Source organism: Streptomyces sp. NRRL F-5123 (assembly GCF_000721495.1).
In the GTDB taxonomy this organism is placed as follows: Bacteria; Actinomycetota; Actinomycetes; order Streptomycetales; family Streptomycetaceae; genus Actinacidiphila.
In genome coordinates this window covers 106,840-164,510 of record NZ_JOHY01000005.1, presented here as the reverse complement: position 1 = coordinate 164,510, position 57,671 = coordinate 106,840, and the positions used below count along the sequence as shown (strand labels likewise).

The following is a 57,671-nucleotide window of genomic DNA, read 5'->3' as shown; positions in this document are numbered from 1 at the left end:
CGAGACGCTCGCGTACCTCGCGGCGCTGGGTCACCGCAGGATCGCCCGGGTCGCCGGCCCCGCCGACTTCGTGCACACCCGCGAGCGCAGCGAGGCCTTCGAGGCCGCGGCCGCGGAACTGGGCCTCGCAGGCGTGCCGTGCGTCTACACCGACTACTCCGGCGAGGCGGGCGCCCGTGCCACCCGGCGGCTGCTGTCCGGCTCGGCGCGCCCCACCGCGATCGTGTACGACAACGACGTCATGGCCGTCGCGGCGCTGAGCGTCACGCAGGAGATGGGCGTGCACGTCCCCGGCGAACTCTCCCTCGTCGCCTGGGACGACAGCGAGCTGTGCCGGCTGGTGCACCCCGCGCTGACCGCGGTCAGCCGCCGGGTGATGGAGTACGGGGAGCGGGCCGCCGCGGCGCTGCTCTCGCTCATCGACGGCGGGCCCGTCCCGGACATCCAGCTCCCGGCGCCCGCCCTCGTCCCGCGCGGCAGCACCGCGCCCCGGAGCGCGTAACTCCCCCTCGGCGCCCGCACCCCGCCGGTGCGGGCGCTTCCGCATGTCCGCTCAACTCCGCTGTCCGTTCAACGGCCTTGCGTTACATGGCGTTTCATGGCGCCGACCCGTTCGCGATCCCTTGACGGCAAGGAGGCGCCCTAGTTAAATCACGTCGCGATATAAGGCGTGAAACAAGTGATGAAACAAGCGTGCGGACCCCCTCGCTGCACGCTTGACCCTGTCAGGCCCATGCCATCGTGCCGAGAAAGGCAACGACTCATGAGCGCAGCAACCCGGCCCCACACGGGCAGATCCACCGCATCCCGGCTGCGGCGTACCGCCGTCGGGATCCTCACCGCCGCCGCGGCGGCCGTCGTCCCGGTGCTCGCGGTCCCCACGTCCGCGCACGCTGCGGGCGAGAGCGTCCAGGTCTACCTCACCACCACCAGCGACTCCGGCGGCCGCACCGTCGCCAAGGGTCTGGAGCAGCAGTCCGCGGTGTCCTTCGCCGCCGGCACCGGCGGCTCCGGGCAGAACGTCACGGTGGACGAGGGCACCACCTACCAGCAGTTCACCGGCGGCGGCGCGTCCTTCACCGACACCGCCGCCTGGCTGATGAACAGCAGCGGCGCCCTGTCGTCCTCGACCCGCAACACGGTCATGCAGAAGCTCTTCGACCCGGTCAACGGGATCGGCCTGGGCTTCCTGCGCAACCCGATGGGCGCGTCCGACCTGGCCCGCAACAGCTACACCTACGACGACATGCCGGCCGGCCAGACCGACCCGACACTCGCGCACTTCTCGATCGCCCACGACCTCGCGGACGTCGTCCCGCTCACCAAGCAGGCCCGCCAGCTCAACCCGAACGTCAAGGTCATGGGCACCCCCTGGACCCCGCCGCCGTGGATGAAGGACAACGACGCCTACAGCCAGGGCTGGCTGCAGTCGCAGTACTACGCGGCCTACGCGCAGTACTTCGTCAAATACCTCCAGGCCTACCAGGCGCAGGGCGTGCCGGTGGACTACGTCACCGTGCAGAACGAGCCCACCTGCTGCTCCGGTTACCCGTCCGCGCAGTGGAACGGCTCGGGCCTGGCGTACTTCACCAAGACCAACCTGCTGCCGGCGCTGCACGCGGCAGGGCTGTCCACCAAGGTCCTGGCGCTGGACTGGAACTGGGACACCTACGACAGCTACGCCGCGCCCACCGTCACCGACGCGTCGATCCGCAACGACCCCAACTTCGGCGGCGTCGCGTGGCACGGCTACGGCGGCAACGTCTCCGAGCAGACGACGGTGCACAACCAGTACCCCGGCCTGCCCGCCTTCGACACCGAGCACTCCGGGGGCACCTGGATCGGCAACCAGCAGAAGGAGGACATGGAGAACCTGATCGACTACACCCGCAACTGGGGCCAGAGCTGGGTCAAGTGGAGCCTCGCGGTCGATCAGAACATGGGCCCGCACAACGGCGGCTGCGGGACCTGCACCGGTCTGGTCACCGTGCACAACGGCGACAGCCGCAGCGGGCAGGTGGACTACACGATCGAGTACTACACGATGGGCCACCTCACGAAGTTCGTGAAGCCCGGCGCGACCCGTATCGCCTCCACCGACAACTCCACCGTCCGCAACGTGGCCTGGCGCAACCCGGACGGCTCCAAGGCGCTCATCGCCTACAACGAGTCGTCCTCGGCGCAGACCCTGCGGGTCAACTGGGGCAACGAGAACTTCTCCTACTCGCTGCCCGGCGGAGCCTCCGCCACCTTCACCTGGTCGGGTACGCCGGGCAGCGGCGGCGGGACCGGCACCGGCCACACCGGCACCGTCACCGGCTACGGCGGCAAGTGCGTCGACGTCGCCGGCGCCAGCAGCACCAACGGCGCCGCGGTCCAGCTCTACGACTGCAACGGCACCGCCGCCCAGCAGTGGACCGCCTCCGGCTCCACCCTCCAGGCGCTCGGCAAGTGCATGGACGTCAGCTCGGCCGGCACCGCCAACGGCACCCAGGTCCAGCTCTACGACTGCAACGGCACCGGCTCCCAGGTGTGGACCCGCGGGGCGAACAGCTCGCTGGTCAACCCGCAGTCCGGCAGATGCCTGGACGCCACGGGGCCCAGTTCCGCCAACGGCACCCGGCTGCAGATATGGGACTGCACCGGCGCGGCCAACCAGCAGTGGAGCGCGCCCGCCGCGTGATCCGCTGAACCCCTGAACGGCCGGCCGCGGACCTCTCACCGCGGCCGGCCGCGCTGAAGGAAGAGAGTCGGACCGCCGGGTCCGCGCGACACGCGCGGGCCCGGCGGTCCGGCGTGTCCGGGGGTGTGCCGGAATACCCGCGCGGCCCACCGGGCATCCCTGGCGTCAACAGGTGTTTGTCAGACGTTGACCCGGCCGGCCGCGTTGGGGTGGGGCGCGGCCACCCGCGCCGCCTAGTCTGAGGGAGCGTCCGATCCGCTCCGGTTGTGCGCATCCGTACGGTCCCGCCCGCTCTGCTCCACCTGCTCTGCTCCACCTGCTCCGCCCCATCTGCTCCGCCCCCGCCTCACGCCGCGCCCCACGCTGCCGTGTCCCCACGCGACGAGGAGTCCACCGTGTCCATCGCCCCCGACGAGGGTGCCGTCCGGCAGCGCGTGACGCTGCGGTCGGCGGTGATGCTGCTGCCGGTCGTCGCGGTCGCGGCGCTGGTGAGCAGCAGGTGGGGGGTGATCGGATCCAGCGCGGGACGGCTGGGTGAGGCGGACACCGGGTGGCTGGCGGTGGCGTGCCTGGCGGCCTTCATGACGTGGGTGTGCTCGGCCACCGCGCAGCAGGGCGCGGTCGTCGAGACGCTCCCGCCCGGCGTGCTCCTGGCCACGCAGTTCGCCGCGTCCGCCGCCAACCACGTGCTGCCCGCGGGGGTCGGCGGCAATGCCGTCAACCTGCGCTTCCTGATGCGCCGCGGGATGACCCCGACCCGCGCGCTCGCCGCGCTCGCGGTACGCGCCTGCGCCGCGGTCGCCGGCCGGGTGACGCTGCTGCTCACCGCGCTGCTGCTGTTCCCCGACGCCCTTCAGCTGCACCGGGTCACCGGCGGCGGGCCGCGGATGCCCGACCACCCGCTGGTGCTCGGCTGCGCGGCGGTGGCGGTCGTGGCGGGCGGCGTGCTGCTGACCCGCTGCGCGCGGCGGCTGCGCGACCGGCTGCGCGAGGTGCTCGGCTCGGTGCTGCACGACGTGCGGGTCCTGCACCGCAACCGGGCCCGAGTCACGGCGCTGTGGGGCGGTTCGCTCGCCTTCCCGGCGATGCACGCGGTGGTCGTGGTCGCGGTGGTGCGCGCCGTGCACGCGCCCGTTCCGGTCAGCGGGGCGGTGGTGGCGTACCTGTTCGCGAGCACCGCGGCGGGGTGGCTGCCGACGCCGGCCGGGCTGGGCTCGCTGGACGCCGCGCTGGCGCTCGCCCTGGTCACCGCCGGCGCTTCGGGCGTGACGGCGACCTCCGCCGTGCTCGGCTACCGCCTGGTCACGACCTGGCTGCCGCTGGTCCCCGGCGTGCTGGTGCTGGCGGTGCTGGTGCGCCGGGGGGAACTCTGAGGGCCGTGGGCGAAGTTATTGGTACGGACCTTCGTCAGAAGTATTGACGGGCGCTTCGCCCCGCCAGTTAAATCACGTCCTGAACTAAGGCGTGAGCGAAGCCTTCCGGGGCGCTCGCGGCGGCTCGGGGTCCCGCAGTTTATCTGTCAGGGGCATGACCTGCTGCGTCCGTGTGCGGCCCGTCGCGCCCGTGTCCCCGCCGCCCCTACCGAGGAGTCCGGCATGTCGGCTACACCCCCCACCCGACGTATGAGACGGATCCGCCCTCTCCCGATGCTCGCCGCGGCCGCGCTGCTGGCCGCCGCCCTCTTCCAGGCCGCGGCCCCGGCACACGCCCGCGCCGCCGCCACCCCTGCCGCGGCCCCCGCGGCCGCCACCGCCACCTTCACCGACGATTTCAACGGCGCCGCGGGCAGCGCCGTCGACAGCTCCAAGTGGGGCTACGAGACCGGCGACAACGTCAACAACCACGAGCGCGAGTACTACACGAGCGGCACCCACAACGCCGCGCTCGACGGCAACGGCGACCTCGTCATCACCGCCCGCAAGGAGAACCCCGCCAACTACCAGTGCTGGTACGGCACCTGCCAGTACACCTCGGCCAGGCTGTCGACCCCGCAGAAGTTCACCCAGGCCTACGGCCACTTCGAGACCCGCATGAAGCTGCCCCGCGGCCAGGGCATGTGGCCCGCCTTCTGGCTGCTCGGCAACGACATCGGCTCGGTCGGCTGGCCCAACAGCGGCGAGATCGACGTCATGGAGAACGTCGGCTTCGAGCCCGGCAGCGTCCACGGCACCATCCACGGCCCCGGCTACTCCGGCTCGGCCGGCATCGGCGCCGGCTACACCCTCCCCGGCGGCCAGAGCTTCTCCGACGCCTTCCACACCTTCGCCATCGACTGGACGCCCAGCTCCATCACCTGGTCGGTCGACGGCAACGCCTACGAGACCCGCACCCCCGCCGACCTGGGCGGCAACCGCTGGGTATTCGACCACCCCTTCTACATCATCATGAACCTCGCGGTCGGCGGCTACTGGCCCGGCGACCCCGACGGCAGCACCACCTTCCCGCAGCAGCTGGTCGTCGACTACGTCCACGTCACCACCTCCGACACCTCGGGCGGCGGCACCGGCGGCGGCCACCCCGTCACCGGCATCGCCGGCAAGTGCGTCGACGTCGCGGGCGCGAGCACCGCCAACGGCACCGCGGTCCAGCTCTACGACTGCAACGGCACCAGCGCGCAGAACTGGACCGTCGGCTCCGACGGCACGCTCCGCGCGCTCGGCAAGTGCCTGGACGTCACCGCGGCCGGCACCGCCGACGGCACCAAGGTGCAGCTCTACGACTGCAACGGCACCGCCGCGCAGAAGTGGACCGTCACCGCGGCCCACGACATCGTCAACCCGGCGGCGAACAAGTGCCTGGACGCCACCGGCAACAGCTCGGCCAACGGCACCCGGCTGCAGATCTGGACCTGCACCGGCGCCTCCAACCAGAAGTGGACCGTGACCGGCTGACCACCGGTCCGTCCCGCCCCGCCCGGGCCGTACGAGGCCCCGCCGTGGCACTCCGCCCCCCGGCCGTGCAGGCATGGTTCCGGCGATGCACCATGCATGATGTCCGCAGCACGCGCGACGTACTGCGGCCGGGGAGCGGAGGCACTTCGGATGAACGGGCGGAGGCACACCGGATGACGGGCGCGACAGGCACCACGCCCCCCGGCACCGGCGGCGGGCGGGTGCTGGTGGTGGACGACGACGCCGTCATCCGCCGCTCCCTCGGCCGCGCCCTGCGGCTGCGCGGCTTCGCCGTCGCCGAGGCGGACGGCGGCGCCGCCGCGCTCGCCCGGCTGACCGGCGACGACCCGCCCGACGTGCTGGTGCTGGACATCTCGATGCCCGATGTCGACGGCATCGAGGTCTGCCGCACCCTGCGCGCGGCCGGCAGCGACCTGCCGGTCCTCGCCCTGTCCGCGCTCGACGAGGTCGCCGACCGTGTCGCCGGGCTCCAGGCGGGGGCCGACGACTACCTCGTCAAACCCTTCGCGCTGGACGAGCTGGTGCTCCGGCTGCACGCCCTGCTGCGCCGCCGCCCGCCCCGCGCCGGGGGACCGGTGCGCGCCTGCGGCCTGGTCGTCGACCCCGACGCCCGCACCGCCACCCGCGACGGCAGCCCGCTGGACCTGACCCGGCGTGAGTTCGAGCTGCTGGAGACCCTCGCGCGCAACGCGGGCCTCGTCCTCACCCGCGACCAGCTGCTGGACCGGGTGTGGGGCTACGACTTCGACGTGCGCAGCGACGCCGTCGACACCTTCGTGAGCTACCTGCGCCGGAAGCTGGAGGCCGGGGGCCGCCCCCGCATCCTGCACACCGTGCGCGGCGTCGGCTTCGTGCTGCGCCCGGCCGAAGGCGCCGGAACCGCGTCGGGACCTGGCACCGCGCCTGCGTCCGACTCCGGGCCGGGAACCGGGGCGGCACCGGGGCCCGAGCCGGACGCGGCGTCCGGGTCCGGGTCCGGGCCGGCGTCCGGGTCCGCTCCCGACGGGAGCGGCGGATGAGGCTGACCACCAGGATCGCGGTGGCCGTCGCCGTCGTCGTCCCGCTGCTCGTGCTCGCCTCCGGGTGGGTCATGGTCCGCCTCGTCACCCGGGACGTGCACGCCGCCACGGACGCCCATCTGCGCGAACGCGCCGCCGCCGTACGCCCCGAAGCCCTGTCGCTGCTGCGGGCGATGGCCAACGACCGCCCGGCGAGCGTCGAACAGGCCCGGCAGCGGCGGCTGTTCACCTCGGCCCTCGACGTCGGCATCAGGGTGACGGGCCCGGACGGCACCGTGACCGGCGGCCCGCAGCCCGCCGCCTCCGCCGCGCTCCCGGCACCCGCGGATGCCGACCGGCCCGTCACCCTGACCACGGGCGGCCGCGGCTGGCGCGCGCTGGCCGTACCGCTCAGCAGCCCGCGGCCCGCCGCGCGGGGCACGCTGTGGCTCTTCTCCGCCGACACCGCGGGGCGCCGGCAGATCGCGCAGGTGCGCCACCGGGTGCTCACCGTCGCGCTGCTGACCGCGCCGGTCGCCGGGCTCGCCGCGTGGCTCGCCGCCGTACGGCTCGCCCGCCCGCTGGCCGCGCTGCGCCGCCGCGCCGCCGGCGTCGACCCGCGTGCCGGCGCCGCCCGCCTCGACCACACCCCCACCGGTGTGCCCGAGGTCGACGACCTGGCCCGTACCCTCCGGACGCTGCTCGCCCGCTACGACGAGCAGGCCGCCCGCGCCGCGGAGGCGCTCGCCACCGCCCGCGCCTTCTCCGCCGCCGCCTCCCACGAACTGCGCACCCCGCTGATGGGCATGCGCATCAACCTCGACGTGCTGGCCGGCGACCCCGCCCCCGATGCAGCCGGGCGCGCCGAGGTGCTCGCCGACCTGCGCGACGGCCACGACCGGCTGCTGGGGCTGCTGGTGATGCTGCGCACCCTCGCCCAGGGTGACCTCGTCGAGGCCGACGCCTTCGTGCCCGCCGACCTCGCCGACATCCTCGACGCATCCGTCCGCGACCTGCGCCGCGACCACCCCGGCGCCGAGGTGTCCGTCGACGCCCCCGGGCCCTGCCCCGTGCAGGGCTGGCCGCCGGGCCTGCGCAGCGCGGTGGACAACCTGCTCCGCAACGCGGTCGTGCACGGCGCCGGAAGGGTCGAGGCCGCCTTGCACCGCGCCCCGGACGGCGCCGCGGTGCGCCTCACCGTCGCCGACCACGGCCCCGGCGTCCCGCCCGACGCCCGCGACGGGGTCTTCGCGCGCTTCCGCCGCCGCCCCGGCAGCCCGGGATCCGGCCTCGGCCTCGCCCTCGTGGGCCAGCAGGCCGCCCTGCACGGCGGTGCCGCGGCCGTCACGGACCGACCGGACGGCGCGCCCGGCGCGTACTTCGTCCTCGACCTCCCGACGACCGTTCCCGCAATGCCGCTCCAGCGCGACTGGCTGGGCGGGGAGCACGGCGGGACCGGGGGCGCCGGCGGCGCTCCGGGAGCACCACAAGATTTCCACAAAGAGCGCTCCTAGCCTCCCCGGCGGGACCGGCACCGCGCCCGCGGCGCCGCCATCGAGGAGGTCACCCATGCGCACCACCCGTACGGTCGTGCCCGCCGTCGCAGCGGTCGCGGCACTGCTCGCCGCGGCCGGCTCCGCCACGGCCGGCACCGACGCCACACCTTCGTCCACCGCCTCGGCCACCGCGAAAACCGCGGCGAAGGCCCCCAGGGGCGACGGCGCCCGCGCCCTGTGCCGCCGGCTGCCCACCGTGGACGCGCGCATCGACCGCGCGCTGGCCCGCCTCAACGGCCCCGCCACCGAACGCGGTTCGGTCGCCCGTATGCAGCAGCGCGTCACCAACGCCGACGCCAGGGGCGACACCGCCGTGGCCACCTACCTCAAGGGCCGGCTCACCTTCCGCACCTCCCTGGTCACCACCCTCGGCCAGCGTTCCACCGACCTCGACGCGGTCCGCACCTGGTGCGGCACCCAGCACTTCCCGGCGAAGAAGCAGCCGGACGCGGGGAAGGGCACCGGCAAGTGACCCGGCGGCAGGCCCTGGCCCTGCTCCCGGCCGGCGCGCTGGCCGCAGCCCTGCTGCTCACCGGCTGCGGCAGCCACGACGGCGCGTCCGGCAGCTCTGGGGCCACCTCCCCGGCCCCGGCCGCCTCGGACCTGGCCCATATGCGCAAGCTCGTGGACGAGGCGGATTCCGCCGCCGCGGCGGCGGAATCCGACGCCGCCTCCGACAAGTGACCGGCTGGCACGAGCCGGCCGTGGAGTGCTACTTGGCGTCCGCGTAGCACTCCACAGCATGCGTCTGCAGGGGGAAGGGCACCGGCGTGCTGCCGAAGACCAGCCGCCGGGCCTCCTCCGCGGCCGACGCCACCGCGGCCTCGACGGCGGGCGCCAGCGCCGACGGGGTGTGTACCACCACCTCGTCGTGCTGGAAGAAGACCAGCCGCGGCGCGGGACCGATCCGGGCCAGCTCGCGGCGCAGCGCCGCCAGCATCGCGAGCGCCCAGTCCGCGGCGCTCGCCTGGATCAGGAAATTCCGCGTGAAACGCCCCCAGGAGCGCGCCGCCCGGCGGTCCGGCGAGGCGCCGTCGGAGGGGTCGGCGGACTCGTCGAGGAAGCGGTCGGCGGACGGCGCGGGAGACGTCCGGCCGAGCTGCGACCGTACGACGCCGGCCGCCTCGCCCGTACGGGCCGCGGACTCCACCAGCGCGAGCGCCACCGGGAAGCGGCGCCGCATCACCGCCAGCAGCTGCCCCGCCTCACCGCTGGTCTGCCCGTACATCGCCGCCAGCAGGGCGATCTTGGCCCGCGGCCGGTCACCGCCGAAGGCGTCGCGTGCGACGGCCGCGTACAGGTCGCCGCCCGCCGCGGCCCGCGCCAGGCCCGGGTCGCCGGACATCGCGGCCAGCACCCGCGGCTCCAGCTGGCCCGCGTCGGCGACCACCAGCAGGTGCCCCGGGTCGGCCACCACCGCGGCCCGCAGCGGCCGCGGGATCTGCAGCGCCCCGCCGCCCCGGGTCGCCCACCGGCCCGACACCACACCACCGACCACGTACTCGGGGCGGAAGCGCCCGTCGCGCACCCACGCCTCTCGCCAGGCCCAGCCGTGCGCGGCATGGATCCGGGACAGCTCCTTGTAGCGCAGCAGCAGCTCGGCGGCGGGATGCGCCACCTTGCGCAGCTCGTGCGAGCGGGTCGAGGCGAGCGGCACACCCACACGGGCGAAGGCGGGAAGCAACTGGGCGGGGGAATCCGGGTTGACCGGGCGCCCGCCCAGAGCGTCCTGGATCTGCCGCGCCAGCCCGGCCAGCAGCGCGGGCCGCACACCGGCGGCCGGGCGCGGGCCCAGCAGCCCCGTCAGCAGCTCGTCGTGCGCCGCCGCGCTCCACGGCAGCCCGTCCCGCCCCATCTCGACCGCCGCCAGCGCGCCCGCCGACTCCGCCGCGCACAGCAGCCGCATCCGCTCCGGATGCCCGCCCGCGGCGACCCGCCGCTGCTGGGCGGCATGCACCTCCACCAGCGCGGCGAGCGCGTCCGTCCCCGGCGGCAGGTGCAGCCGGTCGGCCGTGAAGAGCACCGGCTGGCCCTCCGCGCCGTGTTCCGGCGCGTCCGGCGGCTCCGGCAGCCCTCGCAGCCGCGCCCACGCGGCGCCGAGCGACCGGGGCCTGCCGTGCCTGCCCTCCGTGCCGAGCAGCAGCGACTCGACCAGTCGTACGTCGTGGCACCGCGCGACCCGGACCCCGCCGCGGTCCAGCAGGCCCGGATAGACCTCCTCCGTCCCGGCCCACACCCAGCGCGGGGCGGCCGCCGCCTCGATCTCGCCGACCGCCGCGGCGAGATCCCCGACCGCCCGCACCTCCCCGACCCGCGCGCCCTCCTCGTCCACCCCGCACATCCGCCCGCCGCCGCCCACCGGGTCGGCCACGACAGCCACCCGCCCGGCTCCGGTGTCCACGGCTCCACTCACATCGCGAGCGTAGGTCCCACCACTGACAATCCGGCCGGTCCGGGGCCTGCGCGGCGCCCGCGGGCACACCGAAGAGCCCGGCGGCGCGCGGGCGCCTGCCGGGCTCTTCGGGGGCGGGCCGTCAGCCCTTCTGCTCGGCCTGGGCCTGCTGCACGGACTTGTGGACCTCGGCCATGTCGAGTGCGCGGGCCTGCGAGATGACGTCCTCCAGCGCGGGCTCGGGCAGCGCGCCCGGCTGCGCGAAGACGGCGACCTTCTCCCGGATGATCATCAGGGTCGGGATCGACTGGATCCCGAAGGCCTGTGCCAGCTCGGGCTGAGCCTCGGTGTCCACCTTCGCGAAGACGAGGTCGTCGTGCTTGTCCGACGACTTGTCGTACACCGGGGCGAACATCCGGCACGGGCCGCACCAGGCGGCCCAGAAGTCGATGAGGACGAAGTCGTGCGAAGACACGACCTCGTCGAAGTTCTCCTTGGTCAGCTCCACAGTGCTCATGACCCCCACAACGGGTGGCACCGCCGGGAAATTCCGCCCCCGCGGCCGGGTTCTTCACCCGTTCGGGTGATGCCGTCCGCCGCGACGGGGCGGGCTGCGGGGCCCGCTCGTTGGACCGTGCATGGCACCGACGCAGACGAAATGGACACGCCAGCCGGACCCGGCAACGGCACCTCCGCCCGCCGGAACGGTTCTGCACCCCGCGGCGGAGCCCCCCGTCTTCGCGGCCCTCGCCGCCCAGTGGCGCACCGCCGGCCGCATGGTCCCCGGCCAGACCGACCCCGAATGGTCCGCTCTGGTCGCCCACGTCCCCCACGTGACCCGCACATAGCCCTGAGGGCCTCCGGGGGTTTGCCCTGTGGGGCCACTGCGCCGCGGGGCGAGCGTTCTCGGGGCGGGTCGGCGCCTCCGCGGGAGTCCAGCCCGCTCTAGCCCGCCGGCCGGGGCAAGGGCTGGGGCGGCGGGGGACCCGCGTACGTGCCGGTGGGACGGAGGCGGAGCGGGGGCTCGGCGTACTCCTCCAGGGCGTGGGCGATCCACCCCGCGGTGCGGCTCACCGCGAAGACCGCCTCGCCGGCTTCCGCGGGCATCCCGGAGGCCACGGAGAGCACCGCGAGGGCCAGGTCGACGTTGGCGTGCAGCGGCTTGTGCCGGGCCACCGTGTCGGCCGTGTCGCGCGCAGCGGCGAGCGCGTCCGCCGCGTCCGGCACCTCCGCGAGCCGGGCGAGGAGCAGCCGCGCCCGCGGGTCCTCGCCGCGGTAGAGCCGGTGGCCGAGCCCGGGCAGGCGCTGCCCGGCGCGCAGGTACCCGGCGACCACCGGTCCCGCGCTGCCGCGGTCCAGCACCTCCCGGAGCATGCGGTGCGCCAGCCCGCTGGCCTGCCCGTGCAGCGGGCCGTCGAGCGCGCCGAGCCCCGCGGACACCGCGGCGTACGGGTGCGCGCGCGCCGAGGCCGCGACCCGTACCGCGAGCGTCGACGCGGCCAGGCCGTGGTCGATGAGCAGCGCCAGCGCGGTGTCCAGTGCGCGCAGCGCCGCCGGTTCCGGTTCCCGCGCGGTCAGCCGCGCCCAGAGCCGCCGGGCGGTGGTCCCGCCGGCGTCCGGCGCGTCGCCCGCCGTCCCGTCGCCCGCCGTCCCGTCGCCCGCCGTCCCGTCGGCCGGCGGCAGCGCGTCGACAAGAGTCGGGATGAGCCCGCGCGCGGATGCCAGGACCGCTTCCGGCGCGAGGTCGAAGCGCAGCGGGTCCGCGCAGCCCGCGGCGACGACCGCGACCCGCATGCGGTCCATCGGGGCGCTGCCGTCCGGCAGCGCGGCCGCCGCCGCGCGGGCGGCGGCCAGCGGCGCCGGGGGAGCGGTGAAGCGCGTGCCCGGATGCACCCGGCCGGTCCACAGCCACTCCGCGACCTCCTCGAAGGAGTAGGCCTCCGCGAGCGCCACCGCGTCGACCCCGCGGAAGGCGTACGCGCCCGTGGCGGTGTCGATGTGCGTGACGCCGCTGCGGATCCGCCCCCAGCCGCCGTCCGGCCCGCCGGACTCCGCGGCGCCCGTTTCCGCCGTGCCCGCCCCCTCGGCCCCGCCCGGTCCGCCCGGCCCCGACCGGCCGCGGGCGGCCAGCGCGGCCACCTCCGCGGGGTCGAAGGTGCTGCCCCGCCCACCGGGTACGCGCCTGCTGCCGAGCAGTCCGCGGCTCACGTACGCGTACAGCGTCTCGGGCTTGACCCCGAGCCGCCGCGCGGCCTCCCGCGTGCCGATCCGCTCGCTGCCGCTGCCGCCCTCGCTCGCGCCGCCGTCCGCCGTCCTCTCAGCCATGGACGCCACCGTACCCATCTTCCGTCAACCCTCGTCCACATTGATCCAATCAACGTTGACAGAATTTCAATCAATCATGGACAGTCGAATCAAGAGCCGAGGAGGAAAACCCATGCGCACAACCGAGCCGTCCGCCCCGTCCGCCCCGCTGGAGGCCCCGCGCGGGCTGAAGGGCGTGATCGTCACCGACACCGCGCTCGGCGACGTACGCGGCGCCGAGGGCTTCTACCACTACCGGGAGTACTCCGCGGTCGAGCTGGCCGCGAGCCGCGGCTTCGAGGACGTCTGGCACCTGATGGTCCACGGCGCGCTGCCCACGCCCGCCGAGCGCGCCCGCTTCGCCGCGCAGACCGCCGCACTGCGCCACCTGTCGCCCGAGGTCAGGGCGGCGCTGCCGGCCGTGGCGCGGGCCACCGGGGCCTCCGGCCCGCTCGCCGGACTGCGTACCGCGCTGTCCCTGACGGGAGCGGCCGCCGGCTTCCGGCCGGTGTACGACCTGGATCCGGCCGCCCGGCAGGCCGACGCGCTGGCCGCGTGCGCCGCGGTGCCCACGCTGCTGACCGCCCTGCACCGGCTGGGCCGCGGGCTGGAACCGGTCGAACCGCGCGACGACCTGCCCTGTGCCGCGAACTACCTCTACATGCTCACCGGCGAGGAGCCGGACCCCGGCCGGGCGCGGGCGGTCGAGCAGTACCTGATCTCCACCGTGGACCACGGCTTCAACGCCTCCACGTTCACCGGCCGGGTCATCGCCTCGACCGGCGCCGACCTTGCGGCCTGCCTGGTCGGTGCGGTGGGCGCGCTGTCCGGGCCGCTGCACGGCGGGGCTCCCAGTCGCGCGCTGGACACGCTGGACGCGATCGGCTCACCCGACCGTATCGACGGCTGGCTGCGTGAGCACATCGCCGCGGGGGAACGGATCATGGGCTTCGGCCACCCCGTCTACCGCACCGAGGACCCGCGCTCGCGGCTGCTCAAGGGCATAGCCCGGGAGATCGGCGGCGAGCTGGTCGACTTCGCCGTTCAGGTGGAGGAGCGGGCCGAGGCGTTGCTCGCCGAGCTGAAGCCGGGGCGGGAACTGCACATCAACGTGGAGTTCTACGCGGGTGTGGTGATGGAGCTGTGCGGGCTGCCGCGGGAGATGTTCACCCCGACCTTCGCCGCCGCGCGGGTCGTCGGCTGGAGTGCGAACATCCTGGAGCAGGCGGCCGACAGCAAGATCATCCGACCGTCCGCCCGTTACGTCGGCACCCCGCCGCCCCGCCCCGTTCCCGCGGCTTGAGCGTACGTACCGACTGGTCGGTAATATGATCGCGCCGGGAGGTGCCCGGTGCGAGGCCCACCCGGGAGGAGTCGCCCGTGCGCGCGATCCAGATCACCGAGTTCGGCGGACCGGAGGTCCTGAAGGAGGCCGAACTGCCCGACCCCGTCCCGGGAGAGGGGCAGCTGCTGCTGGACGTGGAATCGGCGGGAGTGAACTACGCCGACACGCACACCGTGGAGGATTCCTACCTCTCGCGCAGTGCGTTGCCCCTCGTGCCGGGCGCCGAGGTCGTCGGGCGCACCGCCGACGGCCGCCGGGTGGTGGCTCTCACCGACAACGGCGGCTACGCCCAGAAGGCCGTCGTCCACGAGGGGATGGCGCACGGCGTGCCCGACGGCGTGACCGACGCGCAGGCGCTCGCGCTGATCATCCAGGGCCTGACCGCCTGGCACCTGCTGCGCACTTCGGCGCGGCTGGCGGCGGGGGAGAGCGTCGTGGTCCACGCAGCGGCCGGCGGCACGGGCTCGCTCGCCGTGCAGCTCGCCCGGCACTTCGGCGCCGGCCGCATCATCGCCACCGCCTCCACGCAGGACAAGCGCGACCTGGCGCTGGAGCTGGGCGCCGACGCCGCCGTCGACGCCGACGCCGAAGGGCTCACCGAGCGGCTGACCGAGGCCAACGGCGGGCGCAAGGTGGACGTCGTGCTGGAGATGACCGGCGGTCCCGTCTTCGACGCCTCGCTGGCCGCGCTCGCCCCGTTCGGCCGTCTGGTCGCGTACGGCATGGCGTCCCGCGTCCCGCCCACGCCGGTGGAGCCCGCTCAGCTCATGGGCCGCTCGCGGGCCGTCGTCGGGTTCTGGCTCGCCCACTGCGTCGGCCGCCCGGGGATGTACCACGAGCCGCTGGCCGAGTTGCTGGCCATGACCGCGGACGGCACGCTGCGGCCGCGGATCGGCGGTGTCTACGGACTGTCGGAGGCGGCGCGCGCGCACCAGGACCTGCGCGCGCGGCGTACCGTGGGAAAGCTGGTGCTCGACGTGACCCGATGAGCGGAACCGGAGGGTCGTCGCGGACGTTGCACCGGTGCAAGAGTGGAAAATGCAGGCACAATCACCACCAGTGGAGCACGCAGGGCCGCCGCCCGCGACCCGCGCCCCCGCACAGTTCGGGAGGGGCCCATGCCACGCAACCGCTTCGCACCCGACCGGGGCCTGACGACCCGGATGGTCGTCACGATGTTCCTGATCGGATTGCTGTACGTCGTCTTCGTCGGCGCGCTGCTGGCGCTGCTGCGCGGCTCCTGGCCGATCATCCTGGTCATCGCCGGGCTGCTCCTCGTCGCCCAGTTCTGGTTCAGCGACCGCATCGCCGCCTTCAGCATGGGCGCCCGCGAGGTCACCCCCGAGGAGCAGCCGGAGCTGCACGGGGTGGTCGACCGGATCTGCGCGCTGGCGGATCTGCCCAAGCCCAAGGTGGCCGTGGCGCAGTCGGACGTGCCCAACGCGTTCGCGACCGGCCGCAACCAGAAGAACACGGTGGTGTGCGTGACCACCGGCCTGCTGCGCCGGCTGGAGCCGGAGGAGCTGGAAGGCGTGGTGGCGCACGAGCTGTCCCATGTCGCGCACAAGGACGTCATGGTGATGACGGTCGCGTCCTTCCTCGGTGTCCTGGCCGGAGTCATCACCAGGATCGGCCTGTGGGGCGGCTTCCGGCGCAGCCGCGATCCCGGCACCGCCGCGCTGGTCGTCCTGGTGCCGCTGGTCAGCGCCGCGGTCTACGTGGTCAGCTTCCTGCTCACCCGGATGCTGTCGCGCTACCGCGAGCTGTCCGCCGACCGCAGCGCCGCCCTGCTGACCGGCCGCCCCTCCGCGCTGGCCTCGGCGCTCACCAAGGTCAGCGGCGAGCTGGCCGCGATCCCGACCAGGGACCTGCGCGCCACCGAGCCCTTCAACGCCTTCTACTTCGCGCCCGCCCTCACCACCAGCGCCACCGTCTCCAAGCTGCTCGCCACCCACCCCAGCCTGGAGCAGCGGCTCGCCCAACTCGCCGCCGTCACCGTCGAACTGGACCGCCGCTGATGGGACTGCTGGATGTGCTGCTGGGCCGCAGCAAGCCCGTCAAGCCGGATCTGGACCAGCTCTTCGGCCTGGCCTCGGCCGCGCTGACCCTGGAGGCGGCCGGCGAGCTACGCCCGACCGGACGCGGTGCGGTGTGCTTCGCCGCCGTCGAGGGCGGGGCCTTCACCGAGATCCAGCAGGATCTGCACGCCCTGCTGCCGCTGGAGTCCAGCCGCGACTCCTACGGCTACACCTGGCTGGAGTCGCGGCACGCCCCCGACGAGATCAACGACCTGGTCACGGATCTGCACGCGGTCAATTCCGCGCTGGAATCCGGCGGATTCGGCCCGCAGCTGCTGTGCTCGCTGGTCGCCTTCCACGATCCGCACGACCCGCAGGACCGCCGGATGGCCCTCGTCTACCTCTACAAGCGCGGGTCCTTCTACCCCTTCGCCCCGCTGCCCGGCGAGAAGCGCGACCACGCACTGGAACTCCAGGTCAAGGCCCTGGTGGCGAACGACCTGCGGCTGGAGCAGGACCTCGCGCGCTGGTTCCCGGTCTGGGGCGCTCCCGGTATGGGCGGCTGAGCGCCGCGCCGCCGCGCCGCTCGCGTGCCTAAGGTGGGGCTGATTGCCGGACAGACCCGTCAGGAGGCGCACCGATGACCACGTACGACCCCGCCGCCGTGAAGATCAGTCCCGAATCGTGGGTGGCGGACCAGGCCAGGCGGTACGAGGAGTCGAACGGTACCGAGGCCACCGACATGAAGGGCTCGCCCTGCCTGCTGCTGGACTACCAGGGCTGGCGCAGCGGCGAATGGCGGCGCACGGTGCTCATCTACGGCCGCTCCGGCGAGGACTACCTGATCGTGGCCTCCAAGGGCGGCGCCCCCGAGAACCCGCTGTGGTTCAAGAGCCTGATCACCAACCCCGAGGTGCACGTGCGGGTGCTCGGCGAGCGTTTCCCGGCCCGTGCCGAGGTGCTGACGCCCGACGAGAAGGCCGAGGTCTGGCCGGACCTGGTGGAGGTCTACCCGCCGTACGAGGACTACCAGAAGAGCACCAGCCGGGAGATCCCGGTCATCCGCCTCACCCGCGTCTGACGGACCCGGCGCGGGCGCTCCGGGTCCGCGCCTCGCCGGGCACGCGTAAGGGGCGCCCGTCCAGGACGGGCGCCCCTTACCTCACCGTTGCGTTCTGCCGTGCGGCTTACCGGTCGGCGGGCGTCCTGCGTACCGCCATCCAGGTGGTCAGCGCGGCCAGTGCCAGTTCGAGGGCCAGCAGGAAGGCCAGGCCGAGGCCGAAGGCGTGCGGGTAGCGGTCCGGGGCTCCGGCGCCCACCGCCCCGTAGAAGACGATGCCGATCAGTGCGATTCCCAGTGCGCCGCTGATCTGCTGGATGGTCGCCACCACCCCGGAGGCGGCGCCCACCAGGTGGGCGGGCACGGTGCCGAGTGAGGTGTGGGTCAGCGGGGCGATGACCATGCCCATGCCGACGCCGTCGAGGAAGAGCCCGGGCACCAGCTCCCACAGGCTGCCCGTGGTACCCGAGGCGTGCACCGCGGCCCACAGCGCGCCCAGGCCCGCGGCCATGGCCAGCGCGCCGACCGGCACGGTCCGGCTGCCCAGGCGTTCGGCGATACGGTGCGCGGTGGTCGAGGTCAGCAGGTAGCCGGCGCCTATCGCCACGAAGACCACGCCCGAGGCCAGCGCCTCAAGCCCGCGTCCGGCCTGCAGGTACAGCGCCAGGACGAGGAAGAACGAGCCCTGCCCGGACCAGAAGACCAGTTGCGCGACGGCGCCTGCCGCGAAGCCGCGCTGCCGGAAGAGCGCGATGTCCAGCACCGGGTCGCCGCCCGCCGCGCCCACCCGGCGCTGGTGTGCCACGAAGCCCGCGAAGAGCACCACGGAAGCGCCCAGGCACACCCACGTCCAGACCGGCCAGCCCAGCGCGCGGCCCTGGATGAGCGGCAGTACCAGCGTGACCGTGGCACCTGTGGACAGCGCGACACCGGTGTTGTCCAGCCGCGGGCGGCGCGGCGCCCGCGACTCCGCCAGCGCCCGCGGTGTGGCGGCCAGTGCCGCCAGCCCGATCGGCACGTTGATCAGGAAGCAGGCCCGCCAGCCGAGCCCGAGGACGTCCGCCTTGATCAGCAGCCCGCCGATGAGCTGCCCGAAGACCGCGCCCACGCCCATCGTCATGCCGTACATCCCGAAGGCGCGGGCCTGTGCCCTGCCCTTCCACGCGGTCTGCAGGATGGCCAGCACCTGCGGGCCCATCAGGGCCGCGGACAACCCCTGGCAGACCCGGGCCGCCACCAGGCTCCCGGAGGTCGGCGCGAGACCGCAGGCCGCCGAGGTCGCGGTGAAGAGCGCGAGTCCCAGCATGAACATCCGCCGCCTGCCGTGGATGTCGCCGAGCCGGCCGGCGGTGATCAGCCCGGTGGCCACGGCGAGGGCGAACCCGGCCACCACCCACTGGATCGTCGCGGTGCCGGCGTGCAGGTCGCCCTGCACGGCCGGTATCGCCACGTTGACGATGAAGAGGTCCAGCGAGGTCATGAAGGTCGCCGCCAGTAGGACCGGCAGACCGAGCCCCGGCCGCCCGGCGGCCGGTGCCGCGTCCGCGGGAGCGGACGGGGAGAGCGTGGAGGTGGCCGAGGCCATGGCTGAACTCCTGTCACGAAGAGGGGCGGTGGGTGGCGGTGCCGGTCAGGCGCCGGACGGGACCTTGTCGAGGAAGCCGTGGACGCGCTGGATCAGGCCGTCCTCGCCGGTGGCGATGACGTCGAAGCCGACCACCAGCGACTCGCCGCCGGCCGGCCCCAGCTCCCAGGTGAAGCGGGCGATGTCGTGGTGGGCGTCGACCGGGCCCAGGGTGAAGACCAGGCCCGCGAACTGCGCCTGCACCGCGCCGACCACCGCGTCCAGGGCGTCGGGTCCGGTGACGTCGGCCAGCGGGTCGGTGTAGCGGGCGTCGGCGGCGAAGACCGCGCCGATCGCGGTGCGCCGGGCGGCCGGGTCGGTCTCGTTCCAGAGGGCGATGTACTGCTCGGCAAGCTGCTGGATGTCGCTCATGACGGGGTGTCTCCCTGCTGTTGCCGGCGCCTTGTTGCGCCGTGTCCTTGCAGGTCATGAAGTTACGTAGCGAGCCGCGCAGCGGAATCGGTCATCGTTAGGTAATCGTCGACCGGTCACCGGTGTACACACCGGCCGCCCTTGCCGGGCGGCGCATATGGGCAGGTCATGAGGGGGTACCGGGCGGCCGTGGGTGGGCCGTGCAGTGCGGCGCCCGTGCGGCGGCGCGGCAAAGTACCGGGCGGGACGCCGCGCCGCGACTAAGCGCCCGCTCAGCCGGACCCTTGCGAAAACTGGAACACGTTTCTACGATCGCGGGTGTGACATCGTCAGTGTCAAACCCGTCTCCGCCGCCCGCCCCGCCCGGGCCCGGCCCGCTGGCCGGGGTGCGGGTGGTGGAGCTGGCGGGCATCGGGCCCGGCCCCTTCGCGGCGATGCTGCTCGCCGACCTGGGCGCCGACGTCGTGCGCGTCGACCGCCCCGGCGGCCCGGGGCTGGGCGTCGCCCCGGCCGCCGACCTGACCAACCGCAACAAGCGCTCGGTGCTGCTCGACCTCAAGACAGCGGAGGGCACCGCCGCCGCGCTCGACCTGGCGGGGCGTGCGGACATCCTCGTCGAGGGCTACCGCCCCGGCGTCGCCGAGCGCCTCGGCGTGGGCCCGGCGGAGTGCCTGGCGCGCAACCCGCGGCTGGTCTACGGCCGGATGACCGGCTGGGGCCAGGACGGACCGCTCGCCGCCAGCGCCGGACACGACATCGGCTACATCGCGATCACCGGCGCCCTCGCCCTGAGCGGCCCCGCGGACGGCGCCCCCACCGCCCCCGCGAACCTGCTCGGCGACTACGCAGGCGGCGCGCTCTACCTCGTCACCGGGGTGCTCGCCGCCCTGCACCACGCCCGCACCCACGGCGCGGGCCAGGTCGTCGACGCCGCGATCGTGGACGGCACCGCCCACCTCGCGACCCTGCTGCACGGCATGGCCGCGGCCGGTGTCTGGCAGGACCGCAGAGGAGCCAACCTGCTGGACGGCGGCGCGCCCTTCTACGGCGTGTACGCGACCTCCGACGGCGGCCACATGGCCGTGGGCGCCCTCGAACAGCGCTTCTACGACACCTTCGCGACGCTGCTCGGCCTGACCGCGCAGCAGGCCGCGCTCCGGGACGACCCGGCCCGCTGGCCCGAACTGCGCACCGCGGTGGCCGCCCGCTTCCGCACCCGCAGCCGCGACGAGTGGACGGCGGTCTTCGCCGGCACCGACGCCTGCGCCGCGCCCGTCCTGTCCCTCACCGAGGCCCCGCGGCATCCGCACCTGGCGGCGCGCGGCACCTTCACCGAGGTGGGCGGCACCGTCCAGCCCGCGCCCGCGCCCCGCTTCTCGGCGACACCCGCCGCGCTGCGCCGCCCGCCGGCCCTGCCGGGCGCGCACACTGCGGAGGTGGCCCTCGACTGGGACGTCCCCGCCCTGACGGACCGCCAGGACGGTGGCGGAGCACGGCCGTCCGGTCCCGTCCCCGACCGCCCATGAGGTACGACCGCACACATGCCGCGTCCCGCGGCGCACCGACCCGTCAGAAGCCGGCCCCGCCGCCCGCACCGGACCCGCACAGAAAGGCCCGACGTTGAGCACCGACGCCTACGTCTACGACGCCGTCCGCACCCCCCGAGGGCGCGGCAAGGCCAACGGATCGCTGCACGGAACCAAGCCGATCGACCTGGTCGTCGGCCTCATCCGGGAGCTGCGCGAGCGGCACCCCGGACTCGACCCGGCCGCGATCGACGACATCGTGCTCGGCGTCGTCAGCCCGGTCGGCGACCAGGGCTCCGACATCGCCCGCGTCGCCGCCGTCGCAGCGGGCCTGCCGGACACCGTGGCCGGCGTTCAGGAGAACCGCTTCTGCGCCTCCGGCCTCGAAGCGGTCAACATGGCCGCCGCGAAGGTCCGTTCCGGCTGGGAGGACCTGGTGCTCGCCGGCGGCGTCGAGTCGATGTCGCGCGTCCCGATGGCCAGCGACGGCGGCGCCTGGATGATGGACCCGATGACCAACTTCGAGGTCGGCTTCGTCCCGCAGGGCATCGGCGCCGACCTCATCGCGACCCTCGGCGGCTTCACCCGGCACGACGTCGACAGCTACGCCTCGCTGTCCCAGGAGCGGGCCGCCGAGGCATGGAAGGACGGCCGCTTCGCCCGCTCCGTGGTGCCCGTGCGGGACCGCAACGGCCTGGTCGTCCTCGACCGCGACGAGCACCTGCGCCCCGGCACCTCGCCCGAGTCGCTGGCCGCCCTCAAACCGTCCTTCGCCGACATCGGCGAACTGGGCGGTTTCGACGCCGTGGCCCTGCAGAAGTACCACTGGGTCGAGAAGATCGACCACGTCCACCACGCGGGCAACTCCTCCGGCATCGTCGACGGCGCCGCGCTCGTCGCCATCGGCAGCCGTGAGATCGGCGAGCGCTACGGGCTGGCGCCCCGCGCCCGTATCGTCTCGGCCGCCGTGTCCGGGTCCGAGCCCACCATCATGCTCACCGGTCCCGCGCCCGCCAGCCGCAAGGCGCTCGCCAAGGCCGGCCTGACCATCGACGACATCGACCTGATCGAGATGAACGAGGCCTTCGCCGCCGTCGTGCTGCGCTTCGCCGCCGACATGGGTGTCGGGCTCGACAAGGTCAACGTCAACGGCGGCGCCATCGCCCTGGGGCACCCGCTCGGCGCGACCGGCGCGATGCTGCTCGGCACCGTCGTCGACGAGCTGGAGCGCCGTGACCTGCGCTACGGCCTGGTGACCCTCTGCGTCGGCGGCGGCATGGGCATCGCCACCGTCGTCGAACGCCTCTGACCCGCCCCCGCCCCCACCCCGCCGCTACGGAGCCACCCGACATGAGCGAGCCCACCACCATCCGCTGGGAGCAGGACGCGGACGGCGTCGTCACCCTCGTCCTGGACGACCCGGCGCAATCGGCCAACACGATGAACGCCGCGTTCGCCGCCTCCCTCGACGCGGTCGTCGACCGCCTCGAAGCCGAGGCCGAAGGCATCCGCGGGGTCGTCGTCACCTCCGCGAAGAAGACCTTCTTCGCGGGCGGCGACCTGCGTGACCTGATCCGCGCCACCCCGGACGACGCCGCCGACGTCCTCGCCGGCAGCATGCGCGTCAAGCGCGCGCTGCGGCGCCTGGAGACCCTCGGCAAGCCCGTCGTCGCCGCGATCAACGGCGCCGCGCTCGGCGGCGGTTACGAGATCGCGCTGGCCTGCCACCACCGCGTCGCCCTCGACTCGCCCGGCACGAAGATCGGCCTGCCCGAGGTCACCCTCGGCCTGCTGCCCGGAGGCGGCGGGGTCGTCAGGACCGTGCGCCTGCTCGGCATCGCCGACGCGCTCCTCAAAGTGCTGCTCCAGGGCACCCAGTACTCGGCGCCGCGCGCCCTCGCCGCGGGCCTGATCCACGAGGTCGCCGCCGACCGCGACGCGCTGCTCGCCGCGGCCCGCGCGTACGTCGACACCCACCCGCAGGCCCGGCAACCCTGGGACGAGCCCGGCTACAAGATCCCCGGCGGCACCCCCAAGAGCCCCGCCTTCGCCGCCAACCTGCCCGCCTTCCCGGCCAACCTGCGCAAGCAGCTCGCGGGCGCCCCCTACCCGGCGCCGCGCAACATCCTCGCCGCCGCCGTCGAGGGCTCCCAGGTCGACATCGACACCGCACAGCTCATCGAGGCCCGCTACTTCACCGAACTCGCCTGCGGCCCGACGTCGAAGTACATGATCCAGGCCTTCTTCTTCGACATGCAGGCCGTCAACTCCGGCGCGGGCCGCCCGGCCGGCGTCCCCGCGCGCCCGGTCACCAGGGTCGCCGTCCTCGGCGCCGGCATGATGGGCGCCGGCATCGCGTACGCCTGCGCCCGGGCGGGCATCGACGTCGTCCTCAAGGACGTCACCCCCGAGGCGGCCACCCGCGGCAAGGTCTACTCCGAACGGCTGCTGGACAAGGCCCTCGCCAAGGGGCGCACCACGCCGGAGAAGCGCGACGCGCTCCTCGCCCGCATCACCCCGACCGCGGAGCCCGCCGACCTGGCCGGCTGCGACGCCGTCATCGAGGCGGTCTTCGAGGACGCAGCCCTCAAGCACAAGGTCTTCCAGGAGGTCCAGCACATCGTCGCGCCCGACGCGCTGCTGTGCTCCAACACCTCCACGCTGCCGATCAGCCGGCTCGCGGAAGGCGTGGAGCGCCGCGCCGACTTCATCGGGCTGCACTTCTTCTCGCCGGTCGACAAGATGCCGCTGGTGGAGATCATCAAGGGCGCGCAGACCGGCGACGAGGCGCTGGCCCGCGCCTTCGACCTGGTGCGGCAGATCCGCAAGACGCCCATCGTCGTCAACGACTCGCGCGGCTTCTTCACCTCCCGGGTGATCAGCCACTTCATCAACGAGGGCGTCGCGATGCTCGCCGAGGGCGTCCCCGCCGCGTCCGTCGAGCAGGCCGCGGCGCAGGCCGGCTACCCGGCCAAGGTGCTGTCGCTGCTGGACGAGCTGACCCTGACGCTCTTCGTCCGGATCAGCCGCGAGACCCGCGCCGCGGTCGAGGAGGCCGGCGGCGTCTGGACCCCGCACCCCGCCGAGGCGGTCATCGACCGCATGGTCGACGACTTCGGCCGCACGGGCCGCAGCGGCGGCGCGGGCTTCTACGACTACGCGGACGGCCGCAGAACCGGGCTCTGGCCGGGCCTGGCCGAGCACTTCGGGAAGCCCGGCGCGCAGATCCCGCTGGAGGACCTCAAGGAGCGGATGCTCTTCGCCGAGTCGCTGGACAGCGTGCGGCTGCTGGAGGAGGGCGTGCTCACCTCGGTCGCCGACGCCAACATCGGCTCGGTGCTCGGCATCGGCTTCCCCGCCTGGACCGGCGGCGTCCTGCAGTACATCAACGGCTACCCGGGCGGCGTGGCCGGCTTCACCGCCCGCGCGCGCGAGCTGGCCGCCGCCTACGGCGAGCGCTTCACCCCGCCCGCGCTGCTGGTCACCACGGCCGAGCGCGGCGGGACGTTCACCGACGGCGCCCGGACGCGCTGATCCGCGCCGCAGATCGCGCCGGAGCGGCCGCTCAGGGCCGCCCGGCGCGTTCTGCGGCGCTCCGGGCGTCCTGGGCGTCCTCGGTGGCTGGTGCGAGCCGGCCGGCCCACAGCTGCTCCTTCAGCGACCGCTGGAAGGCCGTCACGAGCGCCTGCACGACCAGCGGCTGCATCTGCGCCGACAGCGACCGCGCCGCGGGATCCGGGCCTGTCTCCCGGCCCGGCCCGCCCACCGTCTCGCGGAAGATCCGGCTGATCGCGCCGGCCGCCGCGCGTGCGTGCTCCTGGAGCGCCTCCCGGGCCGCGACGATGGCATCCAGCGGGACGGGCGTGTCCAGCAGCCGCAGCCCCAGGTGCAGGACGCCCGGGTCGGCGACGAAGACGCCCGGGTCCGCGGTGCGCTCCAGCACCGTCATCGCCACCAGCCGTGCCACGTCCGCCTCGCCGAGCGGGCGGCCCGCCCGCCGCTCCAGCTCGCCGCGGTCCAGCCGCGCGCTGCCCTCCGGCAGCCAGGACGCCACGAGCGCCCGGTGGATCGCCAGATCGTGCTCGCCGACACCGGCCGGCAGTTGCGCCAGATAGCGCTCGACCGCCGCGAGCGTCAGGCCCTGCTGCCGCAACTCGCCGATCAGCGCCAGCCGGGACAGGTGCCCGGGCCCGTACCGCCCCACTCGGCGCGGGCCGATCTCCGGCGGCGGCAGCAGGCCGCGAGCGCTGTAGAAGCGGACGGTGCGGACGGTCACCCCGGCACGGGCGGCCAGCTCGTCGACGGTCAGGGCGGTCTGCGGCACCGCATCAGTATTGCCGCGCCGCCGCCCCCGTGAAAGGCGCCCGTCAGGTCCCCGCACGGACTCCGCCCTGGTCCGCGCCGCGGCCCCGTCCAGGCCCGGGCCCGTACGCCACCCCGCCCCGCGGCCGCCTGCCGCCGGGCCGCGCCTCGTACGCTGACCTGCGTGCCCCGACCCCGTACCGCCCGCGCCCCGCGCTTCGCCGCCGGCTGCCTGGCGGCCGCGCTGCTGGCCTGCCCGACGTCCTGCTCCGGCGGCGGCTCCCCGGAACCCACGGCAGGCGCCACGGGGCTCGGCGACCGGCTCTTCCCCGGCGCGGGCAACGGCGGCTACGACGTGGCGCACTACGGTCTCGAGCTGTCCTACGACCCCGGGACCGGCCGGCTGTCCGGTACCGCCGTGGTCAGTGCCACCGCGACGCAGGACCTCACGCGGCTGAACCTCGACCTCGCGGGCCTGGCCGTGAGCCGGGTGAGCGTGGACGGGCGCACCGCCCGCACCACCCGCTCCGGCACCGAGCTGACCGTGCGCCCGGCCGGTGCATTGCGCCGGGGTTCGCACTTCGACGTCACCGTCGCGTACGCCGGCGTGCCGCGCCTGGTCACGGACCCCGACGGCTCGCACGAGGGCTGGTTCCGCACCGACGACGGCGCTCTGGCGCTCGGCGAACCGGTCGGCTCCATGGGGTGGTTCCCCGGCAACGACCACCCCTCCGACAAGGCGGCCTTCGATCTCACCGTGTCCGTGCCGACCGGTCTGACCGTCGTCTCCAACGGCGAGCTCGCGGGCACCCGCACGGCGGGCGGCCGTACCGCCTTCCACTGGCGCAGCACCGCGCCCATGGCCACGTACCTGGCCACCGTCGGCATCGGGCACTACACCGTCAGCCGCTCCCGCACGCCCGGCGGGGTCCCCCTCTACACGGCCGTCGACCCGCGTGCGGCGGACGCCACGACCACCGCCGCGCTGGCCCGGCTGCCGGAGATCCTGGACTGGGAGACCGGCCGGTTCGGCCCCTACCCGTTCGCCTCGTCCGGCGCGATCGTCGACCACCTGCCCCGCGGTGCGGTCGGCTACGCGCTGGAGACGCAGAACCGTCCCGTCTTCCCCGGTGACGGCGACGGGCCCGCGGTCGACGTCACGACCCTGGTGCACGAGTTGTCGCACCAGTGGTTCGGCGACTCCGTCACCCCGCGCAGCTGGCAGGACATGTGGCTCAACGAGGGTTTCGCCACCTGGACCGAGTGGATGTGGCAGGAGCACGACGCCGGCGTGCCCCTCTCCCGGAGCGCCGCCGAGGCGTTCGCCGACCCCGCCACATGGTCCTTCCCGCCCGCCGCGCCGCCCGAGGCCGCCGACGTGTCGGCCCAGCCGGTCTACGCCCGCGGCGCGCTGGTGCTCTACGAACTGCACCAGGCGCTCGGCGGCACCACGTTCGACCGCCTGCTGCGCGGCTGGGCCGCGGTACATTCCCACGGCAACGCGTCCACCGCCGATTTCACGGCATATTGCGCCCGGCTCACCGGCCGCGACCTGACCCCGCTGTTCGCGACCTGGCTCTTCGGCACGGCCAAGCCCGCCCGGCTGTGAGCGGGCCCGCCTCCTTCGCGGTTCAGCGCAGCGGCTCGCCCACCGAGTGCATGTGGCCGAGCGCCTGGGCGTAGGAGTCCAGCAGCCCGGTCTCGGTGTAGCGCACGCCGACCCGCTCGCAGTGGGCGCGCACCAGCGGGCGGGCGAGCCGCAGGTGCGGGCGCGGCATGCTCGGGAAGAGGTGGTGCTCGATCTGGTAGTTGAGCCCGCCGAGCAGGAAGTCCAGCACCGGATTGCCTCGTACGTTGCGCGAGGTCAGTACCTGGCGGCGCAGATGCCCCCAGCGGGCGCCCGGCTCGGGCATCTCCATGCCCTTGTGGTTGGGGGCGAACGCGCACCCCAGGTGCAGCCCGAAGAGGGCGTGGTGCAGCGCGGCGAAGGCCACCGCCTGCGGCCAGGGCAGCAGGGTCAGCAGCAGCGCCGTGTAGCCCGCCAGGTGGGCGACCAGCAGCGAGCCCTCCACGAACCGCTCCCGGCGGTCCAGACGCCGCAGGTCCTGGAAGCTCGCCACCTTCAGCGCGAGGCCTTCCAGCAGCAGCATCGGGAAGAACAGCCGCGCCTGGTGCTTCGTCAGGAACCGGGCGAAGCCCTGCCGTTCCACCGCCTGCGCCCGCGTCCACACCAGGGCGCCCACCTCCACGTCCGGGTCCTTGCCGATGTGGTTGGGGTTGGCATGGTGCCGGTTGTGCTTGTCGCTCCACCACGCGGCGCCCATTCCCAGCAGCAGATTGCCGTGGAAGAGCGCGATGAGCCGGTTGGCGCGGCGGTCCGCCGCTATCTGCTGGTGCCCGGCGTCGTGCCCGGTGAAGCCGCTGCGCGAGGAGAACACCGCCGCCGGCAGCGCCAGCGCCAGCACCCACCACGACCCGGTGCCACCGACCACGGCAACCGCCGTCCAGACCGCGGCCATTGCCAGCAGGTTCACCGCGATCGACACCGCGTAGTGCCCGCGCCGCCGGCGCAGCAGCCCGGCCTCGCGCACCGTCCGCAGCAGCGGGGCGAACTCGCTGGCCTCACCGCCGGGGGCCCGCTCGGTCGGTTCGAGAGTGGTCAGGACGATCGCCATGGGGCGCTCCTCGGTGATGGGCGGTGTCTGTCCTACGGCCCGGACGGGCCGTACGGCGACGCTACGAACCACCGCCCGCCGCGGACCATGGCGCCATCACCCGGCTTGCCGGGGTGCCAGTCCCCCCGGAACGCGGGGGATATCCCCACCCCGGAGAACCGTGAGGGGACCGTATTGGCCACGGACGATCTCTGCCCGGCCGCTTCGCGGCGGCCGCGCCCGGGCCAGTGTCCCATCCCGGCGACTCGGCGAGGACCGCTCCGGCACTTCCGATGACGCGTACCCGCCCGCGGCGCCTTGCCGGGTGCCGCCGCCCGGCGGCGTCTACGATGCTGGACAACCGCCAAGCGGCAGGTGTCTTGGCCAGGTCTGAGGAGCACCATCATCAGCGGCAACGTTTCGGTCGAACGCAGGATCGCCGAGGAGCTGGGCGTACGCGAAGGTCAGGTACGGGCGGCCGTCGATCTGCTCGACGGCGGGGCCACGGTGCCGTTCATCGCGCGCTACCGCAAGGAGGCCACCGGCACCCTCGACGACGAGCAGCTGCGCAACCTGGAGGAGCGCCTGCGGTATCTGCGCGAGCTGGACGAGCGGCGCGCCGCGGTGCTGGAGTCCATCGACTCACAGGGCAAGCTCGACGACGCCCTGCGCGAGCAGATCATGGCGGCCGACTCCAAGGCGCGGCTGGAGGACATCTACCTGCCGTACAAGCCCAAGCGGCGCACCAAGGCCCAGATCGCCCGCGAGGCGGGGCTGGAACCGCTCGCCGACGCGCTGCTCGCCGACCCGGGGCTGGACCCGCAGGCGGCCGCGGCACCGTACGCCGACGCAGAGAAGGGCGTGGACGACGCCGCGGCAGCGCTGGAGGGCGCCCGCGCCATCCTCACCGAGCGCTTCTCCGAGGACGCCGACCTGGTCGGCGAGTTGCGCGCCCGGATGTGGAGCCGTGGCCGGCTGGTCGCCAAGGTGCGCGAGGGCAAGGAGGAGGCAGGCGCGAAGTTCGCCGACTACTTCGACTTCGCCGAGCCCTTCGGCAAGCTGCCCTCGCACCGCGTCCTGGCCATGCTGCGCGGCGAGAAGGAGGAGGTCCTCGACCTCACCCTGGAGCCGGAGGAGCCCGTCGAGGGCCCCAGCAGCTTCGAGCGGCGCATCGCCCAGCACTTCGGCGTCGCCGACCGGGGCCGCCCCGGCGACCGCTGGATGCTGGACACCGTCCGCTGGGCCTGGCGCACCCGCATGCTCGTCCGGCTCGGCATCGACCTGCGCGTGCAACTGCGCCAGGAGGCCGAGGACGAGGCGGTGCGGGTCTTCGCCGCGAACCTGCGCGACCTGCTGCTCGCCGCGCCGGCCGGCACCCGCGCCACGATGGGCCTGGACCCGGGCCTGCGCACCGGCGTCAAGGTCGCCGTCGTGGACGCCACCGGCAAGGTCGTCGCGACCGACACCATCTACCCGCACGCCCCGCGCAACCGCTGGGACGAATCCCTCGCCACGCTGGCCAGGCTCGCCGCCGCGCACAGCGTCGACCTGATCGCCATCGGCAACGGCACCGCCTCCCGCGAGACCGACAAGCTGGCGGGCGACCTCATCAAGGGCCACCCGGAGCTGAAGCTCACCAAGGCCGTCGTCTCGGAGGCCGGCGCGTCGGTCTACTCCGCTTCCGCCTACGCGTCCGCCGAGCTGCCCGGCATGGACGTGTCGCTGCGCGGCGCGGTGTCCATCGCCCGGCGCCTCCAGGACCCGCTGGCGGAGCTGGTCAAGATCGACCCGCGGTCCATCGGCGTCGGCCAGTACCAGCACGACCTCTCCGAGGTGAAGCTGTCGCGCTCGCTGGACGCGGTGGTCGAGGACTGCGTGAACGGTGTCGGCGTGGACGTCAACACCGCGTCGGTGCCGCTGCTGCGCCGCGTCTCGGGCATCACCGAGGGCCTGGCCGCCAACATCGTCGCCCACCGCGACACCAACGGCCCCTTCCGCAGCCGCAAGGCCCTCAAGGACGTCGCCAGGCTCGGCCCGAAGGCGTACGAGCAGTGCGCGGGCTTCTTGCGCATCCTCGGCGGCGAGGACCCGCTGGACGCGTCCGCCGTCCACCCCGAGGCGTATCCGGTGGTCCGGCGGATCGGCCGGAGCGCGGGCACCGCCGTCCCCGAGCTGATCGGCAACGGCGCCGTGCTGCGGCGGCTGCGCCCGGAGGACTTCGTGGACGACTCCTTCGGCCTGCCGACCGTCACCGACATCCTCTCCGAGCTGGAGAAGCCCGGACGCGACCCGCGGCCGGCGTTCAAGACCGCGGCCTTCAAGGAGGGCGTGGAGGAGATGAAGGACCTGCGGCCGGGGATGCTGCTGGAGGGCGTCGTGACCAACGTGGCCGCCTTCGGCGCGTTCGTGGACGTCGGCGTCCACCAGGACGGCCTGGTGCATGTCTCGGCGCTGTCGGACCGGTACGTCTCCGACCCGCGCGAGGTCGTCAAGCCTGGGGACATCGTCCGGGTCAAGGTGCTGGACATCGACCTGCCGCGCAAGCGGATCTCGCTCACGCTGCGGCTGGAGGACGAGCCGCGCGCCGCGGGCGGTGGCGTCGGTGAGCGGCGCGGCACCGCGCCACGGCAGGGCGGAGGACGGCAGGGCGGCGGCCGCCAGGGGCAGGGGCAGGGGCAGGGCGGTGGGCGCCGCGGTGGTTCCGCGCCCGCACCGCAGAACGGCGCCATGGCCGACGCGCTGCGCCGGGCCGGTCTGACCGGCGGGCGCTGAGCGGCGCGGCGGGCCGGGTGGGCCGGACAGACCCGGTCCGCCCGGCCCGCCGCGCCGCCTGGAACGCCGGGAACCAGGACGGTCGAGCGGACGTTCTGGTGGGTAGGCGGTAAGTGTGCGAAGGAGCGGCGGCCGGCCGCCGGACGCCGTGAACGGAGGCGGGGACAGATGTCGAATCGCGCGAAGGTCGCCATCGGTGGTGTGGCGGTCGGACTGATCCTGCTCATCGTCCTTCCCTGGTGGGTGTCCTTCCTGATCATCGTCGGCATCCCGGCGGCGGCGTACCTGACGCTGGACTCCTCGCAGCGCCGCCGTCTGCGCCGTGTCACCCGGCGCCAAATAGGTCGCTGAGCCGGACGTCACCCCGGTAGCGTGGCCGCTCGTCCTGCCCTGACACGGGCGGGGCGGCCATCTGGGAGGGGTTGGGTCCGATGTCGCTTCTTCCCGCCACCGTGCGGTCCGTCGACGAGCTGGTCGCGTGCGTCGGGCGCGGCGCCCGTGCGAAGTACCTGCATTTCTGGGGCCACCGTCCGCAGCGCGACGGCAGTGCGGGCCCCGGCTGCCTCAGCCAGTGGTGGCCCGCTCCCTTCATCGTCGACGGCGCCCGCTATGCCACGGCGGAGCACTGGATGATGGCCGGCAAGGCGCGGCTCTTCGACGATCCGGAGGCCGAGCAGCGCATCCTGGCGGCGGCGTCGCCCGGCGCTGCGAAGGCCGCCGGGCGCAAAGTACGCGGTTTCGACGAGGCGGTCTGGCAGCGGGAGCGCTTCGCGCTCGTCGCCGCGGGCAGCCGCCACAAGTTCGGGCAGCACCCCGAGCTGCGGGAATACCTGCTGGCGACCGCCGGCCGGGTGCTCGTCGAAGCCAGCCCGTTGGACCGGATCTGGGGCATCGGCCTGGCGGCGGACGACGAGCGCGCCGCAGACCCCGCGCGCTGGCAGGGCCTGAACCTGCTGGGCTTCGCGCTCATGGACGCCCGCGACGCCCTCGCGTGACCACCCGGACGCCCGCCCGGGCCCCCCGCCGTGGAGAGGCCCGGGCGGGCGGGCCCTACCTCAGGTAGGGGCCGTCGGCGCCGATCTTGCCGGGCGCGGCGTTCCTGCCGCCCAGGTCGAGGACGTAGACGCGCATGTCGCCCTTGCCGGGAGCGGTGACGGCCAGGGTTCCGCCCGTGACGGTGCGGGTGTCGCCGGTGACGGCGTCGACGTAGCGGCCGTTCGGTATCCCGGTGAAGGTGGCCGCGTCCGTCACCGTCACCAGGGCGAAGCTGTCGTCCCCGGAGGCGGCGTCGGTGTAGCGGCGCTTGAAGGACATGCCGCCGCTGACCCCGTCCGTGCTGTACTGGCCCATCTGCAGGGCCGGTATCGCCCGGCGGATCCGGTTGAGCCGTTGCAGGTGCTCGACCAGCGGCTGGGCCAGCGTGCCGGCGACCTCGCCGGAGGCGCTGGAGACCAGGCCGTAGTCCGACGCGGTGACACTGCCTTCCAGATGGTCGCCGTAGTAGGCCCGGCCGGTGGTCGCCAGCGGGCAGCTGGGTCCGCAGTCGATCGTCCTGCCGGCCTGGAACTGGATCTCCGAGCCGTAGTAGAGCGTGGGGATGCCGCGGAAGGTCCACATCAGCGCCATGTTCTCGGCCCACGCGTCCTGGCCTCCGGCGTAGCGCACCGACGACTTGTTGGGGCCGTAGTCGTGGCTGTCGACGTAGACGACGTTGTATGTCGCGTCGTTCGTCGAGTCGTCGGAGTCCTTGCCGTTGTCGAAGGCGTTGTGCGCGTCACCGAAATTCATGTGCATGCGCATGTCGATGATGTTCATTCCGGAGAACCGGCTGTGGTCCGGCGTGTGGTAAGCATTGCCGTCGAGGAAGGCGTTGGTGGACGTCGGCTGGTTGCCGGTGCCGAGCTGCTCCTCGTAGTTGTACTGCTCGATCGCTGCTGCGGTGTCGTCCGGGCTGTACTCCTTGCGCTCCTTCCACGTGTAGAACTGCGCCGAGTGGTTGACCGAACCGCGGTTCCACTTGTCGTTGACGAAGGCGCCGACCTCACCGAAGACGAAGAAGTTCTGCGCCTTGTCCTGGCCCCAGTCCTGCAGCACGCGCTGCTGGATGGCGGGCAGGAAGCGGCGGTTCCAGGTGACGCGCGGGATGTGGACGGCCGTGTCGATGCGGAATCCGTCGACGCCCATGTCGATGTACTTGTTGTAGGCGCCGATCAGGTAGTTCTGTACCGTGGGGCTCTCGGTGTCGAAGTCGGCGAGGTCGTCGGCGAGCCAGCACGACCGCGAGTCCTCGCCCTCCCAGTTGCCGATCCAGCACTGGTGGTAGAGGTCGGCGGGGAAGAGCTTGTCGGTCGGGCCGGGCCACTGGCAGTTGTAGATGGTGTAGCCCTCGGGGCTGTACCGGCCAGAGGGCTTGCCCCAGTTCAGGCAGGTGTTGCCGGAAGGTTCGGCGGTCGACCACACGTCGCCGTTGTAGTACGACTTCCCGGTCTTGGGATCGATCGTCAGGCCGTCGTACTCGAAGCCGTCCTCCTTCTCGTCGTAGTACCAGGACCACTGCGCGTCCCGCACCCCGTAGACGGTCGGGGTGAACAGCCCCTTGGCGCCCCACCGGGAGCTGTGGTTGTAGACGACGTCCTGGTAGATCTTGATGCCCTTGGCGTGCGCGGCGTTGATGAGGTCCTGGTAGGACGCCCCCGCCGATTCCAGCCGCGGGTCGACCCGGTAGAAGTCGTACCCGTGGTAGCCGTGGTAGTCGTAGTCGCTGCGGTTGAGGACCACCGGGGTGATCCAGATCGCCGAGAAGCCGAGCGCCTTGACGTAGTCCAGCTTCTGGACCAGCCCCTTGAAGTCGCCGCGGAACATCGGGTCGTGGTTGGCGGCGTTTCCCGAGGCCACGTCCTGGTTTCCGCCCCGGTCGTTGCTCGTGTCGCCGTCGTAGAACCGCGCGGTCAGCACGAAGTAGATCGGGTCCTTGCGCGGGTCCGTGCCGATCATCTCGCCGGAGGTGGCGGGCGGTGGGGCGTGGCCGGTGGCCGCGCTCGCCGGGGCGGATGCCGCCGACACGTTTCCGGCCGCGTCCAGGGCGACGACGGTGTACGTGTAGGTGGTGGCCTCCTCCAGGCCGGACTCCGAGAAGACGGTGGAGCCCACGCTCGTCACCACCGTGCCCTTGCTGCCGCCGGTGCGGGTGACCTGGTAGCCCGTCACCCCGGTGTCGTCCGTGGACGGATCCCAGGCCAGCACCACCGCGGTGTCGGTGGCCGTGGCCTTGACCGCGCTCGGCACGCTCGGCGCGGTGGTGTCGGGCACGACCGCCGCGCAGGGATCATTGGCGCCGGCGGTGACCTTGTGGTCCTTGACGGTGCTGACGCCCGTGCCCAGCGCGTAGTTGGCGCCGTTGTCGTTGTCCCACGTGCCGTTGCCGTTGTTGAAGGTCGCCGCCAGCCCCGATGCCCCGCCCAGGTCGACGGTCTTCTTCACCCAACCCGTGCAGGCCGGTTCCATGCCGACACCCGGAACGGTCGTCCAGGCCTTGCCGACGGGCGCGTAGTGCAGGTTGACGGTCGTCCAGCCGACCGTCGCGGTGGAGTAGAAGACCGTCGCGGACGTGCCGGGCGGCGGGTCGGTGGCGCCGCCGGCGCAGGGGTCGCTGTGGGCGACGGCCCCGTCCTTGACGGTGATGGTGCCGGTGCCCAGGGCGTAGTTCTTGCCGCCGTTGTTGTCCCAGGTGCCCTGGCCGTTGTTGAAGGTGGCCTGCCACCCGGTGGCCGCGCCCAGGTCGACGGTCCTCTTCACCCAGCCGGCGCACGCGGACTCCATGGTGACACCGGGGACAGCGGTCCAGCTGTCGCCGTCCGGTGCCCAGTGCAGGTTGTAGGTCGCCCAGCCGGTGGACGTCGTGGAGTAGAAGACGGTGGCGGTGTTGCCGGCGTCGGTCGCCGCGGCTGCGCGGGCGCCGGTTCCGGGAAGCGCGGGAAGCAGCGCGGCCACGAGCGCGCAGAGCGCGGCGAGCAGCAGCGTCAGCGGGCCGGGCCTGGCTCTGCGGTGATGGCGCGTCAGGAGGGTCACGATGTGCTCCTCGAACAGGGCCGCACGGAGGCAGCCGGTGTGGGGGAAGCCGCCGGTTCCGCGCGCCACGGAAAGAACGGCCGTACGTCTTGCGCAACTTGCTGCAAGAACCTTCGTGAGGGTACTGGGACACGTGGGTGACGTAAAGAGCTGCGGACGGGCACCGCACCGCGCTGCACGTAGGGTGATCACGGTGCGGCAACCGGGGTGCGACGGAAGGTGGTCCGGCGGAGATGACGGAGCGTCTGGTGGTCATCGGCGGCGACGCCGCGGGCATGTCCGCCGCGTCGCAGGCACGCCGCCGCAGATCCGTGGCCGACCTGGAGATCGTCGCGTTCGAGCGCGGCCACCACACGTCCTACTCGGCCTGCGGCATCCCGTACTGGATCGCGGGTGACGCGGCGGGCCCCGGCGTCCTCGTCGCCAGGACCGCGGCGGAGCACCGCGAGCGCGGCATCGACCTGCGGCTCGGCACCGAGGTCGTCACGGTCGACCCGGAGCGCGGCCGGGTGCGCAGCCGCGACGCCGCGGGCCGTGAGGAGTGGACCGGCTACGACCACCTGGTGATCGCCACCGGCGCGGAGCCGGTGCGCCCGCGCGTGCCGGGCATCGATGCGCCAGGCGTCTTCGGCGTCCAGACGCTCGACGACGGCGAGGCCGTCCTTCGCGGCCTGGAGCGCTCCGGGGTGCGGCGGGCCGTCGTCGTGGGTGGCGGCTACATCGGCGTCGAGATGGCCGAGGCGATGCTGCGCCACGGCCTCGACGTGACCCTGATCGACCGCAACGAGCAGCCGATGACCACCCTCGACCCGGACATGGGCCGGCTGGTGCGCACCGCTCTCGAAGGACTCGGGGTGCGGGTGGTCTCCGGCGCCCCGGTCCGCGAGGTGCTCACCGGTGCGGACGGCCGGGTCCGCGCAGTGGCCACCGACACCGCCGAACACCCCGCCGACCTGGTGGTGCTGGGCCTCGGGGTACGGCCGCAGACCGGTCTCGCGGCCGCCGCCGGGCTGCCGCTCGGTGTCCACGGCGGCCTGCTCACCGACCGCGCGATGCGGGTGCGCGGCAGCGAGCGCGTGTGGGCGGGCGGCGACTGCGTCGAGGTGCTCAACCTCGTCTCCGGCGAGCTCCAGCACATCGCGCTGGGCACCCACGCCAACAAGCACGGCCGGATCATCGGCATCAACATCGGCGGCGGCTACGCCACCTTCCCCGGTGTCGTCGGCACGGCCGTCAGCAAGGTCTGCGACGTCGAGATCGCCCGCACCGGTCTGAAGGAGTCCCAGGCGCGCGCGGCGGGGCTGCAGTTCGTGACCGCGGTCATCGAGTCCACCAGCCGCGCCGGCTACTACCCGGGTGCGGCACTCATGACGGTGAAGGTCCTGGCCGAGCGCCGCACCGGACGGCTGCTCGGGCTGCAGATCGTCGGCGGCGAGGGGGCGGCCAAGCGGGTCGACGTCGGGGCGGTCGCGCTCACCGCGGGCATGACGGTCGAGCAGATGACCGGCCTCGACCTCGGCTACGCCCCGCCGTTCTCCCCGGTGTGGGATCCCGTGCTGGTGGCCGCTCGCAAGGCGGCGGACGCGGTGGCGGCGGACATCGCCGCGGGGTGAGGGCCGGGCCCGCACGCAGGCCGGGCCGCGTACCCGGGGCCCGGCGGTTGCGTACGCGCGCGCGGTACGGCCATGGTGCGGAGCCTGCGCACGTGCGCGGGGCGCGGCCGGCGGTCCGCCGTCAGGAGGGCGATCCGGCAAGCTTGTCGAGTGCCTCCAGGAGCTGTGGCAAGGACTCGCCGCGACCGACCGGCATCACCTCGCCGGGGGCCTCGTCCAGCAGCACGAAGGCGATGTCGTCGGGCCGGGCGACCAGGCTCCACCCCGGCCCGTCGGCGCGCAGGGTGCCCGCGGTGGTCCGTATCCGGCCGGGCGGCGGGGGAGCGCCGGCGTATTCCGCCGCTTCGGCCAGTGCGCGGCGGACGCCGGGGTGGGAGATCTCGGCCGCAGCGGGCGCCTCGTCCGGTGGCGGGTCGGCGGGCGCGGCGGCGAGGGAGGGCGGGAGCTGGTCACGCCATTCGTGCCAGTGCACCGCGATCTCGTCGGCGCCCAGCCGCCGTTGTGGCGGCCCCCACACCGAGACGTCCGGCGGGGCGAGCGCGGGTCCAGCCTCCTCCTCGGCCGGATCGTGCGGATCCGGGACGTCGGGCACCGCCACCGCGACCGGCAGCGGCCAGCCGGGCAAGGAAGCGGCAATCGTGTCCTCCTGCGGCGCCAGGTCGTACTCCAGGCCGCAGTCCCACGCCGCCAGCGCGCACGCGACCAGGGCGGCGTCCGTGGTGACGACCGTCCAGCGGGCGCCGCGTCCGTCCTGGCCGAACATCAGACCGTAGCCGCCGGGCAGCGGATCGAGCCCCAACTGCTCGCACGCGGCGGGATAGTCGTCGCCGAGCACCCCGGGGAAGCGCTCGGCCGTCAGCATCGCGGCCGTCAGCACGAACAGCGCCTCATCGTCCTCCACTCGGTCGGCATGCTCGGCCGCGGCCATGTGGCGCCCTCCCTCTCGTTCCGGTCCGCGCACCTTAACCAGCCGGTAACCACTACGTCGAGGGGGTCGGGGACACCGTAAATCCGTTCGGACGCCCCGTCGCTGTCGCCTATCCTCGCCGCATGGGACGCATCCGCAGCACCCACTACGTCTGCCTGCCGTGCCGGGTCTCGTGGAAGGTGCCGCTCGCCCGCGACACTGCGGGGACGTGCCCGCGGTGCGCGGGTCGGCTGATCAATGCGGGCACGCAGTTCGCCGCGCCCAGGCGCCGTGACACGGCTGCGTGGCGCGCGCTCGGCGCGGTGCTCGCGTCCGGGCTGCGCTTCCATTCCTCGTGCGCATGCTGTCAGGACGGTCCGGGCTACCGGCCGCGCACACCGCGCGAGGTGCGCGAGCGGCTGGCTCATGCCGCCGCCACGGGGGTGCCGGTCGTGGTGGCGCTGCAGTGTCGGGACATCACGCACGGTGACGACGTCCCGGGGCGATGCATGCCGTAGCGGTGCCTTCCGCCCCGCTCTGTCCGGTCCGCGCGGGGTGTGCCACCCCTCGGCCCTCCGCGGATACCGGCCATGCATCATGGTGAGGTGATCACCCTCCGTTCCATGGCCCTCTTCGTCCTCGCCGCGGTGCTGGAGATCGGCGGTGCCTGGCTCATCTGGCAGGGCGTGCGCGAGCACCGCGGGCTCGCCTGGGCGGGTGCGGGCGTCGTGGCTCTCGGCCTCTACGGATTCGTCGCGACCCGCCAGCCCGACGCGGAGTTCGGTCGCATCCTGGCCGCGTACGGCGGCGTCTTCGTGGCCGGTTCGCTCCTGTGGGGCGTGGTCGCCGACGGTTACCGCCCTGACCGCTTCGACATCGTCGGAGCGGTGATCTGCCTGGTCGGAGTGGGCGTCATCATGTATGCCCCGCGCGGCGGCTGAAACCCGCCGGTCCTCCGTCCCTACGGCGCCGTTGCGCCCCCGCGCCGCCCCCAGGCGGGGTTGCCGAAGCGCCTCCGGCGCGACAGGCTCTAGGGCAGGGGAGACGGGAGGCAGGGGCGATGACGGTGAGCAACAAGCTTGCGTGGCTGCTCGATGATCTGACACGGCGCGTGCCGCACGTCCGACACGCCCTCGTCCTGTCCAACGACGGACTGGTGACCGGTGCCAGCGAGAGCCTGGACCGTCCGACGGCGGAGCATCTGGCGGCGGTCTCGTCCGGGTTCCACAGCCTTGCCAAGGGGGCCGGCCGGCAGTTCGGTGCCGGCGGCGTGCGGCAGACGATGGTCGAGTTCGACGAGGGATACCTCTTCGTGACCGCGGCGGGCGACGGGAGCTGCCTGGCGGTGCTGAGCGGCATGGAGGCCGACGTCGGGCGGGTGGCCTACGAGATGACGCTGCTGGTGCACCGGGTCGGCGAGCACCTCGGGGTCGCGGCCCGCCAGTCGAGTTCGCCTTTCTGAGGTCGCGACCGCCGGGGCACGGGCCGTCGCGCGGGGCGCCGGGAGCGGGCTGAGCTGCGGGGGCGCGAGTTATCCACAGGGCGGGAACGGGTGGGCCGCCGTGCGCGCTATCGTTGTGACTGTCAGTGATCGAAAGACAGCACAGAGAGACGGTGGCGGCGATGGGGACGACGAGGACTGCGGCGAATGCGGCCCGGGTGACGGGGACGTCCGGTACGGGCGGCCGTGGCGCGGGCGTGGGGGAAACGGCGGGTCCGGGCGGTGCGGCGAGGAAGGGACCAGTGGCGAACGGGCCTGCGGGGCGCCCGGCTTCCCGCCCGGAGCGGCGCGCGCGAGTGGCACGGGGCGCGTCGGCGGTGCCGTCGCCGCCGCTGCCGGACACGGCGGGCGAGGACCCGCCGCAGACGTTCACGCTCAACCGTGCCCGGGAGGAACTGGACCTGCCGTTCGCCGAGTTCGAGCTGGCGTTGCAACTCGGCGAGATCGGCACGGTCACCTGCGGCGGCGCCGACCGGCGGCGGGTGTCCGCGACGGAGCTCGCCCGGGTGCGAGATCAGGACGGGGGCACGGTGGGCCTGCTGTCGCGGATCGAACTGGTCAACACCACGGCGGCGGCCGATCTGCTCGGGGTCGGCCGGGACCGGCTGCTCCGCCTGACGCGAGCGGGATTCGTCCGCCCCGTGCGCTGGTACGTGAACCGCTACCGGGCCCTGGTGTGGCTCTACCTCGCCGGTGAACTGCGGGAGTTCGCTGTCGCCCGGCCCGCACTGCTGGCCGGCCGGCTGCCGGCGGAGCTGCGCGGTGCTCAGGCGGAGGGAGTGGACCTGCGGCCGCGCGGCTGGCGGTCCCGGCAGGTCGCCCGGCTGGTCAAGGACGCGCCCGGCCCCTGGGCGGAGGCCGCGGTGTGGGCGGCGCTGCTGGGGCCCGAGGTCACCGACGAGGCGGTGCCCGATCCGCACGAGCGCAGGCGCCTGCGCGGCATCCACACGGTGCTGCCCCACGGCCGCCCGGGGCCGCTGGCGGGTACGGCCCTGATCAGAAGGCTGACCGTCGCGGACGCCCCGGACGAGATCGCCGCGGGCCTGCTGGCGCTCGCCGAGGCTCTCGGGCGTGCCCGCGCCGGTGAGAGGGTGCCGCCGAAACCGTTGTACGAGCCGGGGAGCGCGCTGCCGCCGGAGCCGGGCGGTGTCCTGGTGACGGGACCGGGCGACGTGCCGCCGCCGCGGGACCGGCCGCCCGGTCCTGGGCCGGATGCCGCGTCGGCCCCTCCCCCGCCCGGTGGAGCGCTCGCCGGCCCGGGGGGCGCCGCCGCGCGGGGGCGCGGGGCCCCGCGGACGGTCGCGGGCGCCTGGTCGGTGGGGGAGCGGCCGCGGCGCAGCCTGCTGCGGCTCCTGCGCGGGCGGCACCAGGCCGTCGACGGCTGACGCCACCCGCCGGGGGCGCTGCGTTCAGAGCTCGCCGACGCCGGTGACCCTGATCACCGCGCGGCCCTCCTCGTCGGAGGCCGCGAGGTCGACCTCTGCCGAGATGCCCCAGCCGTGGTCGCCCGCAGGGTCGGCGAAGGTCTGCCGTACGCGCCAGAGCCCGTGCTGCGGCTCCTCCTCGATCATGAGCAGCTTCGGGCCGCGGGCGTCCGGACCGGTGCCGAGGTCGTCGTACTCGTCCCAGTAGGCGTCCATGGCGTCGGCCCATGCGTCCGCGTCCCACCCGGACGCCTCGTCCAGCTCGCCCAGCAGCTCGAACTTGTCCAGGGCGGCCAGCTCCACGCGGCGGAAGAGCGCGTTGCGGACCAGGACGCGGAAGGCCCGGCCGTTCGCGGTGACCGGCTTGACCTGGTCGGCGCGCTCGGCGGCCTCCTCCGCGGTCTCCACCTCGGGGTTGGCCAGCTGCTCCCACTCGTCCAGCAGGCTGGAGTCGACCTGCCGGACCAGCTCGCCGAGCCAGGCCGTCAGGTCCTGGAAGTCCTCGGACTTCAGGTCGTCGGGCACGGTGTGGTCCAGCGCCTTGTACGCACTCGCCAGGTAGCGCAGCACGATGCCCTCGGTCCTGGCCAGCTCGTAGTACGACACGAATTCGGAGAACGTCATCGCGCGCTCGTACATGTCGCGCACCACCGATTTGGGGGACACCGGATGGTCACCGACCCATGGGTGGCTCTTGCGGTACACGCCGTAGGCGTGCAGCAGCAGCTCCTCCAGCGGCTTGGGGTAGGACACCTCCTGCAGCCGTTCCATGCGCTCCTCGTACTCCACGCCGTCAGCCTTCATCGCTGCCACCGCGTCGCCCCTGGCCTTGTTCTGCTGGGCTGCCAGGATCTGCCGCGGGTCGTCGAGCGTCGACTCGACCACCGACACCATGTCCAGCGCGTAGGACGGGGAGTCCGGGTCGAGCAGTTCGAAGGCCGCGAGCGCGAAGGTGGACAGCGGCTGGTTGAGCGCGAAGTCCTGCTGGAGGTCGACGGTCAGCCGGACGATCCTGCCCTCGGCGTCGGGCTCGTCCAGCCGCTCCACCACGCCGCCGTCCAGCAGGGAGCGGTAGATGGCGATGGCCCGGCGGATGTGCCGCAGCTGGGAGCGGCGGTCCTCGTGGTTGTCCTCCAGCAGGCGGCGCATCGCGTCGAAGGCGTTGCCCGGCCGCGCGATGACGGACAGCAGCATCGCGTGGGTGACGCGGAAACGAGAGGTCAGCGGCTCCGGGTCGGAGGCGATGAGCTTCTCGAAGGTGTTCTGCGACCAGTTGACGAAGCCCTCGGGGGCCTTCTTGCGCACCACCTTGCGGCGCTTCTTCGGATCGTCGCCCGCCTTCGCCAGCGCCTTCTCGTTCTCGACGACGTGCTCCGGCGCCTGCGCGACCACGAAGCCCGCGGTGTCGAAGCCGGCCCGGCCCGCCCGTCCCGCGATCTGGTGGAATTCCCTGGCGCGCAGCACCCGCACCCGCTGCCCGTCGTATTTGGTGAGCGCGGTGAAGAGCACGGTGCGGATGGGCACGTTGACACCCACGCCGAGCGTGTCCGTCCCGCAGATCACCTTCAGCAGACCGGCCTGCGCCAGTTTCTCCACCAGCCGGCGGTACTTGGGCAGCATGCCCGCGTGGTGCACCCCGATGCCGTGCCGGACGTAGCGGGACAGGTTGCGGCCGAAGGCGGTGGTGAAGCGGAAGTTGCCGATCAGCTCGGCGATGGCGTCCTTCTCGGCGCGCGAGCACATGTTGATGCTCATCAGCGCCTGGGCCCGCTCCACCGCGGCCGCCTGGGTGAAGTGCACGATGTACACCGGCGACTGGCGGGTCTCCAGCAGTTCGGTGAGCGTCTCGGTGAGTGCGGTCGTCCGGTATTCGTAGCTCAGCGGCACCGGGCGGGTCGCCGAGCGCACCACGGAGGTGGGCCGCCCGGTCCTGCGGGTCAGGTCCTCCTCGAAGCGGGAGACGTCGCCCAGGGTCGCCGACATCAGCAGGAACTGCGCCTGAGGCAGTTCCAGCAGCGGGATCTGCCAGGCCCAGCCGCGGTCCGGCTCGGCGTAGAAGTGGAACTCGTCCATGACCACCTGGCCGACGTCGGCGTCCCGGCCGTCGCGCAGCGCGATCGAGGCGAGCACCTCGGCGGTGCAGCAGATGACCGGCGCGTCCGGGTTCACCGAGGCGTCGCCGGTGAGCATGCCGACGTTCTCGGTGCCGAACAGCTTGCACAGGTCGAAGAACTTCTCCGACACCAGCGCCTTGATCGGCGCGGTGTAGAAGGTGACCTCGTCGCGGGCCAGCGCGGCGAAGTGCGCACCGGCCGCGACCAGGCTCTTTCCGGAGCCGGTGGGGGTGGAGAGGATGACGTTCGCCCCCGAGACCACCTCGATCAGCGCCTCCTCCTGGGCGGGGTAGAGGGTGATGCCCTGCCCTTGCGCCCACGTCGAGAACGCGTCGAAGAGGGCGTCGGGGCCGGGGTCGGAAGGCAGCTGGTCGATAAGGGTCACCCCACCATCTTGCCTGTCCCGGCCGCTCCGGGCGGAACCGGAGGCGCCGCCGGTGATCGCCGACGATATGGTGTGCCGTCGAACCACGCGTCAACTCCGCCTGCGGGCGGCACATTTTGGGGGACGGAGCAGCCTGATGATGGGACCTGCGCATTCACTGTCCGGGGCTGCGGCCTGGCTGGCCGTCGGCGCGGTAGCCGCGGGCCTCGACCATCCGATGCCCTGGCCGACGGTGCTGGTCGGCGCCCTGATCTGCGCGGGCGCGGCGCTCGCCCCGGACCTCGACCACCAGGCGGCGACGATCTCCCGGGCCTTCGGCCCGCTGTCGCGGGGGCTGTGCAAGGTCGTGGACGCCATCGCGCACGCGACCTACAAGGCTACCCGCAAGGCGGGCGACCCGCGCCGGGCCGGCGGCCACCGCACCCTGACGCACACCTGGGTCTGGGCGGTGCTCGTCGGCGGGGGCTTCTCCGCCGCCGCCGTGTACGGCGGACGCTGGGCGGTGCTGGTCATCCTCTTCATCCACATGGTGCTGGCCGTCGAGGGCCTGCTGTGGCGGCAGGCCCGTGGCGCGCACGACGTGCTGGTGTGGCTCCTCGGTGCGACCAGCGCGTGGATGCTCGCCGATGTGCTGGACGACCCGGGCAACGGCAAGGACTGGCTCTTCACCCAACCCGGTCAGCACTACCTGTGGATCGGCCTGCCGATCGTGCTGGGCTCCCTGGTGCACTGCCTCGGCGACGCCCTGACCGTCTCCGGCTGCCCGGTGCTGTGGCCGATACCGATCGGGCGGCGCCGCTGGTACCCGATCGGCCCGCCGAAGTTCATGCGCTTCCGCGCCGGCAGCTGGGTCGAGATCAAGGTTCTCACGCCCGTCTTCTTCGTGGTCGGCGGCGGTTGCGCGCTCGGCGCCCTGGGCGTGCTCGGCTGACACCCGCAGCGCCCGGGCCGTCCGGTGGCGGGCGGCTCCGGCGCCGCCGCGCCGGACCGGTCAGCTGTGCCAGGAACGCCACAGGGCCGCGTAGGCGCCGTCCGCGGCGACGAGCTGGTGGTGGCTGCCCAGCTCGCTGATCCTGCCGTCCTCGACCACCGCGATGACGTCCGCGTCGTGTGCGGTGTGCAGCCGGTGGGCGATGGCGACGACCGTGCGGCCGTCCAGCACCCGCGACAGCGAGCGCTCCAGATGGCGCGCGGCCCGCGGGTCCAGCAGCGAGGTGGCCTCGTCGAGCACCAGCGTGTGCGGGTCGGCCAGCACCAGCCGGGCCAGCGCGAGCTGCTGCGCCTGCGCCGGGGTGAGCACCGAGCCTCCGGAGCCGACCTCGGTGTCCAGGCCGCCGGACAGCGCCCTCGCCCAGTCCTCGGCGTCCACCGCCCGCAGTGCCTCCCACAGATCGCCGTCGGCCGCGTCCGCCCTGGCCAGCAGGAGGTTGTCGCGCAGCGTGCCGACGAAGACGTGGTGCTCCTGGTTGACCAGCGCCACGTGCTCGCGGACGCGTTCGGCGGGCATCCGGGCGAGCTGCGCGCCGCCGAGGGTGACCTCGCCGGTGCGCGGGGCGTAGATCCCGGCCAGCAGCCGGCCCAGCGTGGATTTGCCCGCGCCCGACGGGCCGACCAGCGCGAGCCGGGTGCCCGGGCGCACGTGCAGGCTGACGTCGTGCAGCACGTCGCTGCCGGCGCGGTAGCCGAAGCGCACCTTGTCGGCGGCGACATCGCGGCCCAGCGGGGCGATCCGCTCGTCACCCGCCTCCTCCTCGATCTCGCGGACCCCGACCAGACGGGCCAGCGAGACCTGTGCGACCTGCAGCTCGTCGTACCACCGCAGGATCATGTTGACCGGGTTGATCAGCATCTCGGCGTAGAGCGCGCCGGTGGTCAGCTGGCCCGCGGTCACCCAGCCGTGCAGCGCGAAGGCGCCGCCGATCATCAGGACCGAGGCCAGCACCAGCACATGGGTCGCGTTGATCACGGGGAAGAGGACGGTGCGCAGCCACATCGTGTAGCGCTCCCACGCCACCCACTGCCCGATCCGGGTCCGCGACAGCTCCTCGCGGCGGTTGCCCAGCCCGTGCGCCTCGATGGTGCGCCCCGCGTCGACCGACTCGGTGAGCGCCGCGGCGACGGCGGCGTATCCCGCGGCCTCGGAGCGGTAGCCCTGCGGGGCCCGCCGGTAGTACCAGCGGGCGCCGACGAGCAGCACCGGCAGGGCCACCAGCACCGCCAGGACCAGCGGCGGCGAGGTCACGCAGAGGGCACCCAGCAGAAGCCCCGCCCACACCACGGCGATGGCCAGCTCCGGCACCGCCTCGCGCATCGCGCTCGCCAGCCGGTCGATGTCGGTGGTGATCCGGGACAGCAGGTCGCCCGTCCCCGCCCGCTCCAGCACACCGGGCGGCAGCGACACGGAGCGGACCAGGAAGTCCTCGCGCAGATCGGCCAGCATCCGCTCGCCGAGCATCGCGCCGCGCAGCCGGACCAGGCGGACGAAGAACGCCTGCACCACCAGCGCGGCCAGGAAGAAGGCCACCGCCCGCCCGAGATGCACGTCCCGCCGCCCCTCGGACAGATCCTGGACCATCCCGCCCAGCACGTACGGCCCCACCATCGACGCCAGCACCGACACCGTGTTGACGCCCACCAGCAGGAGGAAGGCACGGCGGTGACGGAGGGCCAGCTCGCGGACGTACGCCCGGACCGTCGCCGGCGAGCCCACCGGGAGGGTGCTGCCCTGCTGCGGCGCTGCCGGATCGTGCTCCGGCGGTCGCACGCCGATCATGCGGACTCCTCCATCGGGACGGTGGGGTGCGCGGCTCCCGTGGGAGCCGGCAGGGCGGCGTGGCCGGCGGTGCCCGCGTCGGGCTCCCGGGTGACGACGGCGCGGTAGCGGGGTTCGGTGCGCAGCAGGTCGTGGTGGCGGCCCGCGGCGACCGCGGTGCCGTCGTCGACGAAGACCACCCGGTCGGCCCGGTCGAGCACCAGCGGGCTGGAGGTGAGGACGACGGTCGTGCGGCCGGCCCGCACCGCGCCGAGGCCGCGGGCGATCCGCGCCTCGGTGTGCGCGTCGACCGCGGACGTCGGCTCGTCCAGCACCAGCACCCCGGGGTCGGCGACCAGCGAGCGGGCCAGGGCAAGCCGCTGCCGCTGACCGCCGGACAGCGACCTGCCGCGCTCGGTGATCCTGGCCCGCATCGGATCCGGCGCCGTCCCCGTCTCCGGCAGCGACTGCACGAGCGACTCCAGCACGTCGCCGCACTGCGCGGCCGTCAGCGCCTCGCCGGGCGTGACGCGCCCGGAGGACGGCACCGCGAGCAGTTCGGCCAGAGTGCCCGACAGCAGCACCGGATCCTTGTCCTGCACCAGCACAGCGGCGCGCGCCACCGCCAGCGGAAGTGCGTCGAGCGGCTGCCCGCCCAGCGTCGCCGAGGGCTCGCCGCCCCGCCCCGACGGGCTGTGCCCGCCGAGCCGGTCGGCGAGCCGCCCCGCGGCGTCCGGGTCGCCGCACACCACGGCGGTGAGCAGGCCGAGGGGAGCGCGGAGCCCGGTCAGCGGGTCGCACAGGTCCCCGGCGGGCTCAGCGCCGCCGGACGCCCCGCCGGAGGGCGCCTCCCCGCCCCTCGACAGCGCCAGCACCCGGGCCGCGCGCTTCGCCGAGGGCCGGGAGAAGGACCAGGCCATGGCGATCTCCTCGAAGTTGCGCAGCGGCATCAGCAGGAAGCCCACCGCGCCGTACACGGTGACCAGCTCGCCCGCCGTGATCTGCCCGTCGAGCGCCAGCCGCGCGCCGTACCAGGCCACGCCGACCAGCAGCAGGCCGGGCAGCAGCGTCTGCACCGCGCTGATCAGCGCCCACATCCGGGCGCTGTGCACCGCGGCGGTGCGCACCTCCTGCGAGGCGCGCCGGTAGCGGTCGAGGAAGAGGTCCTCGCCGCCGATGCCGCGCAGCACCCGCAACCCGGCGACGGTGTCGGACGCCAGCTCGGTGGCTTTGCCTGCCTTCTCCCGCTGGACGTCGGCCCGCCGCGTCGCCGCGGGCAGCAGCGGCAGCGAGGCGAGCGCCAGCACCGGCACCGACGCGGCGACGACGCCGCCCAGCTCGGGCCGGTAGACCAGCAGGGCGACGGTGACCCCCACGGTGGCCAGCAGCGCGGAGGTGAAGCGCGCCAGGGCCTCGACGAACCATCCGATCTTCTCCACGTCGCCGGTGCTGACGGCCACCACCTCGCCGGCCGCGACCTGCCGGGTGAGCACCGCGCCCAGCTCGACGGTCTTGCGGGCCAGCAGCTGCTGGACGCGGGCGGCGACGCTGATCCAGTTCGTCACCGCGGTGCGGTGCAGCATCGTGTCGCCGAGCGCGGTGAGCACCCCGAGCAGCAGCATCAGGGCGCCTGCCGCCACGAGCCGCCTCCCCGAGTGGTCCACCACCGCCTGCACGGCCAGGCCGACGGGAACCGGGAAGGTCGCCACTGCGGCCAGGTGCAGGGTGCCCCAGGCAGTGGCGAGCAGCTGGCCGCGCCACTGCCGAACCTCCAGCCAGAGCAGGAAGCGCGTTCCGGAGCGGACGTCGGGGACACCGGGATCGGACAGCGGAAGATCGCGTAGGGACGGCATGATGTCCTGGGGTCGGAGCGGCGGACGGCGGGCACGGGCGGCTCCCGCGGGCAAGCGGTTCCGCAGGCGGTCGCGGGCGGCCCTGCGGACGCGGAAATCCGGGGCGGAACGGCGGAAAGCGCCCGAAGTGCGGTTCTGAACCGTGCAACCTTCGCGAAGCCACCGGTGCGTGGTCAACAGGTTTTTCCGCCGACCGGGGGCACCTCCGGAGCCGCCGCCCGCCCGGGGCACCCGTACCGGCCGCCCCGTACCAGCCGTCGAGACTCCGGCGGCGGACGCAAGGGGGTGAACCGGACGACGGGCCGTCCGATTCACCCGTACGGAGCAGGAGCGGGCACACTGTGGTCTTCCACCGCTCGTGATCCACAGAGGGGACCCCCACCCATGAAGGGCTTCCGCGCCTTCCTGCTCCGCGGCAACGTCGTCGACCTGGCCGTCGGTATCGTCATCGGCGCCGCCTTCACCGCGCTGGTCAACGGCTTCGTCAAGGCGTTCCTCACGCCCATCGTGGGCCTGGTCAGCGGCGCCACCGGGGACTTCAGCGCCAGGACCTTCCACGCGTCGGGGGTCACCTTCCCCTACGGGGTCTTCATCGACGCCACGATCAGCTTCGTCATCGTCGCGGCCGTCATCTACTTCCTGGTCGTGCTGCCCATGAACCGCATGCAGGAGCGGTTCTTCCCCAAGGCCACGGGCGCGCCGATGCGCGAGTGCCCGGAGTGCCTGACCGCCGTCCCCGCGGCGGCGAAGCGGTGCAGCGCCTGCACCGCGCAGATAGCGCCGACCACGGTGCCGGCGCAGGACGGCACGCCCGACCTCGGGAAGTAGCCCGCTGGGTGTCCGCGGCGCAGCAGTCGCCGGACGCGCCGGACATGCCGCGCGGGGGCTGTGGGGGCTCCGGGGGTCCGCAACCCCGGAGCCCCCGCAGCCCCCGCGTCGTGGGGAGGCGCGGGCCCGCCTCAGCGCGAGTGGCCCGCGCCCTCCGGCTCCTCCTGGTCGAGCACGGCCAGCAGCCGGGTCAGCGCGGCGCGCGCGTCGTCGTCCAGCGGCGAGAGGATCTCCGCCGCCGCCGTCCGGCGGGCCTGCCGCAGCTCCTGCACCGCGCTCCGCCCGCCCTCGGTCAGCTCGATCCTGATCACCCGCCGGTTGGACGGGTCGGGCGCCCGGCGCACCAGCTCCCGCTCCTCCAGCGCGTCCACCAGCGTGGTCACCGCCCGCGGCACCACCTCCAGGCGCTGCGCCAGGTCGGCCATCCGGGGCGGCTCGGCTCCGTGTGCGTCCCAGTGCGAGAGGGCCCGCAGCAGCCGTGCCTGCGCCGGGGTGATGCCCAGCGGCTCCAGCCGGAGGCGCTGCGCGCGGTGCAGCCGGCGGCTCAGGCCCAGCAGCTGGTCGGACAGCCTGCCGGTCAGGTCGTCCTTCCGGTCGGGCCGGTCGGGAGCCGCAGCCGGCGCCGTCCGCGACGGACCGGGTACGGCCGCCTCGGAGGGCACGGGCTCCGCCGCGGGCGCCGGGTCGTGCGAGGCGGCCGTGGCGGGCTCGGCGGTGCGGGTCTCCATGGAATACAGCGTAGCAGAATGAAGTTCATTGTGAGCATAGGTAACAATGACCTACACTCTCCATCGAGAGCCCTGCCGTCGTCTCCCAAGGAGTCCCTTGCGCCCCGACGATCTCACCGACCGGTGGACGCCACCGAAGAAGAAGTCCGGCAAGCCCACCGACGTCCACCGCATCATCCGGCTGTTCCGCCCCTACCGCGGCCGGCTGGCCGTCGTAGGCCTGCTCGTCGCCCTGTCCTCGCTGGTGTCCGTCGCCTCGCCCTTCCTGCTGCGGGCGATCCTGGACACCGCGATCCCGCAGGGCCGCACCGGCCTGCTGAGCCTGCTGGTGCTCGGCATGATCGCCACCGCGGTCGCCAACGGCGTCTTCGGCGTGCTGCAGACCCTGATCTCCACCACCGTCGGCCAGCGGGTCATGCACGACCTGCGCACCGCCGTCTACGCCCGCCTCCAGCGCATGTCGCTGGCCTTCTTCACCCGCACCCGCACCGGCGAGGTGCAGTCGCGCATCGCCAACGACATCGGCGGCATGCAGGCCACCGTCACCTCGACCGCGACGTCGCTGGTCTCCAACGCCACCTCCGTCATCGCCTCCATCGTGGCCATGGCCGCGCTGGACTGGCGGCTGACGATCGTCTCGCTCGTGCTGCTCCCGGCGTTCGTGTGGACGGCCCGCAGGGTCGGCCGCGAGCGCAAGAAGATCGCCACCGAGCGGCAGAAGCAGATGGCGTCGATGTCCGCGATCGTCACCGAGTCGCTGTCGGTCAGCGGCATCCTGCTCGGCCGCACCATGGGCCGCGCCGACTCCCTGACCCGCGACTTCTCCACCGAGTCCGAGCGGCTCGTCGACCTCGAAGTGCGCTCCAACATGCAGGGCCGCTGGCGGATGGCCGTCATCGGCATCGTGATGTCGGCGATGCCCGCGCTGCTCTACTGGGCGGCGGGCCTGGCCACCGGACACGGCGGCCCGGCGGTCTCCATCGGCACCCTGGTCGCCTTCGTTTCGCTGCAACAGGGCCTCTTCCGGCCCACCATCTCGCTGCTGGCCACCGGCGTGCAGGTGCAGACCTCGCTCGCCCTCTTCCAGCGCATCTTCGAATACCTCGACCTGCCGATCGACATCACCGAGCGGCCCGGCGCGCGGGCCCTGGACACGGTCCGCGGCGAGGTCGCCTTCGAGGGCGTCGACTTCTCCTACGACCCCGGCGCCGGTACCGACCCCACGCTGCGCGGCATCGACGTGACCGTGCCCGCGGGCGGCAGCCTGGCCGTCGTCGGCGCGACCGGTTCCGGCAAGAGCACCCTGAGCTACCTGGTGCCCAGGCTCTACGACGTCACCGCCGGCCGGGTCGCCATCGACGGCACGGACGTGCGCGACCTGACCTTCGACACGCTCGCGGCCGCCGTGGGCGTCGTCTCCCAGGAGACGTACCTCTTCCACGCCTCCGTCGCGGAGAACCTGCGCTTCGCCAAACCGGACGCCACCGACGACGAGATCCACGCCGCCGCGAAGGCCGCCCAGATCCACGACCACATCACGGGCCTGCCGGACGGCTACGACACCATGGTGGGCGAGCGCGGCTACCGCTTCTCCGGCGGTGAGAAGCAGCGGCTGGCCATCGCCCGCACCATCCTGCGCGACCCGCCGGTGCTGATCCTCGACGAGGCGACCAGCGCCCTGGACACCCGCACCGAGCAGGCCGTCCAGGACGCGATCGACACCCTCTCCGCCGGCCGCACCACCATCACCATCGCGCACCGGCTCTCCACGATCCGCGACGCCGACCTGATCGTGGTGCTCGACGCCGGGCGGATCGTCGAGCGCGGTACGCACGACGAACTCCTCGCCGCGGACGGCCGCTACGCCGCCCTGGTCCGGCGCGACGCGCACATGGCGACCAGCGCGCCGTGACCGCGACCGGCGGCCCGGGCCGCTACGGCGTCACCAGCACCACGTCGAGGGTACGCGGCCCGTGGACGCCCTCGACCCGGCTCAGCTCGATGTCGCTGGTCGCCGAGGGCCCGGAGATCCAGGTGAGCGGCCGGGCCGGGTCCAGCCGCGGCAGCGCCTGCGGCACCGAGTCGACGACCTGCTCGGGCACCCGCACCACGCACACATGGTGGTCGGGGATGAGCGTGAGCAGCCGGCGGCCCTGGTCAGGACCGGCGTCCAGGACGATCGTGCCGGTCTCGGCGACGGCCACCGCGCACCCGGTCACGACGCTGTCGACCTCGTCCAGCCGGGCGGCAGGCAGCGGGGTGCCGTCGTCCAGGACCTCGACGCCGGCCGCCCCGGACACCCACGCGCGCGGAGCCCGCTCCGGGAGGACGACGCTGCGCGAGCCGCGCTCGGCCAGCAGCCGGGCGACCGTCGCGGGCAGGCTCGCGGCGTCGGTGCGGTGCACCGTGGCGCGGTAGTCGGTCAGGTTCTCGGCGAGCAGGTCCACCCGCTCGTCCGCGGTCCGCTCCGCGTGCACCGTCAGATATCCGCGCTCCGTGCGGTCCTCGCCCGGGGCGCCGCCGTCGGAGGTGACCGCCAGGGCCTGGCGCACCCGGCGCAGGATCTCGGCACGGCTGTCCCCGCTCACTGCTGACCGCCCTTCGGTCCGTCGCCGTCCGCCTGGTGCGCGCCGTCCGCCGGCCGTCCGCCGGCCCGGCGTTCGCGCTGCCGCCACCACTCGCGGAAGGACTGGCCCGGTAGTTCGGGCAGCTCCCGGCTCGCGGTCCATGCCTTCGCCGCCCTGCCGGGCAGTCGGCGCGGGTGCAGGGCCCGGCTGCCCAGCGCGAGCCGCTGCGTGGTGCGCCAGGCCGCGGGGTGGTCCAGGGCCCAGCGTCCGGCCCGCATCGCGGCGCGCTCGGCGGCGTGCCCCTTGGCGGGCTTGATCGTCGTACGGACGCCCGCCCGCGTGACCTCGCCGCCCTCCGCGACCCGTTCGCGCAGGCTCACCAGCACCTCGGGGATGTCGATGGCGACCGGGCAGACCTCGTAGCAGGCCCCGCACAGCGAGGAGGCGTAGGGGAGCGACGCGTCCAGCGCGGTGCCCGTCCCCCGCAGCTGCGGGGTGAGGATGGCGCCGATAGGACCGGGATAGGCCGAGCCGTACGCGTGGCCGCCGGCCCGCTCGTACACCGGGCAGACGTTGAGGCAGGCCGAGCAGCGGATGCAGCGTAGCGCCTGCCGCCCGGTGGCGTCCGCGAGGGTGTCGGTGCGCCCGTTGTCGAGCAGGACGAGGTGGAAGGTGCCCGGGCCGTCGCCGTCGGTGGTGCCGGTGAAGGTGCTGGTGTACGGGTTCATGCGCTCGGCGGTGGAGGACCGCGGCAGCGTCTGCAGGAAGATCTCCAGATCCCGCCAGGTGGGCACGACCTTCTCGATGCCGGCGACGGTGATCAGCGTCTCCGGCACGGTCAGGCACATCCGGCCGTTGCCCTCGGACTCCAGGACGACCACGGTCCCGGTCTCGGCGACCATGAAGTTGGCGCCGGAGACGGCGACCTTGGCCCGCAGGAACTTCTCCCGCAGGTGCAGCCGCGCCGCCTCGGCGAGTTCGCCGGGGCTGTCGCCGAGCCCCTCGGGGGCGGGCCTGCCCCAGCGGCCCATCTGCCCGGTGAAGGTGTCGCGGATCTGCCGCCGGTTCTTGTGGATGGCCGGCACCAGGATGTGCGACGGGCGGTCGTCGGCGAGCTGCACGATCAGCTCGGCCAGATCCGTCTCGTACGCGGTGATGCCCGCCTCGGCCAGCGCCTCGTTGAGTTCGATCTCCTGCGTGGCCATCGACTTGACCTTGACGACCTCGGTCTCGCCGGTCTCCTGGACGAGCCGGGTCACGATCCGGTTGGCCTCGGCGGCGTCTGCGGCCCAGTGGACGGTGCCGCCCGCCGCGGTGACCGCGGACTCCAGCTGCAGCAGGTAGTGGTCGAGGTGCCGCAGGGTGTGGTCCTTGACGGCAGCGCCCGCCGCGCGCAGCTCGGCCCAGTCGCCGAGCTCGGCGACCGCGGCGGCGCGTTTGGCGCGGATGGTGTGCGTGGCGTGCCGCAGGTTTGCCCGCAGCTGGGTGTCCCTGGTCGCGGGCGCGGCGGCGTGCGGGAAGGTCGGCAGGCCCAGGTAGGTGGAGTTCATCGGACCTCTTCCGTCCCGCGGCCGGGCTTTTGCGGCGCAATGTGCCGCGCCTGTGCGTCGGGCGCCCGGTACGGCTCCTCGCGGGTCGAGGCAAGCACCTCGGCCAGGTGCACGGTGTGCATCGGCGATCCGTCCCGGCGCAGGATGCCGTCCAGGTGCATCAGGCAGGAGTTGTCCGCCCCGCACAGCAGGCCGGCGCCGGTGCGCCGGGCGTTGGCGGTCTTGTCGCGGCCCATCGCGGCCGACACGTCGGGGTTCTTGACCGCGAAGGTGCCGCCGAAGCCGCAGCACTCCTCGGCCCCCGGCAGCTCGCGCAGCTCCAGGCCCGCCACGGCGTCCAGCAGCTTGCGCGGCCGGTTGCCCAGCCCCAGCACGCGCAGCCCGTGGCAGGAGGGGTGGTAGGTCACCGTGTGCGGGAAGTACGCGCCCACGTCCGTGACATCCAGTACGTCCACCAGGAATTCGGTGAGCTCGTACGTCTTGGCCGCCAGCGCGGCCGCGGCCCGCTCCAGCCCGTCGCCGCGGCCCTCGGTCTTCGCCTTCGCGCCGATCCGCGGGTAGTTGTCGCGCACCATGGCCGCGCAGGAGCCCGAGGGGGTGACGACGTGGTCGTACTCCTCGAACGCCGCCGCCGTGCGCAGCACCAGCGGCTCGGTCTCCCGCCGGTAGCCGGTGTTGAACTGCGGCTGCCCGCAGCACGACTGGGCTGTCGGGAAATCCACGGTCACGCCCAGCCGCTCCAGCAGACGCACCGTCGCCCGGCCCGTGCCGGGATAGAGCAGGTCGTTCACGCAGGTCACGAAAAGCGCTACGCGCATGGGTCCTCCGCGCCGCACCGGCGCGGGCCGGGCTGATCTCGATCACGCATGCGCCCATCCTGCCGCAGACTCCTTCCCGGGGGAAGGAGACATCCGATGTTTATTGCCTCGTTGTGGCAGAAGCAGCGGGAAACGCCCTGCGGGAGCACCCCTCGGGCAAGGATGCCCGGGGCGCGGGGCTCAGCGCGCCGGCTCGAGCGCGGGACCCGGGGCGGAGTCGGTGTCCGGTGCCCGGCCGGCCAGCAGCGCCCGGATCTCGCGTACGGCGGTGCGGCCCGCGCGGTTGGCGCCGACCGTGCTCGCCGAGGGCCCGTAGCCGACCAGGTGGATCCGCGGGTCCTTGACGACCCGGGTGCCCTCCACCCGGACGCCGCCTCCCGGCTCCCGCAGCCGCAGCGGTGCGAGGTGGTCGAGCGCCGCACGGAAACCGGTCGCCCACAAGATCACGTCGGCGTCCAGTGTGCCTCCGTCGTCCCAGGCCACCCCGTGCGGCGTGATGCGGTCGAACATCGGCCGGCGGCGCAATATGCCGCGCTCCACCGCCTGCTGAACCGACTCGGTCGCCGCCAGCCCCGTCACGCTCACCACGCTCTGCGGCGGCAGCCCCCGGCGCACCCGCTCCTCGACGCGCGCCACCGCCTCGCGGCCCCAGTCCTCGTCGAACGGCGTCTCGCGGAAGACCGGCGGACGGCGCGTCACCCATGTCGTGCGCGCCACCTCCGCCAGCTCGATCAGCAGCTGCACCGCCGAGGTGCCGCCGCCTGCCACGACGACGTGCCGGCCCGCGAACTCCGCGGCCCCGCGGTAGCCGGCGGTGTGCAACTGGCGGCCCAGGAAGGTCTCCTGGCCGGGGTAGTACGGCACGAAGGGCCGGTCCCAGGTGCCGGTCGCGTTGATCAGCGCCCGGGCCGCCCAGGTGCCCGCGTCCGTCTCGACCAGCAGCCGGCCGCCGCCGTCGCGTACCGCCGTGACGTCCACCGGGCGGCGCACCCGCAGGCCGAACGCCCGCTCGTAGGCGGCGAAGTACCCGGCCACCACCTCGGCGGACGGCCGCTCCGGGTCCGCGTCCCCGAGCGGCATGCCCGGCAGCTCGTGCACCCGGTGCGCCTTGCCGTAGGTCAGCGACGGCCAGCGGTACTGCCAGGCACCCCCGGCGCCGGGGGAGTGGTCCAGCATCACGAAGCCGCTGCCCGGCTCCAGGCCGGAGCGGCGCAGGAAATACCCCGCCGACAGCCCGGCCTGCCCCGCGCCGACGACCGCCACCTCGACCTCGCGCACCGCATCGTCCATGCAGACGGCAACGGCACGGACCCGGCAATCCTTCCCAGGGCTCGGCGACCGCGCTCCAGGATGCCCGCGGCCCCGGAGGTCCTACTCCGGCATCCGGGGCTCGGACGCCCAGCGGCGCAGCCGGGCCACCCGCTCCGCCGCCTCCTCCAGCCGCTGCTGGGGGAGGTCGCCGTCCGCCACCGCGCGCGCCGCGGCGGCGTGGATCGCGTCCCGCACCCCGGCGCCGCTCGACGGCCCGAGACGCACCAGGTCCACCCCGGCGATCCAGGCCAGCACCGCGGCCCCCGGCACCCCCCAGCCGTCGACGATCGCCGGCCGGTCCAGCGTGTCGCTCAGCACGACCCCGCGGTACCCCAGCTCGCCGCGCAGCACGCCGGTCACGGCGCGGGCACTGAGCATCGCGGGCACCTCCTCGTCGCCGGGCGCGGGCGCGTGGCCCGCGGTGATGGCCCGTACTCCGGCGGCGGCGCCCTCCGCGAAGGGGCGCAGGCTGGTCGCGCCGCCCGCGGTGAAGGGGCCGAGCGCCGCGGCGACGCCGTGCGTCTGGAGGTCGGTGACGAAAACCCGGGTGTCGTCGGCCCGCGCACCCGGGCGTACGGCCAGGTGCAGGTTCGCGCCCGCCGCGACGAGTTCGGCCGCCGCAGCGCAGCCGTCGGTGCGGGCCGCGTGCTCCGGGCGGCGGGTCGGGGGCGGGCCCGCGTGGCCGGTGAGGGCGTCCGGCAGCGCCGCCTTGAGCGCCTCGGCCGTCACGCGGGCCGCAGGGCCCCGGACGTCCACGGCGGCGCCGGGGGCGCCGTTCTCCAGGCTGTGCAGGACCCAGTCGGGCAGCCGCCCGCCGCGTCCCCGTACGGTGGGCAGCAGGCAGGAGTCGACCAGTGCGGTGAGCCGGCGCAACGCGAATACCCCCCTCCGGGCCGCGGCCTTGGGCCGGACGGTGGTCCGGGTCCGCAGAATGGTACAGACCAATCCCCGTCTCCGGCAACGATCCCCTCGCCGACCAGCTCCTCGGCTGCCCGGCCGTGCCCGGAACGGGCACCGAACGCGCCAACGGCCCGCCGCCGGGCGGCCGTACCCCGGGTGAAGGCGCACGGCGGGTGAAGGCGCACGGCGGGCGGGGCACAATGGCCTTATGGGTGATCGTTTCCGTTCCCGCGTGATCGACGTGGCCACCGGCTCGGCAGAGACCGTGCACGACCTGACAGCAGAGTGTGCGGCCTTCCTGCGGGAGGCGGCCGCCGGCCGCGACGGCCTGCTCAACGTGTTCGTGCCGCACGCCACCGCGGGGGTCGCCGTCATCGAGACCGGCGCGGGCAGCGACGACGACCTGCTGGCCGCCCTGCGCGACCTGCTCCCCGCCGACGACCGCTGGCGCCACCGGCACGGCGCCCCCGGCCACGGCCGCGACCACGTCCTGCCCGCCCTGGTCCCGCCGCACGCGACCCTCCCGGTGCTCGGCGGCGCCCTGGAACTGGGCACCTGGCAGTCCGTGGTGCTGGTCGACACCAACAGGGACAACCCCCGCCGCCAGGTCCGGCTGAGCTTCCTCGGCTGACGGCTGACGGCTGACGGCTGACGGCTGACGCCCGGCACCGGGTGCGGCGCCCCGCCCGCGGCCCCCGGCCGGCCCGTGGAGCAGCTCAGCCCCCGGGCCGCCCGGTGGCCAGGAAGTCCGCAAGGTCGTAGCGCACCGGCTCCTCCAGCTGGGCATACGTGCACTGCTCCGGCTCGCGGTCCGGGCGCCACCTGCGGAACTGCGCGGTGTGCCGGAAGCGGTCCCCCTGCATGTGGTCGTAGGCGACCTCCAGGACGCGCTCGGGGCGCAGCGGCAGCCACGACAGGTCCTTCTTGCCCGTCCAGCGGCTCGGACCGCCGGGGAGCCGGCTCGCGCCCTGCGCCTCCTCGCTCGTCCAGTCCTGCCACGGGTGCCCGGCCACCGAGTCCATGAGCAGCGGGGCCAGTTCCTCCATGAGCTGGGCACGGCGGCGCATCGGGAAGGACGCGCAGACGCCGACGTGCTGGAGGCGGCCGGCACCGTCGTACAGGCCGAGCAGCAGCGAGCCGACGACCGGCCCGCTCTTGTGCTGGCGCAGGCCCGCGACCACGCAGTCCGCGGTGCGCTCGTGCTTGACCTTGACCAGGACCCGCTCGCCGGGCCGGTAGGGCAGTTGCGGCGGCTTGGCCACGATGCCGTCCAGGCCCGCGCCCTCGAAGCGGTCGAACCAGTCCTCGGCGAGCGCCGTGTCGGCGGTGGCGGGCGCGGTGAAGACCGGCGCGTCCGCGTCCCGCAGTGCCGCCGTCAGCGCGTCCCGGCGGGCGGTCTGCGGCTCCGCCATCAGCGACCGGTCGTCCAGGGCGAGCAGGTCGAAGGCGACGAAGCTCGCGGGCGTCACCTCCGCCAGATGGCGTACCCGCGACTCGGCCGGGTGGATGCGCTCCAGCAGCGCGTCGAAGTCCAGGCGCCCCTCCCGGGCGATGACGATCTCGCCGTCCAGCACGCAGCGCCGGGGGATCCGGCTCCGCAGTGCCTCGACCACCTCGGGGAAATACCGGGTGAGCGGTTTGGTGGAGCGGCTGCCCAGCTCGATCTCGTCGCCGTCGCGGAAGACGACCGCCCGGAAGCCGTCCCATTTCGCCTCGTACTGCATGCCCGGCGGAATGGCCTTCGCGGGCTTGGCGAGCATCGGCTGCACTGGGGGCATCACCGGCAGGTCCATGCTCCGATTGTGCGCGCGGGCGGCGCCCCGGGCGCGGTGGC

General features: G+C 73.9%; 47 protein-coding genes and 1 pseudogene (1 of these 48 running past the window's edge). 29 read left to right on the top strand and 19 right to left on the bottom strand.

Annotated elements, in window-relative coordinates; all coding sequences use genetic code 11:
- The 8 genes and pseudogenes from IH54_RS0107030 to IH54_RS0106995 all read left to right on the top strand — a co-directional run.
- On the top strand, window positions 1-502 hold the end of the coding sequence (locus tag IH54_RS0107030; protein ID WP_031513921.1) for a LacI family DNA-binding transcriptional regulator. Its footprint begins 524 nt before the window's first position; only the last 502 of its 1,026 coding nucleotides appear in the window; its start codon lies beyond the left edge, outside the window; it ends in the stop codon at window positions 500-502.
- A gap of 261 nt (window positions 503-763) precedes the next feature.
- Window positions 764-2,683, top strand: a complete 1,920-nt coding sequence (locus IH54_RS0107025; protein ID WP_078861994.1) for an RICIN domain-containing protein — start codon at window positions 764-766, stop codon at window positions 2,681-2,683.
- Between the two features lie 395 nt (window positions 2,684-3,078).
- On the top strand, window positions 3,079-4,056 hold the full coding sequence (locus tag IH54_RS0107020; RefSeq protein WP_234343389.1) for a lysylphosphatidylglycerol synthase domain-containing protein: 978 nt from the start codon (window positions 3,079-3,081) through the stop codon (window positions 4,054-4,056).
- 249 nt (window positions 4,057-4,305) lie between these two features.
- A complete protein-coding gene (locus IH54_RS0107015; RefSeq protein ID WP_420711712.1) occupies window positions 4,306-5,574 on the top strand; it encodes a ricin-type beta-trefoil lectin domain protein in 1,269 nt (422 codons plus the stop codon).
- Window positions 5,575-5,747: 173 nt separating this feature from the next.
- Window positions 5,748-6,467 (top strand): annotated as a pseudogene (locus IH54_RS0107010) (response regulator transcription factor); the annotation flags it as partial.
- Between the two features lie 143 nt (window positions 6,468-6,610).
- Window positions 6,611-8,107, top strand: a complete 1,497-nt coding sequence (locus IH54_RS0107005; RefSeq protein ID WP_031513904.1) for a sensor histidine kinase — start codon at window positions 6,611-6,613, stop codon at window positions 8,105-8,107.
- Window positions 8,108-8,162: 55 nt separating this feature from the next.
- Entirely contained in the window at window positions 8,163-8,621 is a 459-nt protein-coding gene (locus IH54_RS0107000; RefSeq protein ID WP_052397150.1) for a hypothetical protein, read from the top strand.
- Window positions 8,618-8,833: a hypothetical protein gene (locus tag IH54_RS0106995; RefSeq protein ID WP_031513901.1), complete on the top strand. Its 216-nt coding sequence runs from the start codon at window positions 8,618-8,620 to the stop codon at window positions 8,831-8,833. Before IH54_RS0107000 ends, IH54_RS0106995 begins: the two co-directional genes overlap by 4 nt.
- Before the next feature lie 28 nt (window positions 8,834-8,861).
- On the opposite strand, the gene IH54_RS0106990 is transcribed toward IH54_RS0106995, so the two are convergent.
- The 3 genes from IH54_RS0106990 to IH54_RS0106975 form a co-directional block, all read right to left on the bottom strand.
- Window positions 8,862-10,490 carry a bifunctional 3'-5' exonuclease/DNA polymerase gene (locus IH54_RS0106990; protein WP_199923349.1) on the bottom strand — a complete coding sequence of 543 codons (1,629 nt, stop codon included), beginning with the start codon at window positions 10,488-10,490 and terminating at the stop codon, window positions 8,862-8,864.
- 193 nt (window positions 10,491-10,683) lie between these two features.
- Window positions 10,684-11,058 (bottom strand): thioredoxin, encoded by a 375-nt coding sequence (trxA, locus tag IH54_RS0106985; RefSeq protein ID WP_031513896.1) that lies wholly within the window; start codon window positions 11,056-11,058, stop codon window positions 10,684-10,686.
- A gap of 428 nt (window positions 11,059-11,486) precedes the next feature.
- Window positions 11,487-12,866, bottom strand: a complete 1,380-nt coding sequence (locus IH54_RS0106975; protein ID WP_031513891.1) for a citrate/2-methylcitrate synthase — start codon at window positions 12,864-12,866, stop codon at window positions 11,487-11,489.
- 112 nt (window positions 12,867-12,978) lie between these two features.
- Between IH54_RS0106975 and IH54_RS0106970 the strand changes: the two genes are divergently transcribed.
- The 5 genes from IH54_RS0106970 (at window position 12,979) to IH54_RS0106950 (ending at window position 17,289) form a co-directional block, all read left to right on the top strand.
- Entirely contained in the window at window positions 12,979-14,148 is a 1,170-nt protein-coding gene (locus IH54_RS0106970) for a citrate synthase (protein WP_031513888.1), read from the top strand.
- 77 nt (window positions 14,149-14,225) lie between these two features.
- Window positions 14,226-15,179 carry a quinone oxidoreductase family protein gene (locus IH54_RS0106965; RefSeq protein WP_031513886.1) on the top strand — a complete coding sequence of 318 codons (954 nt, stop codon included), beginning with the start codon at window positions 14,226-14,228 and terminating at the stop codon, window positions 15,177-15,179.
- A 129-nt stretch (window positions 15,180-15,308) separates the two neighbouring features.
- Window positions 15,309-16,208 (top strand): zinc metalloprotease HtpX, encoded by a 900-nt coding sequence (gene htpX / locus IH54_RS0106960; RefSeq protein WP_031513885.1) that lies wholly within the window; start codon window positions 15,309-15,311, stop codon window positions 16,206-16,208.
- Window positions 16,208-16,774: a PspA-associated protein PspAB gene (gene pspAB, locus IH54_RS0106955; protein WP_031513882.1), complete on the top strand. Its 567-nt coding sequence runs from the start codon at window positions 16,208-16,210 to the stop codon at window positions 16,772-16,774. Before htpX ends, pspAB begins: the two co-directional genes overlap by 1 nt.
- Before the next feature lie 74 nt (window positions 16,775-16,848).
- Entirely contained in the window at window positions 16,849-17,289 is a 441-nt protein-coding gene (locus tag IH54_RS0106950) for a nitroreductase family deazaflavin-dependent oxidoreductase (RefSeq protein WP_031513880.1), read from the top strand.
- Between the two features lie 106 nt (window positions 17,290-17,395).
- Here the strand turns inward: IH54_RS0106950 and IH54_RS0106945 are convergent, their stop codons facing one another.
- The gene (locus IH54_RS0106945; RefSeq protein WP_031513878.1) at window positions 17,396-18,853 is read right to left on the bottom strand and encodes an MFS transporter; all 1,458 of its coding nucleotides are present in this window, start codon (window positions 18,851-18,853) and stop codon (window positions 17,396-17,398) included.
- Between the two features lie 45 nt (window positions 18,854-18,898).
- On the bottom strand, window positions 18,899-19,264 hold the full coding sequence (locus IH54_RS0106940; protein WP_031513873.1) for a nuclear transport factor 2 family protein: 366 nt from the start codon (window positions 19,262-19,264) through the stop codon (window positions 18,899-18,901).
- Window positions 19,265-19,641: 377 nt separating this feature from the next.
- Between IH54_RS0106940 and IH54_RS0106935 the strand changes: the two genes are divergently transcribed.
- The 3 genes from IH54_RS0106935 (at window position 19,642) to IH54_RS0106925 (ending at window position 24,324) form a co-directional block, all read left to right on the top strand.
- A complete protein-coding gene (locus IH54_RS0106935; RefSeq protein WP_107060120.1) occupies window positions 19,642-20,790 on the top strand; it encodes a CaiB/BaiF CoA transferase family protein in 1,149 nt (382 codons plus the stop codon).
- Window positions 20,791-20,884: 94 nt separating this feature from the next.
- Complete coding sequence (locus IH54_RS0106930) at window positions 20,885-22,099, top strand: acetyl-CoA C-acetyltransferase (RefSeq protein ID WP_031513869.1); 1,215 nt, start codon at window positions 20,885-20,887, stop codon at window positions 22,097-22,099.
- 41 nt (window positions 22,100-22,140) lie between these two features.
- Window positions 22,141-24,324, top strand: coding sequence for a 3-hydroxyacyl-CoA dehydrogenase NAD-binding domain-containing protein (locus IH54_RS0106925; RefSeq protein WP_031513867.1), 2,184 nt, complete (start codon window positions 22,141-22,143; stop codon window positions 24,322-24,324).
- Window positions 24,325-24,355: 31 nt separating this feature from the next.
- Here the strand turns inward: IH54_RS0106925 and IH54_RS0106920 are convergent, their stop codons facing one another.
- Window positions 24,356-25,114 carry a MerR family transcriptional regulator gene (locus tag IH54_RS0106920; RefSeq protein ID WP_043180026.1) on the bottom strand — a complete coding sequence of 253 codons (759 nt, stop codon included), beginning with the start codon at window positions 25,112-25,114 and terminating at the stop codon, window positions 24,356-24,358.
- A gap of 162 nt (window positions 25,115-25,276) precedes the next feature.
- Here IH54_RS0106920 and IH54_RS0106915 point away from each other — a divergent pair, with 162 nt between their 5' ends.
- Window positions 25,277-26,701 carry a M1 family metallopeptidase gene (locus IH54_RS0106915; protein ID WP_031513863.1) on the top strand — a complete coding sequence of 475 codons (1,425 nt, stop codon included), beginning with the start codon at window positions 25,277-25,279 and terminating at the stop codon, window positions 26,699-26,701.
- A gap of 22 nt (window positions 26,702-26,723) precedes the next feature.
- Here IH54_RS0106915 and IH54_RS0106910 read toward each other — a convergent pair whose 3' ends face one another.
- Complete coding sequence (locus tag IH54_RS0106910) at window positions 26,724-27,767, bottom strand: fatty acid desaturase family protein (RefSeq protein WP_052397149.1); 1,044 nt, start codon at window positions 27,765-27,767, stop codon at window positions 26,724-26,726.
- Between the two features lie 354 nt (window positions 27,768-28,121).
- Between IH54_RS0106910 and IH54_RS0106905 the strand changes: the two genes are divergently transcribed.
- From IH54_RS0106905 to IH54_RS0106895, 3 genes are all read left to right on the top strand, one after another.
- Complete coding sequence (locus IH54_RS0106905; protein ID WP_234343388.1) at window positions 28,122-30,518, top strand: Tex family protein; 2,397 nt, start codon at window positions 28,122-28,124, stop codon at window positions 30,516-30,518.
- A 168-nt stretch (window positions 30,519-30,686) separates the two neighbouring features.
- Complete coding sequence (locus IH54_RS0106900; RefSeq protein WP_031513856.1) at window positions 30,687-30,869, top strand: hypothetical protein; 183 nt, start codon at window positions 30,687-30,689, stop codon at window positions 30,867-30,869.
- 80 nt (window positions 30,870-30,949) lie between these two features.
- Window positions 30,950-31,513: an NADAR family protein gene (locus IH54_RS0106895; protein ID WP_031513854.1), complete on the top strand. Its 564-nt coding sequence runs from the start codon at window positions 30,950-30,952 to the stop codon at window positions 31,511-31,513.
- Window positions 31,514-31,568: 55 nt separating this feature from the next.
- On the opposite strand, the gene IH54_RS0106890 is transcribed toward IH54_RS0106895, so the two are convergent.
- Window positions 31,569-34,577 (bottom strand): carbohydrate binding domain-containing protein, encoded by a 3,009-nt coding sequence (locus tag IH54_RS0106890; RefSeq protein WP_420711716.1) that lies wholly within the window; start codon window positions 34,575-34,577, stop codon window positions 31,569-31,571.
- Between the two features lie 242 nt (window positions 34,578-34,819).
- Between IH54_RS0106890 and IH54_RS0106885 the strand changes: the two genes are divergently transcribed.
- Window positions 34,820-36,199: an FAD-dependent oxidoreductase gene (locus IH54_RS0106885; RefSeq protein WP_031513850.1), complete on the top strand. Its 1,380-nt coding sequence runs from the start codon at window positions 34,820-34,822 to the stop codon at window positions 36,197-36,199.
- Window positions 36,200-36,320: 121 nt separating this feature from the next.
- Here IH54_RS0106885 and IH54_RS0106880 read toward each other — a convergent pair whose 3' ends face one another.
- Entirely contained in the window at window positions 36,321-37,127 is an 807-nt protein-coding gene (locus tag IH54_RS0106880; protein WP_031513848.1) for a hypothetical protein, read from the bottom strand.
- A gap of 122 nt (window positions 37,128-37,249) precedes the next feature.
- Between IH54_RS0106880 and IH54_RS42900 the strand changes: the two genes are divergently transcribed.
- The 4 genes from IH54_RS42900 to IH54_RS39395 all read left to right on the top strand — a co-directional run bounded on the left by IH54_RS42900 (window position 37,250) and on the right by IH54_RS39395 (window position 39,992).
- Window positions 37,250-37,624, top strand: a complete 375-nt coding sequence (locus IH54_RS42900) for a hypothetical protein (RefSeq protein WP_078861990.1) — start codon at window positions 37,250-37,252, stop codon at window positions 37,622-37,624.
- A gap of 87 nt (window positions 37,625-37,711) precedes the next feature.
- Window positions 37,712-38,047: a YnfA family protein gene (locus IH54_RS0106875; protein WP_031513846.1), complete on the top strand. Its 336-nt coding sequence runs from the start codon at window positions 37,712-37,714 to the stop codon at window positions 38,045-38,047.
- Between the two features lie 119 nt (window positions 38,048-38,166).
- Window positions 38,167-38,568 carry a roadblock/LC7 domain-containing protein gene (locus IH54_RS0106870; RefSeq protein WP_031513844.1) on the top strand — a complete coding sequence of 134 codons (402 nt, stop codon included), beginning with the start codon at window positions 38,167-38,169 and terminating at the stop codon, window positions 38,566-38,568.
- A gap of 335 nt (window positions 38,569-38,903) precedes the next feature.
- Window positions 38,904-39,992 carry a DUF6397 family protein gene (locus tag IH54_RS39395; RefSeq protein ID WP_052397148.1) on the top strand — a complete coding sequence of 363 codons (1,089 nt, stop codon included), beginning with the start codon at window positions 38,904-38,906 and terminating at the stop codon, window positions 39,990-39,992.
- Between the two features lie 24 nt (window positions 39,993-40,016).
- Here the strand turns inward: IH54_RS39395 and IH54_RS0106860 are convergent, their stop codons facing one another.
- On the bottom strand, window positions 40,017-42,530 hold the full coding sequence (locus IH54_RS0106860) for a DEAD/DEAH box helicase (protein WP_031513840.1): 2,514 nt from the start codon (window positions 42,528-42,530) through the stop codon (window positions 40,017-40,019).
- Between the two features lie 136 nt (window positions 42,531-42,666).
- Between IH54_RS0106860 and IH54_RS0106855 the strand changes: the two genes are divergently transcribed.
- Window positions 42,667-43,461 (top strand): metal-dependent hydrolase, encoded by a 795-nt coding sequence (locus tag IH54_RS0106855; protein ID WP_031513838.1) that lies wholly within the window; start codon window positions 42,667-42,669, stop codon window positions 43,459-43,461.
- Window positions 43,462-43,521: 60 nt separating this feature from the next.
- Here the strand turns inward: IH54_RS0106855 and IH54_RS0106850 are convergent, their stop codons facing one another.
- Window positions 43,522-45,303, bottom strand: a complete 1,782-nt coding sequence (locus IH54_RS0106850; protein WP_031513836.1) for an ABC transporter ATP-binding protein — start codon at window positions 45,301-45,303, stop codon at window positions 43,522-43,524.
- Window positions 45,300-47,135: an ABC transporter transmembrane domain-containing protein gene (locus IH54_RS0106845; RefSeq protein ID WP_052397147.1), complete on the bottom strand. Its 1,836-nt coding sequence runs from the start codon at window positions 47,133-47,135 to the stop codon at window positions 45,300-45,302. Before IH54_RS0106845 ends, IH54_RS0106850 begins: the two co-directional genes overlap by 4 nt.
- 384 nt (window positions 47,136-47,519) lie before the next feature.
- Between IH54_RS0106845 and mscL the strand changes: the two genes are divergently transcribed.
- Window positions 47,520-47,963: a large conductance mechanosensitive channel protein MscL gene (gene mscL / locus IH54_RS0106840; protein ID WP_031513832.1), complete on the top strand. Its 444-nt coding sequence runs from the start codon at window positions 47,520-47,522 to the stop codon at window positions 47,961-47,963.
- A 131-nt stretch (window positions 47,964-48,094) separates the two neighbouring features.
- Here mscL and IH54_RS0106835 read toward each other — a convergent pair whose 3' ends face one another.
- Complete coding sequence (locus IH54_RS0106835) at window positions 48,095-48,691, bottom strand: MarR family transcriptional regulator (protein WP_078861989.1); 597 nt, start codon at window positions 48,689-48,691, stop codon at window positions 48,095-48,097.
- A gap of 97 nt (window positions 48,692-48,788) precedes the next feature.
- Between IH54_RS0106835 and IH54_RS0106830 the strand changes: the two genes are divergently transcribed.
- Window positions 48,789-50,603, top strand: coding sequence for an ABC transporter ATP-binding protein (locus IH54_RS0106830; protein ID WP_031513828.1), 1,815 nt, complete (start codon window positions 48,789-48,791; stop codon window positions 50,601-50,603).
- A 22-nt stretch (window positions 50,604-50,625) separates the two neighbouring features.
- On the opposite strand, the gene IH54_RS0106825 is transcribed toward IH54_RS0106830, so the two are convergent.
- From IH54_RS0106825 to IH54_RS0106805, 5 genes are all read right to left on the bottom strand, one after another.
- Window positions 50,626-51,279: a LutC/YkgG family protein gene (locus tag IH54_RS0106825; protein WP_031513825.1), complete on the bottom strand. Its 654-nt coding sequence runs from the start codon at window positions 51,277-51,279 to the stop codon at window positions 50,626-50,628.
- Window positions 51,276-52,808, bottom strand: a complete 1,533-nt coding sequence (locus IH54_RS0106820; protein ID WP_043180023.1) for a lactate utilization protein B — start codon at window positions 52,806-52,808, stop codon at window positions 51,276-51,278. Before IH54_RS0106820 ends, IH54_RS0106825 begins: the two co-directional genes overlap by 4 nt.
- Window positions 52,805-53,626, bottom strand: a complete 822-nt coding sequence (locus IH54_RS0106815) for a (Fe-S)-binding protein (protein ID WP_078861987.1) — start codon at window positions 53,624-53,626, stop codon at window positions 52,805-52,807. The genes IH54_RS0106820 and IH54_RS0106815 overlap by 4 nt, the downstream gene beginning before the upstream one ends.
- A 180-nt stretch (window positions 53,627-53,806) precedes the next feature.
- Window positions 53,807-54,916, bottom strand: a complete 1,110-nt coding sequence (locus IH54_RS0106810; RefSeq protein WP_043180017.1) for an NAD(P)-binding domain-containing protein — start codon at window positions 54,914-54,916, stop codon at window positions 53,807-53,809.
- A gap of 81 nt (window positions 54,917-54,997) precedes the next feature.
- Window positions 54,998-55,810, bottom strand: coding sequence for a glycoside hydrolase family 3 N-terminal domain-containing protein (locus IH54_RS0106805; protein ID WP_031513813.1), 813 nt, complete (start codon window positions 55,808-55,810; stop codon window positions 54,998-55,000).
- A 235-nt stretch (window positions 55,811-56,045) separates the two neighbouring features.
- Between IH54_RS0106805 and IH54_RS0106800 the strand changes: the two genes are divergently transcribed.
- Window positions 56,046-56,468, top strand: coding sequence for a YjbQ family protein (locus tag IH54_RS0106800; RefSeq protein WP_031513811.1), 423 nt, complete (start codon window positions 56,046-56,048; stop codon window positions 56,466-56,468).
- An 85-nt stretch (window positions 56,469-56,553) separates the two neighbouring features.
- Here IH54_RS0106800 and IH54_RS0106795 read toward each other — a convergent pair whose 3' ends face one another.
- Entirely contained in the window at window positions 56,554-57,630 is a 1,077-nt protein-coding gene (locus IH54_RS0106795; RefSeq protein ID WP_031513810.1) for an ATP-dependent DNA ligase, read from the bottom strand.
- Between the last annotated feature and the right edge of the window lie 41 nt (window positions 57,631-57,671).

Coding starts and splice junctions, on each gene's coding strand:
- IH54_RS0106835 (WP_078861989.1), bottom strand. CDS start 48,691: ATGGAGACCCGCACCGCCGAGCCCGCCACGGCCGCCTCGCACGACCCG.
- IH54_RS42900 (WP_078861990.1), top strand. CDS start 37,250: ATGGGACGCATCCGCAGCACCCACTACGTCTGCCTGCCGTGCCGGGTC.
- IH54_RS0107015 (WP_420711712.1), top strand. CDS start 4,306: ATGAGACGGATCCGCCCTCTCCCGATGCTCGCCGCGGCCGCGCTGCTG.
- IH54_RS0106910 (WP_052397149.1), bottom strand. CDS start 27,767: ATGGCGATCGTCCTGACCACTCTCGAACCGACCGAGCGGGCCCCCGGC.
- IH54_RS0106885 (WP_031513850.1), top strand. CDS start 34,820: ATGACGGAGCGTCTGGTGGTCATCGGCGGCGACGCCGCGGGCATGTCC.
- IH54_RS0106855 (WP_031513838.1), top strand. CDS start 42,667: ATGATGGGACCTGCGCATTCACTGTCCGGGGCTGCGGCCTGGCTGGCC.
- IH54_RS0106950 (WP_031513880.1), top strand. CDS start 16,849: ATGACCACGTACGACCCCGCCGCCGTGAAGATCAGTCCCGAATCGTGG.
- IH54_RS0106990 (WP_199923349.1), bottom strand. CDS start 10,490: ATGTGCGGGGTGGACGAGGAGGGCGCGCGGGTCGGGGAGGTGCGGGCG.
- IH54_RS0107005 (WP_031513904.1), top strand. CDS start 6,611: ATGAGGCTGACCACCAGGATCGCGGTGGCCGTCGCCGTCGTCGTCCCG.
- IH54_RS0106870 (WP_031513844.1), top strand. CDS start 38,167: ATGACGGTGAGCAACAAGCTTGCGTGGCTGCTCGATGATCTGACACGG.
- htpX (WP_031513885.1), top strand. CDS start 15,309: ATGCCACGCAACCGCTTCGCACCCGACCGGGGCCTGACGACCCGGATG.
- IH54_RS0106800 (WP_031513811.1), top strand. CDS start 56,046: ATGGGTGATCGTTTCCGTTCCCGCGTGATCGACGTGGCCACCGGCTCG.
- IH54_RS0106895 (WP_031513854.1), top strand. CDS start 30,950: ATGTCGCTTCTTCCCGCCACCGTGCGGTCCGTCGACGAGCTGGTCGCG.
- IH54_RS0107025 (WP_078861994.1), top strand. CDS start 764: ATGAGCGCAGCAACCCGGCCCCACACGGGCAGATCCACCGCATCCCGG.
- IH54_RS0106815 (WP_078861987.1), bottom strand. CDS start 53,626: ATGCGCGTAGCGCTTTTCGTGACCTGCGTGAACGACCTGCTCTATCCC.
- trxA (WP_031513896.1), bottom strand. CDS start 11,058: ATGAGCACTGTGGAGCTGACCAAGGAGAACTTCGACGAGGTCGTGTCT.
- IH54_RS0106810 (WP_043180017.1), bottom strand. CDS start 54,916: ATGGACGATGCGGTGCGCGAGGTCGAGGTGGCGGTCGTCGGCGCGGGG.
- IH54_RS0106975 (WP_031513891.1), bottom strand. CDS start 12,866: ATGGCTGAGAGGACGGCGGACGGCGGCGCGAGCGAGGGCGGCAGCGGC.
- pspAB (WP_031513882.1), top strand. CDS start 16,208: ATGGGACTGCTGGATGTGCTGCTGGGCCGCAGCAAGCCCGTCAAGCCG.
- IH54_RS0106795 (WP_031513810.1), bottom strand. CDS start 57,630: ATGGACCTGCCGGTGATGCCCCCAGTGCAGCCGATGCTCGCCAAGCCC.
- IH54_RS0106940 (WP_031513873.1), bottom strand. CDS start 19,264: ATGAGCGACATCCAGCAGCTTGCCGAGCAGTACATCGCCCTCTGGAAC.
- IH54_RS0107000 (WP_052397150.1), top strand. CDS start 8,163: ATGCGCACCACCCGTACGGTCGTGCCCGCCGTCGCAGCGGTCGCGGCA.
- IH54_RS0106900 (WP_031513856.1), top strand. CDS start 30,687: ATGTCGAATCGCGCGAAGGTCGCCATCGGTGGTGTGGCGGTCGGACTG.
- IH54_RS0106820 (WP_043180023.1), bottom strand. CDS start 52,808: ATGAACTCCACCTACCTGGGCCTGCCGACCTTCCCGCACGCCGCCGCG.
- IH54_RS0106925 (WP_031513867.1), top strand. CDS start 22,141: ATGAGCGAGCCCACCACCATCCGCTGGGAGCAGGACGCGGACGGCGTC.
- IH54_RS0106845 (WP_052397147.1), bottom strand. CDS start 47,135: ATGCCGTCCCTACGCGATCTTCCGCTGTCCGATCCCGGTGTCCCCGAC.
- mscL (WP_031513832.1), top strand. CDS start 47,520: ATGAAGGGCTTCCGCGCCTTCCTGCTCCGCGGCAACGTCGTCGACCTG.
- IH54_RS0106945 (WP_031513878.1), bottom strand. CDS start 18,853: ATGGCCTCGGCCACCTCCACGCTCTCCCCGTCCGCTCCCGCGGACGCG.
- IH54_RS0106850 (WP_031513836.1), bottom strand. CDS start 45,303: ATGATCGGCGTGCGACCGCCGGAGCACGATCCGGCAGCGCCGCAGCAG.
- IH54_RS0106970 (WP_031513888.1), top strand. CDS start 12,979: ATGCGCACAACCGAGCCGTCCGCCCCGTCCGCCCCGCTGGAGGCCCCG.
- IH54_RS0106880 (WP_031513848.1), bottom strand. CDS start 37,127: ATGGCCGCGGCCGAGCATGCCGACCGAGTGGAGGACGATGAGGCGCTG.